This window comes from Arthrobacter sp. 05L417 (assembly GCF_056397865.1).
Genome location: NZ_JBFTOG010000043.1, coordinates 1 through 45030 on the forward strand (window position 1 = coordinate 1; position 45030 = coordinate 45030).

Sequence of the window (45030 nt, forward strand, 5' to 3'; positions counted from 1 at the left end):
ATCTGGGACTTCAAGGACCGGATCTACCACGTGGACTGCAAGGACACCAAGCTGCGCCCCACCGGCCGCAACACCGTCATGGGCTCCCACCTGCCCTGGGGCGACCCCCGCCGCGGCTGGGACTTCGTCTCCGCCGGACGCGGCGACGTGCCCTGGGAATCCTCCTTCCGGGCCCTCACCGCCATCGGCTACAACGGCCCGATCTCCGTCGAATGGGAAGACGCCGGCATGGACCGCCTCCACGGCGCCCCCGAAGCCCTCGCCAACCTCAAAAAATACGACTACCCGCCCTCCCAAACCAGCTTCGACGCCGCCTTCAACCAGGACTAAGCACCCCTCCGGTTAGCGCGAGTTGGCAGCAGATGACCCCGAAATCCGATTTTGAGGGCATCTGCTGCCAACTCGCGCCCCGAATTCTCCCGAGGAAGCACTGTGATACGAACCCTGCAAAACGGCCAGCGCTGTGAGGTATGGATCGCCTCTGCCGCCGGCACCTCCGAACTGGCCTTCACGACGGACAAGCTGCTGCTGGAAGCACCGAACTGGACGCTCGATGGCCAGGCCCTCATCCTCAACGGGGACGGTGCCCTGTGGCGGCTGGATCTTTCGGGAGGACTTGAAAAGGTAGCCATCACCAGCGTCCCGGACCTCAATAACGACCACGTCCTCGCGCCCGATGGCGCCACCATCTACCTCTCGGCGAATGACGGCCACATCTACCGCGCAGCCCTCGACGGCGGAGAAGCCACCAAGATCACGGACGACGACGGGTGGTTCCATTTTCTCCACGGCGTCAGTCCGGACGGACAGACGCTCGCCTACGTCGGAATAGAAGCCGGGGATTTTTCCCAGCCGGGCCGGCTCATCACGATTCCGGCAGGGGGCGGCCAGACCACCGCGTTCGACGTCGGTGGCCACTGCGATGGTCCCGAGTATTCGCCCGACGGGGACTGGCTGTACTTCAATACCGAGGCCTTCACCGACCAGCCGGGCCACGCCCAGCTGGCCAGGGTGCAAAACGGCAACGGCAGCACGCCGGAGCGCCTGCTTGAAAGCGAAACCGTCGACTGGTTCCCGCACCTCTCGCCCGACGGGCGCCTGGCCAGCTACATCCGCTTCCCCGGCGGCACGGTAGGCCACCCCGCGGACTTGCCGGTCGACGTCGTCGTCGTTTCCACGAGCGACTGGACAACGCCGCTCCACACGTGGCCCCTCTTCGGAGGCCAGGGAACCCTCAACGTCAACAGCTGGTCACCCGACTCGGAGCGGTTCGCTTATGTTGCCTATCCCGTCAGCAATTCGATTGGAATGCCATGATCCGTCACACGGTTACCTTCTCCCTCATCCACGAGCCCGGTTCCTCCGGCGAACGGGAATTCCTGGACGCAGCAGTCACCACCTTGACCGCAATACCGGTGGTGCAGGACTTCCGCGTTTCCCGCCAGATTTCAGAGAAGAGCCCGCTCAATTTTCAGTTCGAAATGAAGTTCGACGGCGTTGATGCCTTCACCTCCTACAACGACCATCCTGCCCACGTCGGATTCGTCGAGACCCGGTGGGCGAACGAAGTGTCCGACTTCCAGGAGTTTGATTTCGAACCCTACGGCCCGGAAGGACGATAGCTCCATGGCCGACATCGCCGCCCTTGAAGCATTGGAAACGCTCAAACGCCAGGAGGAGGAGCTGATTTTCGCCTCCTTCGACCATGGAGACGCCTGGAGGCTCGGCTCGCGGCTCACAGGCATGGCACAGGCGGCCGGTCACGCGATCGGCATCGACATCCGGCGTCCCGGGCTCATTCTTTTCCGCGCTGCGTTGCCCGGGATCACACCGGACCAGGAATCGTGGATCGCTCGGAAATCCGCACTCGTTTTGCGGATGGAAGCAAGCAGCGCGCTTGTCGAAGCCCGGTTGTCCTCCGCCGGTATCGATCCGGTAGCCAGTGGATGGCTCGGCGCCGACTATGCCGTGACAGGGGGCTCCTTTCCCGTGAGGGTCCATGGCGTCGGAGTGGTCGCGGCCGTCACCGCGTCAGGCCTTTCATCCCAGGAGGATCATGACCTCATTGTCGAAGGGATCCGGCAACATCTCGCAGCCTAGGCAGAAACTCTTGCCAAAAAATTGTTGAACAATTCCTCCATGTGATGCATCATTGGGTGTAGGCCCCGATTGAGATCGGGATCACAAAGCCCGCCCAACGTTCCATGGAGGAACCATGTCCGCGACCACTTCGCCACGTTCAACACGGCGCAGCAAACCCTCGGCAGGCGCCATCAAGGCCTTCATTGCCAGCGTCACAGGCACCTCCCTGGAGTATTACGACTTCGCGATCTACTCCGTGGCCTCCGCGCTCGTCTTCCCGAAGATCTTCTTCCCCACGAACGACGAAACCACGGGCCTCCTGTTGTCCTTCTCGGCCTTCGCAGTGGGTTACCTCGCCCGGCCCATCGGTGGTGTGGTCTTTGGCCGGCTCGGGGACAAGATCGGACGCAAGAACGTCCTGGTCATCACCCTCGTCCTTATTGGCGCGGCCACGGTCCTCATCGGCGCCTTGCCGGACTACCACACCATCGGGATTGGAGCCACGATCATCCTGGTCCTCCTTCGCCTGGCCCAGGGCATCGGCGTAGGCGGCGAATGGGGCGGTGCCGTCTTGCTGTCCAGCGAGTACGCGAATCCCAACAAGCGCGGATTCTGGTCTTCCGCAGCCCAAATCGGGCCGCCCGCCGGCAACCTGCTGGCCAATGGCGCACTGGCCGTCCTCGCCGCCGCCATGAGCAACGATGCCTTCATCGCTTGGGGTTGGCGCGTGGCGTTCCTCAGCTCCGCCATCTTGGTTGCCTTCGGGCTCGTCATCCGGCTCAAGCTCGAGGAAACCCCGGTATTCAAGGCTATCGAGGCCACGGGTGAACGGCCCAAGGCTCCCATCAAGGAAGTCCTCACCACCCAGTTCCGCCCCCTCCTTGCCGCCGCGTTGTGCCGGATCTGCCCCGACGTCCTGTACGCCTTGTTCACTGTCTTTGTCGCGGTCTACGCCACCAAGGAACTCGGCATGACCACCGGCAACGTCCTGGGAGCAGTGCTGGTGGGCTCGGCCTTCCAGCTCTTCCTGATCCCGGCTGCGGGAGCTGTCACGGACCGGTTCAACCGCCGGCTGGTCTATGGCATCACCGCCGCGGCCACAGCCGTATACATCCCGCTGTTCTTCCTCATGATCCAGTCCCGCTCCGTCCTGGTGCTGACCGTCGGCGTCGTGATCGGCCTCGGACTGCACGCCTTCATGTACGGACCGCAGGCCGCTTTCATCACCGAGCAATTCCCGGCCCGGCTTCGTTATGCCGGCAGTTCCCTGGCCTACACGGTGGCCGGCGTCGTCGGTGGAGCGGTGGCACCCTTGATCTTCACGGCCCTCTACGCCGCCACCGGAAACTGGCTCCTGATCGCGGCATACTTGCTCGTCACCGCGGTGGTCACCATCATCGGCCTCGCCTTGGGCCGGGATCCCGAGCCGGACGAGGACCTTCGACTGCTTGCGGAAGCCTCCGCCTAAGCAGCCCGACGGCCCCGCGGGCTGAAAGCTCGGGCGGCCCCCGCCGTCGTAATCCCTGGCCGGAATGCCCCTTAAGATCAGTCTTGAGGGGCATTTTTGCGCCCGCTTGCCTGAGAGGACCCTATGAGCCAGACAATCCGTGAAGCAACAGCGGACGACGCCGGACGGCTGGCGGAGCTTGCCGCCGTCACCTTTCCGCTCGCCTGCCCGCCGGACTCCTCGCCCGAGGACATCGCGGCGCACCTGCGCAGGACGCTCAGCGCCGAGAAGTTCACGGAATACCTTGCCGATCCGGACGTCACCATCCTGGCGATCGATGCCGCCGGGGAACTCCGCGGCTACAGCATGCTCGTGGCCCGCCCCACGAGCGATACCGACGTCGCTTCGGCCCTGACGCTCAACCCTTCCACTGAACTGAGCAAGTGCTATGTGCATCCGGAACACCACGGCCTGGGCGCTGCCGCGGAGCTCATGAAGGCAACCTTGGACCGCGCCGCGGGCTCGGGTGCCGCCGGCGTGTGGCTTGGCGTCAACAGCCAGAATGCCAAGGCTATCCGCTTCTACGAGAAGAGTGGGTTCAGGAAGGTCGGAACCAAGTCGTTCCGGCTGGGCGAGACGGTGGAGCACGATTTCGTGATGGAGCGGGCGGTCCAGGGACCCTGGGAACCCTGAGTCGGCCGGTCTGCGACGCGCAAACGGGCCCGCGACGCGCAAAATTCCCAGCGACGCGCAAACCGTTCCACGCAGCCTGAATTCGCGTAGCGCCTGCCTGTTCCTGCGTCGCATACCATTTTGCGCGTCGTGAACGCGCAGGCTGTGACGAGTCCAACAGGCCATTCCGGGAATGTCAGGCCTCGACTTCCGGTTGTCGCGATCATGAAGATTGAGATCTGGTCAGACGTCGCTTGCCCGTGGTGCTACATCGGAAAGCGCCGGTTCGAAGCGGCCCTCGCCGAATTCCCGCACCGCGACTCGGTCGAGATCCAGTGGCGCAGCTACCAGTTGGACCCGAGTATCCCGGATCACTACGACGGCACAGAGCTCGATTACCTGAGCAAGCGCAAGGGCATGAACCCGGCGCAGGTCAGCCAGATGTTCGAGCACGTGGCGTTGCAGGCAAAGGGCGAGGGCCTCAACTACCGTTTCGACGACGTCGTGGTGGCCAACAGCTTCACGGCACACCGCCTCATCCATCTGGCGGCAGCCCACGGCAAGCAGGACGAAGCCAAGGAACTGCTCCTGAGCGGCCACTTTGAACACGGCAAGGACATCGGCAACCAGGAATACCTGGCCAAGCTCGGCAGCGACTTGGGCCTGCCGGAAGCCGAAATCGCCGAGTTGTTCAGCACCGACAAGTACGCAGAAGACGTTCGCGGCGACATCGCCGAAGCCCGGATGCTCGGCGTCACGGGAGTGCCTTTCTTTGTCATCGACCGCAAGTACGGACTCTCCGGCGCGCAGCCCTCCGAGGTCTTCACCCAGGCCCTCACGCAGGCATGGCAGGAAGCGAACCCTCTGGTCGCCGTCAGCAGCCCCGACGCCGAAGCCTGCGGCCCGGACGGCTGCGCGATCTAGGATCCCCCCGCACGAGCTGGCAGCAGATGCCCCCAACCGGGCGTTGAGAGGTCACCTGCTGCCAGCTCGCGCCACGCCCACCCAACTTTGCTGACAGATCCCTGTAAAGTGTCTGTATGCCTAGGATTACGGCCGCCACCAATGCGGCGCAACGCGCTGAAACCCGACGCCGGGTCCTGACAGCTTTCGGCGAACTGCTCTTCACCCACGGCCTGCCCGGTTTGACCATGACCGACGTCGCGCGGCACGCTGGCGTCGGGCGGACCGCGGTGTACAACTACTACGCCGACATGGAACAGCTCCTCATCGCGTACGCGCTGGACGAGACCGAGCGGTTCCTGGGCGACCTGCGCGAATCCCTCGCCGCACTGCAGAACCCGGTGGATCGTCTGGCCCTCTATGTGCGCGCCCAAGTGGAAGATTTGAGCCGCCGGCATCTCCCTCCGGGCCCCGCGATGGCGGCTGTCCTCTCCCCCGGCTCCTTCGCGAAATTGGCAGATCACGTGGGCGAACTCAACCTGCTGCTCCAGGACATCCTGCGCGACGGAATCGCCGCCGGGTACCTCCCGCCCACCGACGTCGGCCAGCTCGCCAGGCTCATCCATGGAACTCTTTCCTCCAGCGCCGCCCGCGGCAATGCGGCCAACGGGGCGGAGCTGGACGAGCTTGAGGAGCGGCTGGTCCAGACTGTGCGTTTCATCCAGTTGGGCGCGGGAGCAAGGTTCGACGACGACGGCCGGCCCGCGCGCTTGGCGTGACCCGGTCGCGGGGCTGGCGCCGTCTGCGGAAAGGCCAACGCTAAGGCGTCGGCATCACCGGCAGCTTCGCATTGTCCGCAATCCGCTGCTCCAGGCGGGGACAACTGAGCTTCCCCGGGGTGTTGTCCACGAGTTCCGGTGGGACCAGTGCCGAGAAACCGGGGGCGAGGATGAGGTCCACGGAGCCATCCGTGCGTTGGTCCTGGACGTAATCGGTGCCGGCGATGTTCTTCTGGATGTTGAACGCTGCCGCCTGCCCACTGGATCCCGAAACGACCACCGCCGGGCCGGTGTAGCTGGTGGTTGAGTTATCAACGGTGCCAACGTTGTATCCCCGGGCTTTCAACTGGTCCGCCACGCTCTTGGCCAGGCCGGCCTTGCCAGCCGCGTTGTAGACATTGACGTTGATTTTGTTGTTGGGCGTGTAGTCGAAAACAGTGGCGGGACATACGGCCGCCGGGGCCTGGCTTGCAACGGCGGAGGGGAAACGGATCACGCCGTTCATGACTGCCCAGGCGCCTACAAGTCCGGCAACGACCAATCCGACGAGCAGCGCGAGAACGATCGCATGCAAGAGGCGGCGGCTGAACCACCCGGGATGGCTTTCAGGCCCGGGAATCTCAGCAAAGGTTGCCCGCAGTTCCGGACCGGTGACGACTCGATGCCCGTGCAGAATCGTCGGGTCTTTCTGACGACGGGGACGTTTCCGGCGCTTACTCGGATCCGCGTTCTCGGGCACTGCCACCTGCTCTTCCGGGATTGTTTCGTTAACCATCTATCACGAGCACCCGGGCGTGGATCGCCGTGCGTTGGTGGAGCGCAGTCCGGACTGCACGGTGGAGCCCGTCTTCGAGATACAGCAGGCCTTGGTACTGCACGACGTGGGGGAAAAGGTCGCCGAAGAACGTCGAATCCTCGGCCAACAATGCTTCCAGGTCAAGGGTGCGCTTGGTGGTGACGAGTTCGTCGAGCCGGACAGGACGGGGTGGCAGCGAGGCCCAGTCCTTGGGCGTGGAAAAACCATGGTCAGGGTACGGGCGTCCCTCGCCCACAGCTTTGAATATCACTTTGCAAGCCTAAAGAAGTAAGTCGTCCAAGGGAACTTGTGAGAAGTCGGCCACCAAGGTTGTGGCCAAAAGGTAACCGTTCACGGACGGTATACGGCGAAACGGTGCCGCCTGCCGCCGTCGGCCGTCACACCGCTGCCGCCATCACGCCGGACTGACAGAATGGGATCATGACTGCTTCAATGCCGGGGACGCACCCGGCTGCTCCCGCCCTCGCACTCCTCCTCGACGTCGACGGCCCTGTCGCAAGTCCTGTGACGCGCGATGTGAAGCCGGAAATCATCGCCGACCTTGTGGGCTTGGCATCCGCAGGCATTCCTGTCATTTTCAACACCGGCCGCTCGGACGCTTTCATCCGCGAGCAGGTCATGGTGCCAATGATCGCCGCCGGAATGCCTGCGGGAACGGTGGTCCACGCGATCTGCGAGAAGGGCGCAGTGTGGTTCAGCTACACCTCGGGCGGCCCGGGACCCATCCATGTAGACCATGACCTTGCTGTTCCGAAGGCCTACGGCGACGACGTCCGCCGCATGGTGGCAGAGGACTATGCGACGCACATGTTCTTCGATGAGACAAAGCGCGCCATGGTGTCCGTGGAGCAGCATCTGGACGTTTCAAGTGACGACTACCTGGCCGAGCAGAAGCTCTTCGACGCCGATGCCCTGGCGCTGATGGGCCGGCACGGGCTCTCTGCCGCGCTCCTGGACCACCACGCACCAGGGTCCGACGACGCAGCCGACTACCGCCTTGATCCCACCATCATCTCCACGGACATCGAATCCATCCGGCTCGGCAAGGATCTCGGCGCCAGCCGCGCGGTGGAACTCCTCGCCGCCCAAGGAATCACCCCGCAGGCCTGGCGGACAGTAGGAGATTCGCGCACGGACTACGCGATGGCCGATTGGCTCCACCACAATGACCACAGCGTCAAGCACGTCGACGTCCGTCCCGCCGACGGTGTGCCCAACAAGCCCTACGATGTTCTTACAGCCACAGACCTCGGCCTGGGCGAGGACGTCATTCACGACGACGCCGGCGGCGCATTCCTGCGCAGCTGGCGTGAAGCCTTGGTGGGCTGAGTCCGCTAAGCCCACACTTTCCACAACCTTTCGGAGAAAAGCCATCACAGTCATGGACCAGCAAGCGATTTACTTCGGTAGTCCCGCCTCCGACGACGACGCGGTCGTCCCAGAGCCGACGTCGCCCGACGTCGAGGCGCGCCTCAAGCACCGCGCCGACGTCGTCCGCCATCGTGGCCGATACAGCTTGCTGAACCAGAACCGCACCCCGCAGCAGGTGATGGTCGAAGACCTTCTCGTGATCCGCGCCGCACTGGACGCGGCAGGGCTGGACTTCATCCTGGTCCGCGGCAACGACCACCGGCCGGTGATCGCCGTCGACTGGAAGCTCCGGAAGAAACTGCGCCAGGCGTTGGTGTCCGCTTTCCGGAACGAACCGTTCTACTCCATGACCGTTGATGCGCGGAAGAAATCCACGTTGCTGGTGGCTGACGGCGAGCTCTCCAGCAACCGGAAGGCCCGGATCTTCCGGCTCTTCCGCCCACGCGTCGAACCCGGGGGCGGGCTGACGTACGGTCCATCCTTGGGCGTGCAACTGGAATTGTGGGAGTTCGACGGCGAACAACTCGTATTGCCGGTGGAGAACTCCCTGACGCGTCGAACCATGCTGCGCCAGGACGCTGTCCGGGGCACGGTGGAACGCCACGGGCTGAGCTGGCCGACTATCGAGAACATGTTCGCGGACCACGCGAGCGACATCGACTTCGACGTCGACATCGTCTTTTCATGGGTGGACGGCAACGACCCCGCGTACATCGCCGCCCGCCGCGAGCAGATGAAAGACGCAGTCCTGGGCGAGGGCGATGCCCACGAGGCCCGTTTCCGGCAGATCAACGAGCTCAAATATGCCCTGCGCTCGGTGTACATGTATGCGCCCTGGATTCGCCGGATCTACATTGCCACGGACTCCCCCGTGCCAGAGTGGCTGGCCGAGCACCCGAGCGTCAAGATCGTGCGCAGCGAGGAGTTCTTCAAGGACCCCACAGTTCTGCCCACCCACAACTCCCAGGCCGTGGAATCACAGTTGCACCACATTGAGGGCCTCTCCGAGCACTTCCTGTATTCCAACGACGACATGTTCTTCGGCAGGCCTGTAGCACCGGACATGTTCTTCACTCCGGGCGGAATCACCAAGTTCATCGAGGCCTCCACCCGGATCGGGCTGGGAGAGAACGACGCCGAACGCAGCGGCTTCGAGAACGCGGCCCGCGTCAACAGGAAGCTCCTCTGGGAGCGGTTCGGGCGCATCACCACGCGCCACTTGGAGCACACCGCCGCACCCCTCCGCCGCAGCGTGGTCGCAGAGATGGAGCGCGAGTTCCCGGCCGAGTTCGCCAAGACGGCAGGCAGCAGGTTCCGTGCGGCGGACAACATCTCCGTGACCAACTCGTTCTACCACTACTACTCGCTGCTCACGGGTAGGGCGGTGACGCAGACGGCCGCCAAGGTCAGGTACGTGGACACCACCCTGTGGTCCGGGCTGCACTACCTGCCCACGCTGCTCGCCAAGCGCAATGTGGACTTCTTCTGCCTCAACGATGGCAGCTTCCCCGAGGTGGCCGCCGATGAACGCGCCGGACTCGTGACGGACTTCATGGAGAAGTACTTCCCGGTCAAAGCGCCGTGGGAGAAATAGTCCGCTAGCGGCGGGTCATCTCCGGGCGCTTCGCGTCAGCTTTGGAACCGCGTTCATGCGTAGGACGCTGGGGGATGCGGATGCCCGCTTCGGCGAGCCGGCGCCTGGTGGCTTCCGGGCTGACGTACTCCCCGACGGTCGGCGACTTGCCCAACGGCACCACCGAATGCACGATCGTCTGCTCGTAAACGTGCACCAGGTTGAATGCCTGGGCGCCGTCCCGGCCGCGGGTGCCGCCCTGCGGAACGTTGAGGTCCTGCGTGTAGCAGCTCGCGGAAGCCACCGATACCGGGACGCCAGCGAACATGGCCGTGGTGGAGTAGTGCAGGTGACCGCCCAGGATGGAGCGGACATCCGAATTGCGTACGACGTCGGCCAGCGCCGCTTGGCCACGCAGCTCCACCAGGATGGATAGATCGAGGACGCTCGGGACCGGAGGGTGGTGGAGGGCAAGGATCGTGCCGTCCGGAGCCGGTGTTGCGAGTTCCGATCCCAACCAGTCGAGCTGGCTCTGGCTTAGTTCACCGTGATGGAATCCGGGCACGGAGGTATCCAGCGTGATGATCCGCAGCCCTTTGACGAAGTAGCTGTGATCCACCGGGGCGTCATTGTCGCTCTGGTCGAAGAGGCCCGCACGGAAATTCGCCCGGTCGTCGTGGTTTCCCATCGCCCAGATCACCCGCGCCCCCATCTCGCGACAGGCAGGCTCGACGATCGACCGGAGTTTGGCGTAGGCACCGGGCTCACCCTGATCGGCGAGGTCACCGGTGAAGATCACGGCGTCGGGACGGACCTTCGATGCGTGGACTTCCGAAAAGAGTTGCCTGAGATGGGCTTCGCTGTCGACCGCGCCGTAAAGGGGTTCCGACCCTCCCAACAGATGGGAGTCGCTAAGGTGCAGAAGTACGTGTCCTGGCCGCGGATGCTCGGCCTCGATGAGCTCCATTACTACCTTCGGGTCGGTAGGAGACGGCGCCTCCAGTGTCTGCCCCAATAAACCCAATCCAACCAGACAAAAGGCTAACGCAGGGTAACTTACGGTCGGAATGTTGGAAAATTACTCGTGCTCCCCGCCCGACGCTCGCTCACCTTTAAGGCACTCTTCGACGACCCTCGCTCACCTATATAGGCGCTTTCCCGAACGCTCGCTCACTAAAAGGTGAGCGAACGTCCAGGGGTTAACGCGCGACGGCGGGCTGCCGCACCGAAGTGCCGCAGCGCGCCGTCGTCCGCTAGTCAGCCAAACGTGAGCGAGCGTCCGCCCAAAGAGCGATAAATGTGAGCGAGCGTCCGCCGGAAAGTCGACATACGTGAGCGAGCGTCTAGGGGTACTTGCTCAGCCGGCTGGCGGCGTCATGACGAACCACTCCTCGGCGCGGGCATCGATCGGCGTACCGTTCGCGACGCGCATTTCGCAGTTCCGGTTTTCCATGGTGACAGTCGCCAAGGTGGCCCAGCGGTTGCCGAACGTGGCATCCGGCTTGGGAACGCAGCAAATCCCGGGCTGCTCGGGGTCGGAGTAGAGGAAGGGCAGGATGTCGTCGACGCCGGTCGATTCCGGGTACCTGCCTAGTCGCGAATGCACCAACGCGAGCCGGTCCTGCGAGTCGGGGTCGTAGAGACCGGGCTTTTCGCCTTTGCCCAGGGCTTCGTCCAGGAAGTGGTTAGTGTGTGCGAGGGTTCCGTTCTCCGGCGAAACAACCACCACCGACGCGGGGCTGATTTCCACAGTGACGGCCCTTGTTTCGTCCATGAGGGTCAGTGCGCTTGAGGTAGTGACGCGAGCGGAGCGGACAATCTCCACACCCTCTTCAACCGAGGATGCATTAGCCAGGATCTCCGCCGAGAGCAGGTGGATCGGCACTCCGCTCGGCCGGTCATCCACATGACCCAAAATGTTCAGGAAAACCGACACCCCGGCGTCGTTCATTCCGATCTTGCTCAGCATGCCGTGCTCGGTCAGCCCTACGAAATTCCGCTTGGTTCCGGCCACGCTTTGAAGATGCCAGTGCGGGTCGTGCTCTTCGTGCCAGTCCCAGGTCTGCACGCCGAAAACATGATCAGCCACCCTGCCGATCGTGGAGCATTCGCCCGGCCTGGTCCCGAGCGCCTGCGACAGGATCTCGGTCCGGGCGTTGAGGGCGCCGATGTGCCAGAGGTCCACGCCAGCACCGGAGGCGACACCCCTCATCTCGTCGAGCAATCCGGGCGACCAGTCCGCAACCTCATCCATGATCCGTTCCGCGTCGGAGCGCACGGTTTCCTGCTTGACGCCGACTGTGTGGAAGAGCTTCAAGTAGAGCTCGATTCCGCCCAGGAGGCTCTCCCCCAGCGCTTCGCTGCGTTGGACTCCCCGCTCAAAGGGGCTCAAGGCATCGATGGCGATGATGGCACGTCGGGTCTCGATTTTCTGGTTCATGGATAACTAACTCGCGATCTCTGAATTGAGGTGTTCTATGACTCCGCGCCGCGGCTTCCAGCCAGGCTTCGGCGCGCACTCCAAAAGGAGCCGGGTGTACGGGGACTGCGGACGGTCGAGCACGTCGTCCACCGTTCCCCGCTCAAGGACCTGTCCTTGCCGCATGACAATTACGTCGTCAGCGATGTTGCGCACCACTGAAAGGTCGTGGGTGATGAAGAGGTAACTCAAGCCCTTGTCGCGCCGCAGTTCATGCAGGAGTTCGAGGACTTGCGCCTGCACCGAGACGTCGAGGGCGGAGACAGCCTCATCCAACACGATGATTTTGGGCTCCGCGGCGAAAGCCCGTGCGATCGCCACGCGCTGTTTCTGGCCGCCAGACAAGGCCGACGGCAGGGATTGCGCGTGGGAATCAGCCAGGCCAACGCTCTTGAAGAGCTCCGAAACCCGTTCCTTGCGCTGGGATGCGGTGAGCGGGAAGTGCGCACGGAGAACCTCGTCAACGGCGCTGCCCACCGGCAAGCGCCGGTTCAGGGAGCCGTTGGGATCCTGGAAGACCATTTGCACTGCGCGGGCACGGGCACGCTGTTCCTTTCGCTGGAGCGACGTCGTGACAGGAGTGCCGGCAATGGCCACCTGGCCCGAATCCTTCGTCTCAAGTCCGACAAGAACCCGTGCCAAGGTGGTCTTGCCCGAACCGGATTCGCCCACCACCGCCATGCAGCTGCCTTCGCGCACGGCTACGGAGACATCGTCCAAGGCGCGTACAGGCTCGTGCTTGCGGCTGGTCCGGAAGGTCTTGTTGAGGCCTGATATTTCGATGATGTTCGTCATCAGAGGGTGCTCCCGATCTCTGTTTCGGCGGGCAGTCCCGCAGCAGAATGCCCGACGCCGGTGCTGCCGCCGTCGTGCGTCCCGCCGCCGGTAAGGGTCCCGACGCCGGTGCTGTCGCCGTCGTCGTGCGCTTGCGGTGTGGCGCCATTCAGCGTCGGCCGGATGCTCATCAGCATCTGGGTGTACGCGTGCCGGGGGTTGTCTCGGAGCTGCTCCGGAGTGCCGATCTCCACGATTTCGCCGTACCGCATGACTGCGAGGCGGTCCGTGACCGCGGCCGCCAGATCGAGATCGTGCGTCACGAAGATCATGGACATTCCGAGGTCCCGCCGTTTCTCGTCGAGGATCGCCGCGACTTCAGCCTGTGTGGTGACATCGAGGGCCGTCGTCGGTTCGTCCGCCAGCAGCAGCCCCGGCCTGCCGGAGATGGCGCCGGCGATGACCACGCGTTGGAGCATGCCTCCTGACAATTGATGGGGAAACGCCTTCAGCACGCGGTCAACGCTGCGGATTCCCACCTGCTCAAGCATCTCGCCGGCGCGGGTCCGCGCAGCTTTGGCGTTGCGGCCATGCGCATCCGCCATGCCTTCGAGCAGGTAGGTCTCAATCGGCAACACCGGGTTGAGTGCGGCATGTGGATTCTGGGAAATCAAAGCGATCTTGCTGGCGCGAAGCCCACGCATCCGCTCTCCGGGCAGGGTCCTGAGGTTCTCGCCGTCGAGAACAATGTCCCCGGTGACCACGGAGTTGCGGGGCTCGATCCCAAGGATGCAGCGTAGGGTCATCGACTTTCCACTGCCCGATTCGCCCACCAAACCGATCGCCTCGCCGCGCTTGATACTGAGCGATATTCCCTTAAGTACGGGCTTGTTGGCCCCGGAGTCGGGGTCGATGATGCCCAGCTCCAGGTTGCTGATGTCAATCATTGCTTGCTCCTTCCTGCTGCTGCGCGGCCGCCCAGCCGTTCGCCGATGTAAGCCATCGCCGCGACCGTGGCCACAATGCACAGGCCCGCGTAGAGGCTCTGCCCCGGGAAACCCTGCTGAAGCGATTCTTGGCCGTTGGAGATCATGAGGCCCCAGTCGGCCGCTGGTGGCTGGATGCCGAGGCCCAGGAAGGACAGCGCAGCCAGGTCCACGATGGCGTATCCGAAGTTGATCGTGGACCCCGTGAGGATCTGCGTCCACACATTCGGCAAGATGTGGCGGAGGGTGATGGTGAAGCCGTTGATTCCCTGCAGTTCGGCGGCCTTCACGTAGGGCAGGTTCCGTTCTCGAAGGGCCACACTGCGGATCACGCGGGCGCTGTAGGGGATGTACGCGACAGCGAGGGCGATGGACGCGGTCACGAGTCCCGGCCCGAAGATGGCAACCCCAAGGATAGCCAGCAACAGGCTGGGGAAGGCGAAGAGCACATCGAGGACACGGCCGAGGAAAGCATCCGTTTTCCCGCCGAACCACACTGCCGTGAAGGCCAGCATCGATCCGGCAACCGCCGTGGCGACGACGACGATCAGCGGGCCGACGAGGCTTGTCCGGGCGCCCGCGATCAAGCGGGAGAAAATGTCGCGCCCGGCCTGGTCCGTGCCAAGGAAATGCTCAGCGCTCGAACCAAGGTGCCGCTGCGTGACGGAACCGACCGTAGGGTCGTAGGGCACGAAGAACTGGCCAACCAGGGCGGCCAGCACCACGACGGCGACGATCCCGGCGCAGACCATGCCGATCCAGCCAAGCCGGCGCCGGACCGAGGCGATGCGTCCTTGGGCTGGTATGCCTGGCGCGGTCGACAGGACCGCGGTTTCGCTTGCTGCCATGACGTTCACTGTCCTTTCTTCAGGCGGACGCGGGGGTCGATGACGGCGTAGAGGAGGTCGACCGCGAGGTTTACGACGCCGAAGGCCACCACCATGATGAGTGCGATTGCCTGGACGACGGCGAAGTCCTTGCGTTGGACCGAATTCACCAGCAAGGCTCCGATCCCGTCCAAGGTGAAGGCGTATTCGACGACGAAGGCGCCCGCGATGAGCCCGGCAATCTGCATGCCGACCGCCGTCGTCACCGGCAGAAGGGAGTTGCGGACGGTATGGCGCCAGAGGACGATCCGCTTCGGCAAGCCGCGCGCGACGGCAATCAGCACGTGCTCCGATTCGCTCTCCTCGACAATCGCGGTCCGCGTGATCCTCGCAACGACAGTGATGGATGGAAGCGACAGCGCCAAGGCCGGCAGCGTGAGGTGCCATACGCGGTCAACGACGCCGTCGCCGGCGCCGAAGACCGGAAACCAGCCCAGCCCCACGCTGAAGACCGACATAAGGACGAGGGCTGCGAAGAACGTCGGGACGGCAATGCCTAGGTTCGATGCGAAGATCACGATCCGCTCAGCCACTCCACCGCGGGTACCGGCAAGGATGCCGAGCCCGATTCCGGCGACGATGATCAGGACCGCCGCGAAGGCCGCGAGCGAGAGAGTCGTGGGAATCCGGCTGGCGATGAGGGTTCCCACATCTTGCTGGGTGAGCAATGAGCGGCCCATGTCGCCTGTGAAGAGTCCGGACAACCAATTCCAGTAGCGGACCGGAAGGGGGTCGTCCAGGGAGTATTGGCTGCGTATTGCTGCCAGTACCTCCGGGCTGACGGTGCGTCCCTGGACGAGGAACTGCTCAGGGCTGCCGGGGGCGAGGTACAGGCCGCCGAACACGATCATGCTTGAGGCGATGAGCACTCCACCGAGCGCCAAGAGCCTATGGACGAGGAATCTCAAGTCTGCCGCCTATTTGCCCGTGCGGCCCAGGGGTAGTAGAGGTAAACGAAGGAGGCCGGAACACCTGTGACGCGCTTGCTCATAAAGAGCCGCGTGGAGCTGTCGACCACCGGCAGCCACGGTTCCTTGTCCATGATCAGGGCTTCGGCCTGCACCGTGAGCTTCGCGCGGGCGTCGTCGTCGGACGTGGCTTTGGCCTTTGCCAGCAGATCGGTGATCTGGGGATCGGAGAATCCGGAGTAGTTCTGCATTCCGTTCGGGCCGGCGATGGCGCCCAGGTGGATAAGGGGATCGGCCACGTTCATGTAGTTCGTGGTGACGAAGGCGTCGGCTCCCGCACGCGCCTTCGGATCGGAGAAGAACGCGCCGAACTGTGCACCCGGCACACCGCTGGGTTCGATCGTCAGGCCGAGTTTGGCGCCCGCGTTGGCGAACTCGGAGATGATGTCGGCGTAGAACGTCCGGTCAATCGGGTAGACGATTTTGATGGGCTTGCTCAAATCGACCTTTGCGTCCTTCAGGACTTTCTTGGCTTCATCGAGGTTTGGCGTCGTCGAAGGAAGGTTCTTGCGCGCATCTTCGAAGATGGTCCCGCTGTAGTTCCAGCCGCCGTTTGGCACTAGCGATTGGGCCGCCGTCGACGTTCCTTCAAATACCGTCTTGGCGATCGCTTCACGATCCGTGGCGAGCGTGAGTGCCTTGCGAACTGCCGGGTCGCCAAGCGTCCCCGTCCCGGTGCTGATAATCGCCATGTTTTGCAGGGACTTGCCGTAGAAGAGCTGGCCTGTGGTGGACTTTGACAGCTGGCTGATGGCGCTCAAGGGAACGTCGTAGCTTCCGTCGATGGCACCGGTGGCGAGGGCGTTGGCGATCGAGCTGGGATCGGTAATGAACTGGATTTCGATCTGCTTGGTCTTGGCCTTCTTGGCGGTGTTCCAGTATCCGTCGTACCGGTTGAGGGTGATCGAGACTCCTTGCTTCCACTCGCCTACAGAGTAGGGACCGGTGCACATGACGCCGGCGCCGGGGTTGCCATAATCGACGCCTGCCTTCTCCCGCTGGGCCTGTTCCACGACGGCGCCGATCGGCGTCGCAAGCTGGTTGTTGAAGGTGGCATCAGGGGTTTTGAGCTTGACGGTCACTTCGTTGGGACCGGTTTTGTCCACGGAAGCGATATTGGCCGTGACATCGGACGCCCAGTAGCTGATCTCCTTGGGATCAAGGTGGCGTTTGAGGCTGAAGACGACGTCGTCCGCCGTCATTGGCTTGCCGTCCCAGAACGTCACTCCGCCCTGCAGCTCGTAGACGTAGGTGCTGTTGTCGACGTTTTTGACGCTCTTGGCCAGGTTCGGCTTGATGGAAAAGTCCGGCTGGATCTGGAAAAGGCTCTCGCACAAGTTGGACACCACGCCGCTTGCGGGGTAGTCGGCGCTCTTGATGGGGTCGATCGACGGCGGCTCACCGAAGTTGTTGTTCCAGACGATCTTGTCCAGGTTCGTCGTGGCCGCGGGGGTGGTGACGAGCAGGTCCTTCGGGCTGAGGGCATCCGGGGCCTTGGCGGCGGCGCCACCATTGCACCCCGCAAGAAGGAGCATTAGGCCAGCGGCTCCTGCGCAGATGAGTTTCTTATTCAATGGATCTCCCGTACTTCGTTTGGTAGGGGGCCGCCCCAATCGGCTGCTGATTGCTGTAGTGACGCTAATCACCCAAAACGTTTTGGGCAACACCTTGGCAAAAATTAACAAAACGATTTCGGAAGGACTTCCAGGAGGCATAACCTTGCAGCTATGACGCAGCGAAACGCACGCTCCACCATCCGCGAGGTAGCCCGCGAAGCGGGGGTCTCAGTGACCACCGTCTCCCACGCGCTCAGCGGAAAGGGAATCGTGGCCGAAGCCACCCGAGCGAGGGTGATCGAAACGGCGAGAAGACTGCGCTACCGGCCCAACGCCGTCGCCAGCGGCCTTCGAAGCAATCGGCTGGGAATCCTTGCGCTCGTGCTTCGCCCGCTGGACACCCTTGAGTCGTTCCTCCCGGAAGGCGTGGACTACTTTCTGCGATTTGCTGGAGCCGCCTCGCTCAGCGCCCTGGACCACGGCTACGGACTCATGCTGCTCAGCGACCCCACCTTGCCGGATGCGCCCAGCGTCTCATTGGCGGCCGACGGCTTCATCATTACGGAACCGGTGGAGAACGATCCCGTCATCGACCTGCTTCAGTCCGAAGGAATCCCCTTGCTTACGGTCGGAAAGGACCTCGGCCGTCCCGACTACGTTGCCTGGATCGAGCCCAGCACCGCCAAGATCACCAAGCAGGTGCTCGATCACCTCGAGGAAAACGGGGCGCGGCGGGTGGCGATCGCCATCGGCTCCGACCGCAACTCCTGGAACATCACCACGGAAGCCAGCTATCGCGAATGGTGTTCCGCGCGAGGCAAGGAGCCCATCGTCGTGACCCAGAATGAAACGAGCGGCACACTTGGCGGAAGGGCAATCGGCGAAGATCTCCTCTCAATGACAGACAGGCCCGACGCCGTTTATTGCCTCACGGGGCGCCATGCGGCCGGGCTGATGGCGCGGCTTGCGGAAGCCGGCGTCGCCTCCCCTAAGGACATCCTGATCGTGGCAGGCTCGGACTCGGAACAGACCCGAAACAGCGTTCCGCCCATCAGTGCCATCGACCTCGAACCCGAAGTTCTCGCAAGGGCCGCCGTCGCCGCATTGGTGGAACAGTTGGGCGGGGTCCCAAAGAACGACGGCCAAGCAGGAACCGACGGACGGTTCATCGTTCGAGGCTCCAGCACCCGCTAGTACAGTACCCAACGCCCGCTCACTTAAGTGGGCGCTTTCCCCGACGCTCGCTCACTTATAAGGCCATCCCGCCTAACGCTCGCTCACTAAAGGTGAGCGAGCGTTGACCGAAATAGCGACAAAGGTGAGCGAGCGTCCGGGGTTGGGGCCCGACGTCGGGCTGCCGCACCGGGGTGCCGCCGGCCGCCGTCGGCGTCGTCCCGGTTAGGCGACAAAGGTGAGCGAGCGTTTGCCAAAAAGGCGATAAACGTGAGCGAGCGTCCCGCCAAAAAGGCGATAAACGTGAGCGAGCGTTTGCCAAAAAGGCGATAAACGTGAGCGAGCGTTGGCCGTTTGCGTGGGTTCGGAAGCGCGCCCCAGGACAGACCCTCTTGACGCGAACATGTGCCGCCCCTCACAATAAGCGAATGGCTTTCACTAAAGAAGAGGCGGCACTCGTGCCGTCCGCGACCGTCAGCGTTGACGGCGGATTGAAGAAGAACGCAATCGGCACTCGCGACATTGTGTTCATGTTGGTGTCGGCGGCCGCCCCGCTGACCATCGTCGTCGGCATCGCCCCGCTCGCCCTCGCGGTGGGCGGCGTTGGCGCACCCTCCATCTACGTCGCCGCGGCCATCGGCCTGGGCCTGTTCGCCATCGGTTTCATGGCGCTCACCCGCCACGTCCGGTCCTACAGCGGCTTCTACGGCTACATCTCGAAAACCCTCGGCCGCGTGGTGGGCCTCGGCTCCGGCCTCACTGCCTGGATGAGCTACAACGGCCTGCAAATCGGCCTCTACGGACTACTGGGGATCCAAGCCAACCTCGCCGTGAAGTCCTTCACCGGCGTGGAACTTCCCTGGTGGCTCTACGCGATCGTGTCGATCGGGGCCGTCTGGTACCTCGGCTGGCGCGGGATCGACGTCGGCGCCAGGGTCCTCGCCGTCCTGCTCACCCTCGAAACCGCGATCGTCGCCCTCGTCGCTGCGTTCGTTTTGGCCCAAGGCGGCGCACACGGCATCAGCTTTGAATCTTTCAGCCCGCAGGCCATCTTCTCCCCGCAGTTCGCCGCCGTCCTCGGCCTGGGCTTCTCCGCCTTCATGGGATTTGAATCCGGAGCCCTGTACCGGGAAGAAGCCCGCGACCCGGACCGCAGCGTCCCCCGTGCCACCTACATTTCCATCGCCTTCATCGGGGCGTTCTACGCCTTCGCCGTCTGGATCATCGTCCAGGCCTTCGGAGCGGACGCCGTCCAAGCGTTCGCTGCGGGCCACCTCGACGCCGGGGACACCGCCTACATCGCAGCGGGCAACTTCGCGGGCGGCTGGTGCGTGAACCTCATGAGCGTGCTGATCGTCACCAGCATCTTCGCCGCCCAGCTCTCCTTCCACAACACCATCAACCGCTACACCTTGTCCCTGAGCCGCGAGGGCATCTTCCCGAAACGCTCAGCTCGGATCAGCCCGCGATACCGCACACCCTCGGTGGCTGGCTTCGACCAGACCCTCCTCGCGCTCGCCCTCGTGATCGGCGCGGCCCTACTCCAGCTGGACCCCTTCACTCAATTCCTGATCTGGACGAACACACCGGGAGTGATCGGCGTCCTCCTCCTGCAGGCACTCACGGGCGTCGGCGTCGTGGTCTTCTTCGCCCGCCTCAAGGACCACGGCCTTCGCTGGTACGTCGTGCCTTCCGCCGTGGCCGCCACCATCATCATGTGCGTGGTGGTCTACCTGATGGCCAACAACGCCCAATTGCTCACCGGCCTCCCGGCCGGGGACCCCGTCAACACCACCCTGCTCATCTTTGCACCGCTCTTGTTTGCGGCCGGAACCGTGCTGGCCCTCGTGCTGCGCAAGGTCAACCCGGCCGCCTACCAGCGGATCGGCCACGCCGAGTGATCCCGGAGCCTAGTCTTGAGGAATGCAGACTCCGAGCAAAACCAGCCAGCTAGGACGGCCCCGGACACCGAGGCTCTCGCGGAAGGCGATCGGCCGCGCGGCGCTTGAGATGTTCGAGGAGGAAGAGAGCCTTTCGATCCCGCGGCTCGCGGAACGCTTGGGCGTCAGGCAGTCATCTTTCTACAAGCACGTCACGGGTCGTCAAGAGATCATCGAACTGGCCCGTGGCGCGCTCGTAGACAGAGCTCCGATGCCCGAGTTGCCGTCCGGCAGCCTCGACGACGTCATCCGCGAGATCTTCGACTCCCTCCGCAAGGCCTACAGCCTAGTACCGGCACTCCTTCCCCTCCTGCTCACGCAGCCGGTGTCACACCCGGCAGCCTTGGAGCGATACGACCAGTTTGTCGAAGCGTTCGAGATTGCGGGGGCGCCACGGCACCTCATCATTCCCGCGTTGGAAACCCTCGACAGCGCAGCGATTGGCGCGAGCCTCGACGCAATGACGATGGAATCCGCATGGAGCATCAACGAAGAGGAGGAAGGCACGTATCCCCATCTGTTCGCGGCAAAGAAAGCCGTGGCAGAGCACCCGGTAGACCGCTTCGCGTTCCTGGCCGATGTCCTTTCGGCCGGATTGAAGGCGGCCATCGACGACGACTGATCCTCACCGGGCGGACGTCGGAAACCCGAACACAACAAGGAGTTACATCTTGACCACGCCCGAGCCCATCGATCTCGTCATCCTCTCGTCCAGCATCCTCCACGGCGAGGCGCTCACAGAGACCGCCGGTTTCGTCGCCATCTCAAATGGCCGGATTGCGCACATCGGCCGGGCCGACGCCGACACCAACCAAGCCGCCGAATGGACCGCACGAGCCAAACAGGTGTTCGACGTCGGCGACGCAACGGTCTGCCCCGGCCTGATTGACGCCCACATCCATCCCATCCACGGCGCGGACATCGCCCGTGGCCTTGACCTGGGCGGGATCACCCAGCTCGACGACGTCCGCGCCGCCCTTGTGCGGTACGCCGCTTCCACGCCGCACGCCGTCGGCTCCGATTGGCTGTTCGCTTGGGGCCTCGACCCTGTCATCTTCGGGGATGGGGGCTTCAACAACTCCCTCTTCGACGGCATCCTCGACGACGAACTCGTGTTCATCACCCTGTTCGACGGCCACGCCTCGCTCGTCTCCGAAGCCGCCCTCAAGCTCGCCGGGGTCACCGGAACGGAAGAACTGCCGAGCACCGGCTATGTCGGCGTCGACCAGCTCGGCAAGCCCAACGGCATGCTCTACGAAATTGCCGCCCAGGAGCTTGTCCGCGGTGTCCTCCCCCAACTCTCCTTCGAGCAGCGCGTCGACGACCTCGGGAAACTCCTGCGTTCCATGGCCGAATCCGGGCTGGTAGCAGGCCAGATGCTGGACTTCGGAGCCCCGGACACTTTGGAAGTGCTGGAGGCTTTGGAGCGGAGGGGCGAGCTCGCCATCCGGCTGCGGATCTCCCCTTGGGTTATGCCGGGCGCCACCGAGGAGGACCTGAAGGCCATGCTCGCGATGCAGGGCCGGCACGGCAGGCGCTGGCACGTTCACGGCATCAAGCTCATGATGGATGGAACCATCGACAACGGCACGGCGTGGCTCTTTGAGCCCGACACCCACGGAGAATCGCTCCATCCGCTCTGGCACGATCCTGAAGCCCTCGCCGCAGCCATGAAGTTCTTCCACGAACACCGGATCCCCACCACCACCCACGCCATCGGCGACCAGGCCGTTTCCTTCGTCGCGCGGACCATCGGAGCCCTCCCCAAGAACGGCACGGTCCACCGGATCGAGCACATTGAGTCCATCCCGGATTCGGTCTTGGCGGAAATCATCAGCGCGGGGGCCGCTACCAGCCTGCAGCCTACGCATTGCGCCCTCTACAGCCGCGCCGACCACACCGACAACTGGTCCCGCAGGCTTGGCAGCGAACGGGCCAACCACGCGTGGCGGACCCGCGATCTCCGCGACGCAGGAGCCATCGTCGCGCTCGGATCGGACTGGCCCATCGCTCCATTCGACCCGCGGGCGATCATCGCCTCAGCCCAGACGCGCCGCCCGGCCGGCCGGCCCGACGTCGAGCCCGTCCAACCCCAGCAGGCGCTCTCCGCTCGTGCCGCGCTCGAAGGCTACACGAGCCAATACTGGAGGTCTGTCGGTGAAGAAGGCGGAATCGTGGAAAGGGGGGCCCGCGCCGATCTGACGGTGGTCCGGCACAACCCCCTGACCACCGCGCCGGACGAATTTGCGCAGACGCCGGTGATCCTGACCATTGTTGACGGTGAAATCGTTGTTGATAACCGTCGGGCGCTTACGGCGGGAGTCACTCTGGATTCCGTCCAGAGGGCCTAGGCGAGGGCCTCTTCGAGCGCCTCAATGAGCTTCTCGGAATCGGGCTCGACGGCGGACGGGAAGCGGGCGAGCACCTCGCCTTCGCGGCTCACGAGGAACTTTTCGAAGTTCCACTTCACCTTCTGCGGTTTGGAGCCGTCGGCGGTCCGGGTCAGCTCGGCATACAGGGGGTGCTGCTCCTTGCCGCGGACCTTGGACTTGCTCGCGAGCGGGAACGAGACTCCAAAATTGCGCTGGCAGAAGTCCGCGATCTCGGCGTCGGAACCCTGTTCCTGGCCTGCGAACTGGTTGCACGGCACACCCAGAATCTCGAATCCACGGTCACGGTATTTGCCGTAGAGCTCCTCAAGTCCCGAGTACTGGCGCGTGAAACCACACTTCGAAGCCACATTGACTACTAGTACGGCTTTGCCCTCGAAACGCCCGAAGTCGGCCTGGGAGCCGTCGTTGAACGTCAGGGGGATGCTGTAGAGCGGGGACATTGAATCGCTTCCTTACGACGTGGAACCTTGGCAAACTGCCGCATTCGAGTCTACGCGCGGCAGGACGGTTGGGTGCGCGCCAGTAAAGCGATGACTTCTACGGCTTAGGGGACGCCGTTTTGGTAGTTGCGGTGACCGACGGCGTGGGGCTGCTGGGCGCTGGCGTCGCGGGCTCGGTAGGCGCCGACGGCGTGGGCGTCGCGGGCGCGGGCGGAGGCGGAGGCGGGGTTGACTGGGTGTTCGTCACGGTCGGCGCCGGAGCGGGGAGGCTCGACGTCGGGGCCACCGTGGGCGGTGTGGTCAAGGTGGGCGCCTGCGTCACCACAGGCGCTTGCGTCCCGGTGGGAGCCTGCGACGGCGATGGGCTCGGGGTGCCGCCCGTTGTCTTACTTGGCGTGGGAGTAGCTGTTGTCGAGGGCGTCGGCGTCGCGGTCGGGGTGCCAGTCGGGCTCGGCGTCGGCGTCCCTGTCGGGCTGGGCGTCGCCGTCGGCGAACCGGTCGGCGTCTTAGTCGAGGTGCCTGTCGGGCTGGGCGTCGCCGTCGGCGTCGCGGTCGGGGTGCCGGTCGGCGTCCCAGTCGGGCTCGGCGGCACAACCTTTGTCTCCTGCACCCCGCCGGTCACCGCCTGTCCAGAGGGCACGGCTCCCGGGTCGGTCGGCACGGCCCCGGGGATGGACCAGACAGACCCCGGCGAGGTCGCAGTGGCGGAACCTGGCTGGTAGCTCACCATCGGGATATCGCCGAGGGGATCCACCTGCTTGGTTGGCAGGAACGTCCAGTTCATGGGGTTGGTGTAGACGCCGTTGAGGATCGTCTCGAAGTGCAAGTGGCAACCCGTTGAGGAACCCGTGGTTCCCACCCTGGCAATGACCTCGCCCACCCGGACCGATTGCCCCTTGACGACGGCGATGCCCTGCAGGTGGTTGTACGTCGTAACGAGGCCGTTGCCGTGATCGATTTCCACGCGATTGCCGCCACCCCATGGGTGCCACCCCACGGCCCGTACCACGCCGGAGTCCGCTGCGTAGACGAGCGTGCCGCAAGCCGCGGCGAAGTCCTGTCCCCAGTGGAACTCCCCCGGCAATCCGGTGAAGGGATCTATCCTCAACCCGAAGGGAGAGCTCGGAAACAGCATTTCGAGCGGCGCGTAGAGTTTCCCTGCAGGGGGCCGGTCGAGGGAACTCGACGCGACATTGAGGGTGCCTACGCCGTTCTTGTCGAGGGTTTGGACCGGGGAGCGTTCAAAAGACACCGTGGCTTTGCCACCTGCTTGGACCGGGGCCGATGAGGGGCTTTGAGGCACTGTCTCCTGCGCGCTGGAGGTGGCACCATCCGTGGGCAGCATGCCGGGTTCGACTTGCCCTGTGGCCAAGGATCCGTCACTTGCCCGTCCGCCTAAACCCGGGCCCTGGAAACCAAAAGCGAGGATCACCACGACAGCAAGGAAGCAAGCCGAAAGGACCCGGCCAAATTTCCTTGTGAGCACCAGATCGACAACCTGGCCAGACTCATGATGCTTTCCCACAGCGGCTCCTGAGACAGGCGCTCATCCCCAGTACGGGCGCGCTTGTCCCATTGTGGCCGCTATGAAATCGAATGGGAACACTCGACTTCATACTTGGCCGGTCCGCGAAACACTCGCCGGACCATGGCGGGCTACTCGCCGAGGTTCTCCTTCAGCAAAGCCCGGTGCTCGACGGCGGCATCCGAATGCAGCGCGCGGCCGGCGTCGGTCAGTTCGAGGTACAGCGAGCGCCGGTCATCCGTGCAGGTTACGCGGGAGACCAGTCCGGCTTTCTCCAAGCGGTCAACAACCTTGGAGACGGCGCTCTGGGTCATGGGAGTCCGCTCCCCGAGTGCCTTCATTCGGCAGGCGGAGTCAACGCTTTCGGCAACGAGATCGAGGATTTCGAATTCGTTCAGGCCGATGTCGAACTTGGCTTCGAGGGCGCGGTCGATCGCGGCCGCGGTGCGGAAGTACGAGTTCTGGATGCTGCGCCATTGCTCAACCAGCTGGCGATCCTGCGTTGTTGCCATGGCCCGATTCTAGTCGAAACCCTAAATAAAGTCCACGTCATAAGATTCCTAGTCATATTCCTTGTCATTGAATGACGCGTCATATAGATTGATGTGCATGACTTCACCAAGCACCCTCACTAGATCTGCCGAGCAGCTCCATACAGCCGTCCGCTGGACCCGGGCCCAGTGGCTGCTGCTAATGGTGGTGTGCACAGTTCTGGCCCTCGACGGCCTGGACGTCTCCATGGTGGGCGTAGCCCTTCCCTCCATCGGCCACGAACTCCACCTCGGAACCGATTCCCTGCAGTGGATCGTTTCCGCCTACGTCCTGGGCTACGGGAGCCTGTTGCTCCTAGGCGGGCGGCTTGCCGACCTGCTGGGCCGGCGTCGGATCTTCCTGATCGCCTTGACCGTGTTCGCCGCGGCATCACTCCTCGGCGGCCTCGTGAACGATCCAACCCTCTTGATCGCCACGCGATTCGTCAAAGGCCTGGCCGCCGCGTTCACTGCCCCTACCGGGTTCTCCATCATCACCACCAACTTCGCTGAAGGCCGCGAGCGCAACAAGGCTCTGTCCATCTTCACCACTTTCGGCGCGAGCGGCTTTTCGCTCGGGCTGGTGGTTGGCGGGCTCATGACCAGCTTGAGCTGGCGCTGGACCTTCCTGGTATCGGTACCGATCGCCGTCGCCGTCGTACTTCTTGGCATGCTGTTCATCCCCCGTGACAAGCCATCCACGGAAGGGAGCGGCCATGATGTCTGGGGCGCGGTCACCCTCGCGCTCGGCATGCTTGGCCTCGTGTACACCTTGGTTTCAGCTCCGGAGAAGGGCTGGGGATCTGTGGCAACAATCGCCGGATTCGCCATCTCTGCCGCCGTGCTGGCAACCTTTGCTGTCATCGAAAACCGCGTCAAGCACCCGCTCATCCGCTTCGGCATCCTTCGTGAGGGCTGGGTGGCCCGCGCCAACCTGAGCGCCATTGGATTGTTCGGCTCCTACCTGAGCTTCCAGTTCATCCTCACCATGTACCTGCAGTCGGTGCTCGGCTGGTCTCCCCTGGGCATGGCGCTTGCCTTGCTTCCTACCGGGCTCCTGGTGGCAACGAGCGCGCCCTTCGCGGACAGGTTCATCGAGAAATTCGGCGCTCCGAGGCTCATCCTCACCGGCCTGACCGCCATGGGACTGGGCTACGTCTTGTTCCTCCGCGTTGGAACCTCACCCAACTACGTGCTGGACATCCTTCCCTCGGTCATCCTGCTGGGCATCGGTTTCGCCTTGGCTTTCCCGTCCATCAACGTCCAAGCCACCGCCGGCATCCGGGATTCGGAGCAGGGTCTGGCCGCCGGACTCATCCAGACCAGCACGCAGGTTGGCGCAGCTTTGGTCCTTGCCGTGACGACGGCCCTCGTCAGTGGGCATGACACCGGCGCAGGCACAAACAGCACCGTCAGCGCGGCAGCCATGCTCGATCAGTACCGGCCCGGCCTGGTCCTGAGCGCTGCCGTAGCGATCGCGGCCCTGCTGGTGGCAGCGTCCCCGGCGCGCCGCCGTCGGGCACTTGTTGAGCAACCCGCTGCCTAAGAGGATTCGCGCGAGAGGTGCCGGCCCGCTGTTTCCACAGCGGGCCGGCACCTCGGCGTTCACCCAGCACGTCTGCGTAAACAAGACGGCACCTTGCGCCAACAGAATGCTGCGCAACAATGGACCATGGTCAACTTCCTAAAGAAGTGGCAAGCAGAACTGCGGATGACTTTTACGGGTCACCCGCAGTCCACTCCCGACTGGGTGCTGCAACTTGAGGAGGGAAACGACCCCGGATACCACCTTCCCGGATCGGCCGTCTGGGCTGTCCACGGTTCCATGTCCACGATCGTCGCGGGAATCCGGGTGCTGCTCATGCAGTCCCTGCACCCCGGCGCTTTGGCGGGCGTGTACGACCATTCAGGTTTCAAAAGGGATCCCCTCGGGCGGCTGGCAAACACCATCCGTTGGATCTTCACCGTGAGCTACGGCTCCATGGATGCCGCGCACACGGCAACCCACTTCGTGCGGCGGGTGCATGACTCCGTCAAGGGCAGCTACGTTGACGCCCAAGGACAGACCCGCGAGTACTCAGCCAACGATCCCGAGCTTCTCCGCTGGGTCCACGTCGCGTACGCGGATTCCTTCGTGGCGGCGCACAGGATCTGGGGTGGGTCGGTCCCCGGCGGCGCCGACGCCTATATCCGCGAGTGGGCGCAGGCGGGCCGCCTGATGGGAGTCGAGGACCCTCCCCTGAGCCTTGCGGAAGTGACGGCGGAAATGGACCGCTGGTACGCGTCCGGACATCTCCGCGCTGACGAGCGGCTCAGGGAAACCATCGATTTCATCAGGTATCCCCCGTTGAAGGCGTCGCTGCAACCCGGTTACCGGATTTTGTTCGCCGCGGCCGTGGCTAGCCTGGAGCCCCGGTATCGGGAACTGTTGGGGCTGGAAAAAGCCCGTTTTGGCCCCATCCCGCTGCCGTCGATTCTCGCCGCGCGGGTGGTCCTCGCCGTCGTGCGCCTGACGTTGGGCCGCAGCGGCCCCAGCGAGCAGGCCGCCCGGAAACGGTTGCGGCGCTTGGGGTACGAGGCGTAAACGCAAAGAAGCCCGGCTGAACGGCTTGTGGCCGTCCCTCCGGGCTTCTTTGACGAATCGCTAGATCAGCGCGTCCGACAGGTGGTTCGGAGTGCCGAAGCGGTGTGCCGTGATGCTGATGGCCTGTTCGTGCAGGAACGGCAGCATCTCGATGCGTCCGGCCGGGGTCACCGTGCCGTGGTAGATCGCGACGTCGGGGCGGCCGCCGGTGGCGGCGCTCAGGGCGCTGCTGTCCCCGCCGATCAGGCGGATGCGGCCACCGTTGATGCCTGCCGCGGAAGCCAGCCATTCGGCGTCGTTCTGGATGCGGGTGCTCACGCCGAGCCCCGCGAACGCTGCGATGACAGCTTCGGGAAGCTCGACGGCGGAGGATACCGTGAGTGCCGAACCCGCCACTGCACCGGCCGCTACGACGCGAAGCAAGTCCACGAGCTTCCCGCCCTCGGACAGGCGGATGGTCACGGGGATGGCCCGGTACCGGAAGACGTTGCGCTCGGCGCTCAGGCCGGAGACGTCCTTGCGGGTGCCGAATTCCGTGGCCCACGCCGCGGCGTCGCTGAAGAGCGCCTTCTGCAGGGCCTCCGCGTCGCTGGCTTCGACAAGCGAGCCTGCGGCCTTGGCTGCGGCCAGGATCGAAGCGGCCGCACCCTTGAGCGTGGCACCGCGCTTGGCGGCCGGCTCCGCGGGGAGCCAGCTGCCCAGTCCCACCAGGTAGTTGGGTCCGCCGGCCTTGGTGCCCGCGCCCACGGCGGACTTCTTCCAACCGCCGAACGGCTGCCGCTGGACGATTGCACCCGTGATGCCGCGGTTCACGTAGAGGTTGCCGGCCTGGATCGTGTCCAACCAGACGCCCATTTCATCGGAATCGAGCGAGTGCAGCCCGGCGGTGAGGCCGTATTCGATCTCGTTCTGGATGGCGATGGCTTCTTCCAAGGTGGACGCCGTCATGACGCCGAGGACCGGGCCGAAGAACTCGGTCAGGTGGAAGTAGGAGCCACGCTTGACGCCGAAGCGGATGCCCGGGGACCACAAGCGGCCGGTCTCGTCGAGCTTCTCGGGCTTCACGGCCCAGGTCTCGCCGTCGCCGAGGGTTGTCAGCGCGTTGAGGAGCTTTCCGTTAGCCGGCTCGATGATCGGACCCATCTGGGTTGTGGCCTGCTCCGGGTAGCCCACCTTGAGCGAGCGGGCGGCGTCAATCAGCTGGTTGTGGAAGCGCTCGGACGTGGCAACGGAACCCACCAGGATCACCAGCGAAGCGGCGGAGCACTTCTGTCCCGCGTGCCCGAATGCCGAGTACACGACGTCCTTGGCGGCGAGATCGAGGTCCGCGTGCGGGGTGACGATGATGGCGTTCTTGCCCGAGGTCTCCGCGAGCAGCGGGAGGTCCTGCCGGAAGGAGCGGAAGAGCTCAGCGGTCTCGTAGCCGCCGGTGAGGATCACGCGGTCAACGCTGGGGTGCGAGACCAGCTGGGTGCCGAGCTCGCGTTCTTCGAGTTGCACGAGCGCCAGCACTTCGCGCGGCACACCGGCCTCCCACAGCGCGTCCACCATGACGGAACCGGAGCGGCGCGCCTGCTTTGCGGGTTTGATCACGACGGCGGATCCCGCCGCGAGTGCCGCCAGCGTGGAGCCGGCGGGAATCGCCACAGGGAAGTTCCACGGCGGGGTCACGACGGTGAGCTTCGCTGGGACGAACGTGGCGCCGTCGACCGTTTCCAGGTCCTTGGCCCGCTCGGCGTAGTAGTGCGCGAAGTCGATTGCTTCGCTGACTTCGGGGTCGCCCTGTTCGATCGTCTTGCCGGTCTCGGAGGCCATGACCTCGAGGAGCTCGGCGCGGCGGGATTCCAGGATGTCGCCTGCGCGGTGCAGGATGGCTGCGCGCTCGGCAGCCGGCATGACTCCCCAGGCTTTGCCGTGTTCCACGGCGGTGGCAATAATGCGGTCCAGTTCCTGGGAATCGCTGACCTTGCTGGCTTCAACAATCGCGTTTCCGGCGGTGGAGCCGGGAATACGGTCCAGGATGGCGCGGCCCCAGGCACGGTTGGCGGGCAAGGCAGGATCGGTGTCCGGAGTGTTGGCAAAGCCCTCTTTGCCCGCCGAGACCGCGGGCTTATTGCGGTCCTGGGTCCGGTTGGGGGCCGGAATAGTGTCGTCCAACTCAGCGAGGGAGGCGAGGAAACGCTGCTTCTCGCGTTCGAACAGGGTTCTGCTTTCTGGGGAGTTCCCCCCAAGCTCGAACACGGCGGACATGAAGTTGTCCTGGCTTGCGCCTTCTTCGAGGCGGCGGATCAGGTAAGCGATGGCGACGTCGAACTCGCCCGGGTGCACTACCGGTGTGTACAACAGGAGGCTGCCGACGTCCTTGCGGACGGCCGTGGCCTGGCCCGTCGCCATGCCGAGCAGCATCTCGAACTCAATGCCCGCCGTAACGCCGCGCTCCTTGGCCAGCAGCCACGCGAAGGCCACGTCGAAGAGGTTGTGGCCGGCGACGCCGATCCGGACCGCATCGATGTGTTCGGGGGTGAGCGCGTAGTTCAGGACGCGCTTGTAGTTGGTGTCCGAATCCTGCTTGGTGCCCCACGTAGCGAGCGGCCAGCCCTGGATGGACGCCTGGACCTGTTCCATAGGCAGGTTGGCGCCCTTGACGACGCGCACCTTGATGGGAGCGCCGCCGTTTGCCCGGCGGGCCGCAGCCCATTCCTGCAGTTCCTGCATGGCCGAGAGCGCGTCCGGGAGATAGGCCTGCAGCACGATGCCGGCCTCGAGGTTCTTGAATTCGGGCTTGTCCAGTATCCGGGTGAACACGGCCATGGTCAGGCTGAGGTCCTTGTATTCCTCCATGTCCAGGTTGATGAACTTGGGCTTGGGGAACGATGCGGCCAGCTCGTAGAGCGGGGTGAGCTTCTCCACCACGTGGGCCACGGCTTCGTCGAAGGCCCACAGCGAGTGCGGGGCCACTGTGGAGGACTCCTTGATGGAGACGTAGTCGACGTCGTCACGGGCCAGGAGCTTGAGGGTCCCCTCGAGCCTGCGGCTGGCTTCGCGTTCGCCCAGGACGGCCTCGCCCAGCAGGTTCACGTTCAGGTGGACGCCGTTCTGCTTGATCTTGGCGATGGCCGGGCCAAGCTTGGCATCGGTGGCGTCCACGATCAGGTGGCCCACCATGTCGCGGAGGACTTTGCGTGCGATCGGGATGACCACCTGCGGCAGGACCGGAGCCATCACGCCGCCGGTGCGCACAGCAGCGCGCATGTACCAGGGCAGGAAGGCCGGGACCTTGGGGGCCAGCTTGGCCAGGTTGCGGCCGGCGACGGACAGGTCCTCGGGGCGGATGACGCCGTCGACGAATCCCACGGTGAAGTCCAGGCCGTTCGGGTCCTTGAGTACGCCGGCGAGGCGCTGTGCGGAAAGGTCAACGGGCACCTTCGAGGCTTCGGTGAGCCAGTGTCGAACCAGTTGGATGGCTTCGTGGGCCAACTCCTGGAGGTGTCCGGATTCCGGGGTGGATTGTGTCCTGGCGTCGATGCTCGAATCCCGGGTTGGTGTGCTCATGCGCTTCGCTCCTTTGGTGCGGAGAGTCCTTTGTTTCCATCAGTATGGATCTACAATCAGATTAGGAAAAGCGATCTTTTCTGAAGAATATTCATTAGATTTCTCGACCCTTCTGGAGGGCCAATGCTGGACGTCCGCAGGCTGCGCTTGCTGCACGAATTGAAAATCCGCGGAACCCTCGCAGAAGTGGCGGACGCGATGAAGTACAGCCCGTCCTCTGTGTCCCAGCAATTGACTTTGCTGGAGAAGGAAGCCGGCGTGAAACTGCTGAGAAAATCCGGCCGACGAGTGCAACTGACGCCGCAGGCCGAGATCCTCGTGGAGCACGCGGCAGCGGTGCTGGCCACCCTCGAGCGGGCAGAGACGGACCTCGCGGCGTCTCTCTCCACGGTGACCGGCACGGTCCGGCTGGCCGTGTTCCAAACCGCCGCCCTGGCCCTCATGCCGGACTTCCTCACCATCATGAAGAGCGAGTATCCCGAAGTACGCGTCGAAATGATCCAACGCGAGCCGGAGACTGCGCTCTACGAAACGTGGGCCCGCGACTTCGACATCGTGGTAGCCGAGCAGTACCCAGGGCACGCGGCACCGCATCATCCCGGCCTGGACCGGGCCACCCTGACCAGCGACGCCATCAGGCTCGCCACTCCCCCGATTGGCCTTGGCGGCGAATCGATTTCCTCGCTCGCGGACACGGCTGCGCTGCCGTGGGTCATGGAACCGCATGGCGCAGCGTCCCGGCACTGGGCGGAGCAAGCATGCCGCTCCGCCGGCTTCGAGCCCGACGTCCGCTACGAAACTGCCGATCTCCAAGCGCAAATCCGGCTTATCGAGTCCGGCAATGCCGTGGCCCTCATGCCGGACCTCGTCTGGACAGGGCGGACCACGCCGGTCCAACTGCTGGACCTCCCCGGGCTCCCCAAGCGGACAGTCTTCACGTCGACCCGCACCGCCGGCCGGATCCACCCTGCAATCCTGGCGTGCCGGGAAGTGCTGGAACGGGTGGCTGCGGAACGGATGTAGGGCTTTGGGTGGGGATTGGCTCGCGCCGTCGCAGCCAACCCGGCGCTTGTTTCTCATCCGACAGGGAACAGGAGCCGGTCCTGGAAGCAATCGCCGGTTTCAGCAACGCAGCTTGAGAGGAATCCGAGGCCTGCCAGCGAGCCCGGTTTTAGGGGCCCGGGGAACGCAAAAAGGCCCCGGTCCAAAGACCGGGGCCAAACGCGGAGAATGGGGGATTTGAACCCCCGAGGGCGTTAACCCAACACGCGTTCCAGGCGTGCGCCATAGGCCGCTAGGCGAATTCTCCATGCTTCTGAATCAAAAGCAGACTCCACTGTACCCGAGAATTTCGGCATCGCCCAATCGGGACATTCATGGTGTCGAGTGGGCCCTCCGTGCGCTTAAACGTAAAAATGGACGCCCCCAATGCGTCCATTCCTCCGGCACTCCGTTGAGCTGCTGGGTCCAGCCCCTGAAACCAGGCCCTGCAGCTCACAATCTTGAGATTGCCCCAATCGGTGTACATACCCATAGTCCGCTGCGTTCAACGGTTTGGCAATGGAGATTAGAAACCATCCTTTGACCTGTTTTTGGGCGGCCACTGGGAGGATGGTGCCATGAGCCAACTGCACGCCCTCGTTGTCTACGTCCCGGCATCCCACATTGAGAACGTGCTGGCAGCGATTGGCGATGCCGGGGCCGGCAGAATCGGCGACTATTCGCATTGCTCCTTCACCACTCCGGGCACTGGACGCTTCACTCCAATGCCCGGAGCACAGCCGTTCATCGGAGCCGTGGGGCAAGGCGAAGCAGTGCCGGAAATCCGGGTCGAGTGCGTAGTTGAAGCGGACATGCTCGACTCCGTAGTGCAAGCCCTGCGCTCGGCCCACCCGTACGAGGAGCCGGCGTTCATGACGTGGCCCGTGAACGGCTGGCGCTAACCCACTGGACATGTCCATTTTCTGGCTCTTACAGGGGACATGTCCGCGAATTCGGAGGGCTCGATAACTTCGGGTAAGCTTGTCGACGGCCCCTCATGTGGCGTCATCCTGTTGAACTCCCCCAGGACCGGAAGGTAGCAAGGGTAGATGGGCTCTGGCGGGTGCATGAGGGGTCTCTTATTTAAATGTCAGTCCCTATAGGTAGGTTTCCCCTGTGACTGTTACTACTGCTCTTTACCGCAGATATCGCCCCGATTCTTTCGCGGACGTTATCGGGCAGGAACACGTCACCGAGCCGCTCATGACGGCCCTGCGCAAAAACCGGGTCAACCATGCCTACCTCTTCTCGGGCCCCCGCGGCTGCGGAAAAACCACGTCCGCCCGCATCCTCGCCCGCTGCCTCAATTGCGCCGAAGGCCCCACGGACACTCCCTGCGGCAAATGCAACAGCTGCGTCGAACTGGCCCGCGGCGGCTCCGGATCCCTCGATGTCATCGAGATCGACGCCGCCAGCCACGGTGGTGTGGACGACGCCCGGGATCTCCGCGAACGCGCCACCTTCGCCCCTGTGCGGGACCGCTACAAGATCTTCATCATTGACGAAGCCCACATGGTCACCTCTGCAGGCTTCAACGCGCTGCTGAAGATCGTCGAAGAGCCGCCGGAACACATCAAATTCATCTTCGCCACCACGGAGCCGGACAAGGTCATCGGCACCATCCGTTCCCGCACGCACCACTACCCCTTCCGGCTGGTGCCGCCCGAGCCCCTGATGCAGTACCTCGAGCTTCTCTGCCAACAGGAGAACGTGCCCGTAGCTCCCGGCGTGCTCTCCCTCGTCATCCGGGCCGGCGGCGGCTCAGTGCGGGATTCCCTCTCCGTACTGGACCAGCTCATGGCCGGCGCCGGACCCAACGGCCTGGACTATGAACTCGCCGTCGCGCTGCTTGGATACACCCACGCTTCACTGCTCGACGACGTCGTCGAGGCAATCGCTGCGTCCGATTCCGCCACCGTTTTCCGTGCCGTGGACCGTGTCATCCAAACCGGGCACGATCCCCGCCGCTTCGTCGAGGATCTACTGGAGCGGTTCCGCGACCTCATCATCGTCCAGGCCATGCCGGAAAGCGCGCAAGCCATCCTCCGCGGCATGCCGGCGGACCAGATCGCCCGCATGCGTAGCCAGGCCAACAACCTCGGTGCCGCTGAGCTTTCCCGCGCCGCCGATGTCACCAACACCGCACTCACTGAAATGACCGGCGCCACATCGCCCCGGCTGCATCTCGAACTGCTCTGCGCCCGGATCCTGCTGCCCAGTTCCGAGCAGACCGAACGTGGCATCGCGGCCCGGATCGACCGCGTCGAACGCCGCCTCAACTACGGCGGAGCGCTTCCTCCCGCGGAAGCCCACACGGCGCCGGCTGCTATTGCGGCTCCTTCAACGGCCACCGCGCCAACTGCCCGCCCAGCGGATCAACCAGTGGAGCTCCCGACGGCGGCAGCCAGCCCCGTTCCCACCTCACCAGTGCTCGACTCACCTGTGTCCAGAGCAACTGCGTCTGGTCCAGCGGAGGTTGCTGAGGCTCCGGCTCCTGTCCATCCGCCTGTTTCCGGGGGATCGCCCAGGGAACAACTGACGCCGCCCCGGGTATCCACTACCGACTGGCCCGTGGACGAATCCAGGCAGCAGGCCAGCCGCCCCGCGCCCGAACCAGCTGCCCAAGCTCCGGCTCATCCAGCGGCAGAACATGACCGACCCCAGCCGGGTGTGGCACCAGCTCAAGCGCCCGCGCCAACTCAAACGCCCGCCCCAGCCCCAGCCCCAGCTTCGGCGTCAGCGCCTGCAGAACCGTCGGCGCCCGCACAACAGCCAGCCCCCGCACAGGCCCCGCGGCCCGCTACGGGTGGGGCCGATGTCGAGGTCATCCGGAGAGCTTGGCCCGATATCCTCCAGACGCTGACCAAGATCAAGCGCAGCAGTTGGGCCTTGGTCGGAGCGAACGCGCAGGTTGCACAGTTCGACGGCCAACTTCTGACTCTTGCATTCAGCACTGATGGGCTTGCGAGCGCCTTCAGCCGCGCAGACCATGCCGAGAACCTTCGCCAGGCCATCCACAAGACAATCGGCATCGACTGCCAGATCACTTCGGTCGTTGGCGGCAACAGCTCAGGTAGCTCTGAACCAAACCCAAAAGCGCCGGCTGACCCGGCGCCCCCTGTAGGGGGTGGCGCCTCCCCGACTGTGTCGTCCGCCGTGGATAGCGCATGGGGACTTGCCCCTGCAGCACAAAGCCCTGCCGCCCCGGAAGCAGACAAGGCGTCCGCGACACCTGTGGCGCCGGCAGCGTCAGGGCAGGTTCCGCTTGCGCCTGGCGAGGCGTCCGAACGGACACTCGGGTACCAAGCGGCCCAGGCCTCCGAGGCCCCTCCGACCCAAGCCGTTTCCATTGCGCATGGTCCTGCCTCGCAGGTTCCAGAGGCCCCGGCCTCGGCAGCTGCCCCGGTGACGTCCGCCGCAGCAGCTGAGAAGTCCGCAACGGCACCGACAGACCCGGCCGCGGACTTCTCGTATTCGGACGATGATTGGGGTCCCCCGCGGGACGAGGACGCTCCCCCGCTGGACGAAGAACCGCCAATGGATTGGGAGCCGTCGGCTCCTTCGGGCTTCACTGCCATTCCCACGGCCGGCCCCGCAGCCGTAGCCCAGGCAGCCCCGGCAGTCGGCCCATCGGCCGCCGCTTCGCCACGCGGTGCTTCCGCGCCGAACAGCTCAGTCTCGGCCGCCTCCGCCCCCGCGAGCAAGCGCCCCACCCAAGCATCTCCCGAGAAAGCATCTTCGGAAAAAGCCTCGGAAGATCCGTGGTCCAGGGCTGTCGAGCACGCGCCGGGCTCGTGGGTTGTCGGCACGGAGTCCAACGTTGGTTCCGCGGCTTCGGGCACGTCCGCCGACCCCGGCGGTCAGGCCACTTCATCCGGGCCGGCGACGCCGAGTCCCGTCTATGAACCTGCCGCCGCGCAGATTCCAAACCAACCGCAGGCTTCAGCACCTGCGCAGGCAGCGGCCACCGCGCCCGCCGCCGATTGGTCAACGACGTGGTCGGCGCCCCAGCCCACTGCCTCCAGTCCCGCACCGCCAGCGGGCGCAACCCCAGCAGCCGCACCGCCAGCCGGCACGCCGCCGGCCACAACGACGCCGCCCGGAGGCGAAACCGCGCGTCCGGCCGTTGCACTCGCGCAAGCCACTCCGTCTGCCCCTGCCTCAGCCTCTGCCTCAGAGTCGGCGCCTCCGGGGACCGGGAAACAGAGCCTGTACCAGCGGCTTTCGAACAGCCCCGAAGCCATGGCTGGGCGCGAGAAAGCACCGGCACGGGCCGCCGTCGCTCCCGGCACCGTGGTGGAAGACATCCCGAGTGCCGACGACGAAACCATCGAGGAGTCGGGAGTCTTTGGACGGGCCGCCGTCGAGCGTATTCTGGGCGGAAAGCTACTGGAAGAACGGTCGCTGGACAGCATGCGCCGCTAACAAGCGGACGACGTAACCACACCCTGCGCGGGCCCGCACGGTGTCGGCCGGGGAACCCCATGGAACCCTGCGAGAGCCCGCCGGCGCACAAAAAGGTGCCACCAAACCGCGACGCGTGCCGAACAGCGACGGCGTCCACACCGAACGAACGAGGACATTGTGTACGAAGGCGCAGTACAAGAGCTGATCGACGAGCTCGGCCGGCTGCCCGGCGTCGGGCCGAAGTCGGCGCAGCGCCTGGCCTTCCACATCCTTGAGGCCGATCCCGAGGACATGAAGCGGCTCGTCGCGGCCATCACCACAGTCAAGGAACGGGTGAAGTTCTGCACTGTCTGCGGCAATGTCACCGAGCAGGAGCTGTGCAACATCTGCCGCGATCCGCGACGCGACCCCTCCGTGATCTGTGTGGTCGAAGAATCCAAGGATGTCCTGGCTGTGGAACGCACACGGTCCTTCCGCGGCCGTTACCACGTCCTGGGTGGGGCCATCAATCCGATCGCTGGCATCGGGCCCGACCAGCTCCGTATCCGCGAGCTCCTGACCCGGCTCAACGACGGCGCCATCCAGGAAATCATCATTGCAACCGACCCCAACCTTGAAGGCGAAGCGACGGCCACCTACCTGGCCCGCATGCTGAAGTCGATCGGCATCACCGTCACCAGGCTTGCTTCCGGCCTCCCCGTGGGTGGAGATCTGGAGTACGCGGACGAAGTTACCCTGGGACGGGCCTTCGAGGGTCGCCGCAACGCCCTCATGTAGGCGGCGCGCTGAAAGCCCACCGGCGAGCCACCCGGCTTACGCGATCCGCGTCCCGCTGGCCAGCCGGCTCGCGGGCGTCCGCAGCGAACGCCAGCCAAGCCACATGAGCAGAGCTGTCAGGACCAGTTGCAGGCCTAGTCCCAGCGGCCACAAGGGCGTCGTCTGCTTGAGGTATTGCGGCTGCGGCACGCCGTTGGCGCAAAGGTAGGTGCGTTCCGGGCCAGCGAGCGCGGACCTGGCTCCCTGGCTGATGCCCTCGATCATGCCGACCGAGTAGAACCCTGTCCCGTTCCGGTCCGGATACGGAATGGCGTCAGCCACCACCACGTAGGGATTCAACGCGAGCATCCACGCCACGCGGTCGGTCCGGATGGCCTGGTGCTCCACCAAGGGGCCCTCGCAGGTGTATCCCGGCTGCGCCGGTTCAAGCGGCTGCCCCTGCTGATTCGGCTGCACCGGCGCATACAAAACGCCACGGCCAACGGGAGAGTTGGCCAACACCGTCCCTTGGGCCAATTGCGATCCCAGTCCGAAGGAAATCAGCGATCCGACCACCAGCGCGGCGACTGCCAAGTAGGTCACCACGATCGAGAACAAGGGCCGCCCAGCAAGCGCCGAAATCCCCACTCCGATCCCGCAAACAACGGCCAGTTCCACCGCCAACATCAGCAAGGAAACCACGACGTGCCCCGGGGTCAGCCCGCCTTGGAACATTCCGAAGACAAGGAAGGGGGCACTTGTCGCCAGGAAGGCGAGCGCCGCGAGCCATCCCGCGCAGAACTTGCCCCAGAGAATCTGGCCCGGGGTCAGCAAGGTGATTTGCAGGATGGCGAGTGTGCCTCCGGCCCGGTCCCCGTTGATTGCATTGGCGGACAGCGCGGGCGCAACAAGCAGCGCAAAGAGGAGCACAAAGGCCAGCACGACCTCGAAGATCATGGACCCCGCCCCGTCCTGCGGCGAGAGCGCCGACGGCGGCATCGTGGACCGCCGTGCTTCCATGCTGGCATTCCAGGCGAGCCAGGTCAGCCACGTCACTACGGCGATCACAAAGAACCAGATGCCCAACATGATGTACCAGCCGCGGGAGCGCAGCCGTTGTTTCATCTCAAGGACCACGACGTCGCGTATCCCGCCAAGATAGCCGACGACGGCGTTCCCGCCTCCCGTAGCTCCCTGCGGTCCCGCTGGAGGTCCCGCTGAAACAGGCACGGTTCCAGTCACGTCGCTCATCGTTTCTCCGTATCCAGGTTCATGTACGTCTCTTCCAAGGCACCGGCTGCGGGGGCGAAGGAAACCACGCCGATGCCGGACCGGACGAGTTCGCCCAAGAGGGCGGCAGCGCCGTCGTCGTGCGTCAACAGCAAGGTGACCGACGGGCGGCGGCCGGCTTCCACACGGTATTCCAGCCCTAGTTCGCTGAGCTTTGCTGTGAGGGCCTCGTTGTCGAGGGCTGTGATCGCGTAGCGCCGGCCCTGCAGGGCCGCCTCCTCGAGGGTCTGCTGTTTCACGGTCCGGCCTTGACTGACGAACACCGCTCCGTCCGCGATTTCATCGAGTTCACTGAGCACGTGCGAGGAAACCACCACGGCTTTCCCCTCCCCGGCCAGGCGTCTCAGCAGGTTCCGGAGCTCCACCCGGGATCCCGGGTCGAGGCCGGATGCAGGCTCGTCGAGCAGGAGCACGGAAGGGTCGTGGATGAGGGAACGGGCCAGGCTGAGCCTCTGTTGCTGGCCCCTGGAGAGGACCCGGGCCGGCTGGTCGGCAAGGGTGTCCAGGCGGACAAGTTCGAGCAAGCCGGCAACACGATGGGCAATGCCGCCCTTGGGCAGGCGGTAGAAGCGTGCCATCTGGACCAGGATTTCGCGCGCGGTCAAGGACTCCCACACTCCCAGGGTGTCCGGCATCCAGCCAATCCGAAGCCGCGCCGCGGCGCTGTCATGGACGGGGTCCAAGCCGTTGATCCTGATGGTTCCTGAGTCGGGCCGCAGAAGCGAGGCAAGCATGAGGAGGAGCGTCGTTTTGCCCGCACCGTTCGGCCCAATGAGCGCCGTGACTTTCCCGGCCGGCGCGGCGAAATCGATGTGCTCGACTGCGTGGACCGTGCCGAAGCGGCGTGAGACGCCTTCCGCGGATACGCCGAGGGCGCCACTGCCCGGCACGCTTGAACTTTCAGCTATGGACATGCTCTACTCACCTGTTTCCCCCAAACAGAACAAGTACGCTTCAATCCCGTGAGCCCACATGCCCCCAGGCTGCGTATTTCTTGATCGTACGCCTAGCCGAAACCACCAAGCGTGCACCCAATGGCCGAGATTTGGTCACAATTCCCCCGGCTGCCGCGCCCGGCGATAAACTGGCCACATAAGCCACGTAGCCGTGCCGTTACCTGGCCACGCAACGTATGATCCCCAATTTGATGCAGTGAGGGTGCGCGCATGAGTTTGCCCACTACCGATGTGAAAACCGAAGACCTGAGCGCGCAGACTGCCAAGACCAAGCAGCTGATCGTGCAGAAGTTCGGTGGCTCCTCGGTGTCCGATGCAGAAGGCATCAAGCGTGTTGCCCGCCGCGTGGTTGACGCACAAAAGGCCGGCAATGAGGTTGTCGTGGTGGTATCCGCCATGGGAGACACCACGGACGAACTCCTGGATCTCGCCGCTCAAGTCACCGATTCTGCTCCCGCGCGTGAGATGGACATGCTCCTCTCCGCAGGCGAGCGCATCTCCATGGCCCTGCTCGCCATGGCCATCAACAAGTTCGGCGCCTCCGCCCAGTCGTTCACCGGCTCGCAGGCCGGCATGATCACGGACGGCATTCACGGCAAGGCGCGCATCATCGACGTCGACCCCCACCGCATCCGCACGGCATTGGACAAGGGACACATCGCTATCGTCGCCGGTTTCCAGGGCATGACCCGGAGCACCCGGGAGATCACTACCCTTGGCCGCGGCGGATCGGATACCACTGCGGTGGCACTCGCCGCCGCGCTCGAAGCGGACGTCTGCGAAATCTACACGGACGTCGACGGCATCTACACGGCGGACCCGCGCGTGGTCTCCACGGCCACGAAGATCGACCGTATCTCCAGTGAGGAAATGTTGGAACTGGCAGCTTCCGGCGCCAAGATCCTGCACTTGCGTTGCGTGGAATACGCTCGCCGATTCGGCGTGCCACTGCACGTCCGGTCCTCATTCAGCCAGAACGAAGGCACCTGGGTCCTGCCCAGCGCCGATGACAAGATCACGATTCAAGAGGGAGTTGCCTTGGAGCAGCCAATCATCTCCGGTGTTGCACACGACCGTTCAGAAGCCAAGGTCACCGTGGTCGGCGTCCCGGACATCCCCGGCAAGGCCGCCGCGATTTTCCAGGTCATCGCCAAGGCACACTCGAACATCGACATGATCGTTCAGAACGTGTCCACCCACGGAACCGGCCGCACGGACATTTCCTTCACCCTGCCCATCGTTGAAGGTGCCGATGCCCTCACCGCCCTCCGTGCCGCACAGCCCGAAATCGGCTTCGAAAGCATCGAATACAACGAGAACGTCGGCAAGCTTTCGCTGATCGGCGCCGGCATGCGTTCGCACCCGGGCGTCTCCGCCACCTTCTTCAAGGCGCTCTCCGACGCGGGCATCAACATCAACATGATTTCCACCTCGGAGATCCGCATCTCCGTGGTCACGCACGCCGATCTCCTGGATGACGCCGTGCGCGCCATCCACAAGGCGTTCGAGCTCGACGGCGAATCCGAAGCAACCGTCTATGGCGGCACCGGCCGCTAGCGGACCCCCAGCCGAACCTCGCCGTCGGCACCCGTTGTCGGACGCCGCCGTCGGGCACCCGCCGTCGGGATCTGAAGTACTTGAACGTGAAAGAACCGGAGCTCAAGCTCCGGTTCTTTTGCTTTCCCGCGGCTTTTGGAGCCGCAAGCGGCTTCAGGCGCTTTCCTTGCGGACTCCGTAGTGGTGCCCCTGGTCGTCTGTTTCGACGACGAAATGCCCCAGGTCTTCTTCCGACGCCGTCTCGAAGTCGTCATGCTTGTGGACTACGGGCGCATCAATGTCGCCCCGTGTCGCCGGGCCGAACCAGAAACGCAGTCGATCGGTTACCCTCATGAAGCTATCGAGTGCATGTCCCACAATTCCCACCTCCTTCCCCGCTGCGAGGTCCAGCCGTGCGGTTGGAGCTGAGTGGTTCCAGTGAGGCCAATTTTACGCCCGGAAGCCGTAAAAGGCCCGGGTTGGCGTCCATCGACGAAGGCCGGGAGGCGGGCCCACACCGGCGAGGGCCCCTGCCTGGGGGCCGGTGGCGACTTGCGAAGGCCGGGAGCCGGTGGGGATTAGCGAAGGGACTTGTCGTCCGGGTTCTTGGGGACCACGTAGGTGCTGCCGTCCGGCCTGCGGATCGTTTCCCATTGCTGTGCTTCGGCCTGCCGCCGCACGAGGAGGCGCTTGTTCTCCTCGGTCATTTCATGATCCAGGGAACTGCTGTGTGCCGGCCCGAAAATGATCCGAAGCTTGCCAGTTGCACGCATGAATCTCTGGGTCATGGTCTCTTTGGCCACCGGGTCTACCCTCTCTCAAAAGGATGTTGTGGTTTAAGAGTACACTAACAATTAGTGTACTAACTATCGACCGGGACATTCCGGTCACCGACACGGAACGGAGCAAGCCATGGCTGCCGCAAGCACACCCGTTGCCTACAAAACCACCGCGCCTCCTGAAGACGACCTCCTACTTGAGCGCCAATTGTGCTTCGCCCTGACCGTGGCGTCGCGGAGCGTGGTGGGCGTCTACAAGCCCGTGCTTGAAAAGATGGGGCTGACCCACCCCCAGTACCTCGTGATGCTCGCCCTCTGGGAACGCAGCCCGCGCACCCTCAAGGACATCAGCGAAGCTCTCCTACACGAGCCAGCCACCCTTTCACCCATCCTGCGCCGGCTCGAAGAAGCAGGATACGTTACTCGCAACCGCATCCACGGAAACGAACGGGCCCTCGCCATCACCCTGACCGAAGCCGGCGCCGCCCTCAGGCAGCAGGCAACGGCTGTGCCGGGAACCATCATGGAGCGACTCCACCTCACGCGGGCCGAAGTAGCGGAACTGCACCGGGCAATGACCGGGCTCATCGCGGCCACCCAACTCCCGGGGGCGGCCGCCGGGCGATAAACTGGCAGGAATCAAGGAGATCCCCATGCGTTTGCGAATAGTCCGGTACGTTCTGGCTGTCCTCGCCGTCGCCGGGCTCGCCGCCTGCACGCCGGGCACTGGAGGCGGCACGCCCAGCAGCTCGTCCCCGGGCAGCAGCGCGTCGTCCAGCCCCAGCGGACTCCTGCCGGACGAGACGGAATCTCCCAGCGGCAAACCGACTCCTTCGCTCTCCCCCGCGCCCAGCTCCCCCGGCCTCGGAGAAGCCGAGCTTTCCATCATCGTCAAGCTCTCCCCCACGGCAACCCCTGAAAGCTACACCCTCGTCTGCACCGGCGGCGTCCCCTCCGCGGAAAGCCATCACCCCACCGCGGCCGCAGCGTGCGCCGCCCTGAAAAAGAACCCCGCCCTCCTCACACGCACGCCGCGCCCCAGCGACCAAGTCTGCGAGCAGCGTTACGGCGGACCCCAGACGGCAATAGTCACCGGGGCCGTCGATGGCGTGGGAGTCGAGTCCTCCTACAAACTCACTGACGGCTGCGAGATTTCCGCATGGGCCGCCGTCGCCGACATCCTTGGTTCAAGCGGTGCCGGAGCTTAAGTACAAGAACCTCCCGCAAGAGAAATGGCTTGCGATGGAGGCTGCCCACCACGCCCGGGTCGAGCGCTACGCCAAGCCGTACTTGGCCCGGCGCTCCGCAGGCCAGAAGCATCCCGTGGAAGACTTCCTCTTCACCTACTACACCCAGAAGCCCGGCCAGCTGTTGCGCTGGCACCCGGGCGACGGCGTCGTCCTCTCCGGTCCGAAAGCCGCGGAGCGGGCCGGGTGGAAGTATTACCGAGTGCTCGACGACGGCGCGCTGGCTGCCGCCGGGTTGCCCGCCGGTACCGTTGCGGTCACCTTCGATCGCAGCCGGTTTGTGGCCGACCGCACTGAGGCCATCCGCTTCGCCGGCATCATCCTCGCGGGAACCGTTGCCCGGCCCGCCCAGTTTGGTTGCTTCGGACTGCACGAGTGGGCCATGGTCTACCGACAGGACAAGTTCGATCTTCGCCATGAGTACCTCAAGCTGCGTCTCGGTTCCGAAGGCACAGACACCGTTGTGGAAGACAACCGGATCCGTTGCTCGCATTTCGACGCCTTCCGCTTCTACACGCCCGACGCCACCCCGCTCAACGAACTCACTCCGACGCGGGACAACCAGCGCACCATGGAGCAACCCGGCTGCCTGCACGCCAACATGGACCTCTACAAATGGGCGTACAAACTGACCCCCGCCCTGCCGAGCGAGCTGGTGATGGACTGCTTCGAACTGTCCTGGCGGATCCGGGCCATGGACATGCAGGCCTCGCCCTACGATCTTGAGGAGTGGGGATACCCGGCCATCAGGATCGAGACACCGCAAGGCAAGGCCGAGTACGTTGAGTATCAGCGGGCATTCGCCGCCGAGGCCCAAGCGCTCCGTGCGCGGGTCCTCGAGGAGGTGCAGCCGCTTCTGGAACTCCTAGGACAAACACCGGCCCACGAAGGACAGCGATGACTTCAAGCACAGGAAAGTACGACGTCGAACTCACCATCACGCTGACGGAGGCGCCAGGCGCCGTGGAATATGAGTTCGTCCTGCTCGGCTCGGGCGGCGAAGTCTCCGAAGGCTCGACCCTTCCGGACCCCCGCGCGGCGCTTGCCGCCGTCGAGCAATTCGGCGAAGAGATTTTCTTCCCGGTTCCCCGGCCGGACCGGATTTGCACCCAGCAATACGGCGGCCCGCAGGTGGCCATGGTCACGGGCCGGTTCCGCGGGCGCGAGGTCAGCAGCCGCTTCAGCCGGACAGACGGCTGCGAGATCGCCCGTTGGCGAACCATGTCAGCCCTCCTCGGCGGCGTGGCAGGTTCCACGGGAAACATCTAACCCGACGCTCGCTCACAAACAACCGCCCCCGGTCCAACGCTCGCTCACAAACAACCGCCCCCGGCCCAACGCTCGCTCACAAACAACCGCCCCCGGCCCAACGCTCGCTCAGATCATCTGAGCGAGGGTTCCACCGTTTTGGCTCATAGGTGAGCGAGCGTCCGCCAAACGGTATCTATCAAGCTGTTTGTGACAGCGGGGTGGTTTGTTTGTTGTTGATCCCGGCGGTGGGGGGTGCTCCCGGCGCGGTGGGTTTGTTGCGGTATCGGTGGGGGTTGCGGGCGTAGCAGGTGTCGAGTGTTGCTTGCCGTTGCCTGC

Annotated in this window: 42 protein-coding genes, 1 tRNA gene and 1 other RNA gene; 26 read left to right on the forward strand and 18 right to left on the reverse strand. The window is 64.4% G+C overall.

The genetic code is table 11. The features are described 5' to 3' along the window. From AC1DJW_RS22770 to AC1DJW_RS22805, 8 genes are all read left to right on the forward strand, one after another. The coding region (locus AC1DJW_RS22770; protein WP_476902578.1) for a sugar phosphate isomerase/epimerase family protein at positions 1–330 on the forward strand (330 nt) is incomplete at its 5' end. Between the two features lie 102 nt (positions 331–432). Next, positions 433–1317 carry a TolB family protein gene (locus AC1DJW_RS22775; RefSeq protein ID WP_476902579.1) on the forward strand — a complete coding sequence of 295 codons (885 nt, stop codon included), beginning with the start codon at positions 433–435 and terminating at the stop codon, positions 1315–1317. Beyond that, the gene (locus AC1DJW_RS22780; protein ID WP_390281737.1) at positions 1314–1622 is read left to right on the forward strand and encodes a Dabb family protein; all 309 of its coding nucleotides are present in this window, start codon (positions 1314–1316) and stop codon (positions 1620–1622) included. Before AC1DJW_RS22775 ends, AC1DJW_RS22780 begins: the two co-directional genes overlap by 4 nt. Before the next feature lie 4 nt (positions 1623–1626). Then, positions 1627–2100, forward strand: a complete 474-nt coding sequence (locus tag AC1DJW_RS22785) for a heme-degrading domain-containing protein (RefSeq protein WP_476902580.1) — start codon at positions 1627–1629, stop codon at positions 2098–2100. Positions 2101–2215: 115 nt separating this feature from the next. After that, on the forward strand, positions 2216–3550 hold the full coding sequence (locus AC1DJW_RS22790; protein WP_284754539.1) for an MFS transporter: 1335 nt from the start codon (positions 2216–2218) through the stop codon (positions 3548–3550). A 123-nt stretch (positions 3551–3673) separates the two neighbouring features. Further along, entirely contained in the window at positions 3674–4222 is a 549-nt protein-coding gene (locus tag AC1DJW_RS22795) for a GNAT family N-acetyltransferase (protein WP_390281733.1), read from the forward strand. Positions 4223–4426: 204 nt separating this feature from the next. Continuing rightward, complete coding sequence (locus AC1DJW_RS22800; RefSeq protein ID WP_476902581.1) at positions 4427–5125, forward strand: DsbA family oxidoreductase; 699 nt, start codon at positions 4427–4429, stop codon at positions 5123–5125. Positions 5126–5241: 116 nt separating this feature from the next. Then, positions 5242–5883 (forward strand): TetR/AcrR family transcriptional regulator, encoded by a 642-nt coding sequence (locus AC1DJW_RS22805; RefSeq protein WP_390281729.1) that lies wholly within the window; start codon positions 5242–5244, stop codon positions 5881–5883. Positions 5884–5923: 40 nt separating this feature from the next. Here AC1DJW_RS22805 and AC1DJW_RS22810 read toward each other — a convergent pair whose 3' ends face one another. Both AC1DJW_RS22810 and AC1DJW_RS22815 read right to left on the reverse strand, forming a co-directional pair. Further along, complete coding sequence (locus tag AC1DJW_RS22810; RefSeq protein WP_459343005.1) at positions 5924–6658, reverse strand: LytR C-terminal domain-containing protein; 735 nt, start codon at positions 6656–6658, stop codon at positions 5924–5926. Continuing rightward, positions 6651–6950, reverse strand: coding sequence for a type II toxin-antitoxin system VapB family antitoxin (locus AC1DJW_RS22815; RefSeq protein ID WP_059388531.1), 300 nt, complete (start codon positions 6948–6950; stop codon positions 6651–6653). The genes AC1DJW_RS22810 and AC1DJW_RS22815 overlap by 8 nt, the downstream gene beginning before the upstream one ends. Before the next feature lie 170 nt (positions 6951–7120). Here AC1DJW_RS22815 and AC1DJW_RS22820 point away from each other — a divergent pair, with 170 nt between their 5' ends. Both AC1DJW_RS22820 and AC1DJW_RS22825 read left to right on the forward strand, forming a co-directional pair. Continuing rightward, entirely contained in the window at positions 7121–8029 is a 909-nt protein-coding gene (locus AC1DJW_RS22820; RefSeq protein ID WP_390281724.1) for a hypothetical protein, read from the forward strand. Positions 8030–8081: 52 nt separating this feature from the next. Then, the gene (locus AC1DJW_RS22825) at positions 8082–9665 is read left to right on the forward strand and encodes a stealth family protein (RefSeq protein WP_476902582.1); all 1584 of its coding nucleotides are present in this window, start codon (positions 8082–8084) and stop codon (positions 9663–9665) included. Between the two features lie 4 nt (positions 9666–9669). Here AC1DJW_RS22825 and AC1DJW_RS22830 read toward each other — a convergent pair whose 3' ends face one another. From AC1DJW_RS22830 to AC1DJW_RS22860, 7 genes are all read right to left on the reverse strand, one after another. Next, positions 9670–10611, reverse strand: coding sequence for a phosphodiesterase (locus AC1DJW_RS22830; RefSeq protein WP_284754548.1), 942 nt, complete (start codon positions 10609–10611; stop codon positions 9670–9672). Between the two features lie 390 nt (positions 10612–11001). Next, complete coding sequence (locus tag AC1DJW_RS22835; protein WP_476902583.1) at positions 11002–12084, reverse strand: C45 family autoproteolytic acyltransferase/hydolase; 1083 nt, start codon at positions 12082–12084, stop codon at positions 11002–11004. Positions 12085–12090: 6 nt separating this feature from the next. Continuing rightward, positions 12091–12918, reverse strand: coding sequence for an ABC transporter ATP-binding protein (locus AC1DJW_RS22840; protein ID WP_390281719.1), 828 nt, complete (start codon positions 12916–12918; stop codon positions 12091–12093). Further along, positions 12918–13844, reverse strand: a complete 927-nt coding sequence (locus tag AC1DJW_RS22845; protein ID WP_476902584.1) for an ABC transporter ATP-binding protein — start codon at positions 13842–13844, stop codon at positions 12918–12920. The genes AC1DJW_RS22840 and AC1DJW_RS22845 overlap by 1 nt, the downstream gene beginning before the upstream one ends. Continuing rightward, positions 13841–14731 carry an ABC transporter permease gene (locus AC1DJW_RS22850; RefSeq protein WP_476902585.1) on the reverse strand — a complete coding sequence of 297 codons (891 nt, stop codon included), beginning with the start codon at positions 14729–14731 and terminating at the stop codon, positions 13841–13843. The genes AC1DJW_RS22845 and AC1DJW_RS22850 overlap by 4 nt, the downstream gene beginning before the upstream one ends. 5 nt (positions 14732–14736) lie before the next feature. Then, positions 14737–15678, reverse strand: coding sequence for an ABC transporter permease (locus tag AC1DJW_RS22855; RefSeq protein WP_476902586.1), 942 nt, complete (start codon positions 15676–15678; stop codon positions 14737–14739). Next, positions 15675–17312 carry an ABC transporter substrate-binding protein gene (locus tag AC1DJW_RS22860; RefSeq protein ID WP_476902587.1) on the reverse strand — a complete coding sequence of 546 codons (1638 nt, stop codon included), beginning with the start codon at positions 17310–17312 and terminating at the stop codon, positions 15675–15677. The genes AC1DJW_RS22855 and AC1DJW_RS22860 overlap by 4 nt, the downstream gene beginning before the upstream one ends. A gap of 153 nt (positions 17313–17465) precedes the next feature. On the opposite strand from AC1DJW_RS22860, the gene AC1DJW_RS22865 reads away from it, so the two are divergent. From AC1DJW_RS22865 to AC1DJW_RS22880, 4 genes are all read left to right on the forward strand, one after another. Next, entirely contained in the window at positions 17466–18488 is a 1023-nt protein-coding gene (locus AC1DJW_RS22865; protein WP_476902588.1) for a LacI family DNA-binding transcriptional regulator, read from the forward strand. Between the two features lie 407 nt (positions 18489–18895). After that, a complete protein-coding gene (locus tag AC1DJW_RS22870) occupies positions 18896–20368 on the forward strand; it encodes an APC family permease (protein ID WP_476902589.1) in 1473 nt (490 codons plus the stop codon). 22 nt (positions 20369–20390) lie between these two features. Further along, the gene (locus AC1DJW_RS22875; protein ID WP_284754561.1) at positions 20391–21029 is read left to right on the forward strand and encodes a TetR/AcrR family transcriptional regulator; all 639 of its coding nucleotides are present in this window, start codon (positions 20391–20393) and stop codon (positions 21027–21029) included. 49 nt (positions 21030–21078) lie between these two features. Continuing rightward, positions 21079–22758, forward strand: a complete 1680-nt coding sequence (locus AC1DJW_RS22880; protein WP_476902590.1) for an amidohydrolase — start codon at positions 21079–21081, stop codon at positions 22756–22758. Here AC1DJW_RS22880 and AC1DJW_RS22885 read toward each other — a convergent pair. The 3 genes from AC1DJW_RS22885 to AC1DJW_RS22895 all read right to left on the reverse strand — a co-directional run bounded on the left by AC1DJW_RS22885 (position 22755) and on the right by AC1DJW_RS22895 (position 25277). Beyond that, on the reverse strand, positions 22755–23240 hold the full coding sequence (locus AC1DJW_RS22885) for a glutathione peroxidase (protein WP_234752614.1): 486 nt from the start codon (positions 23238–23240) through the stop codon (positions 22755–22757). The two genes, AC1DJW_RS22880 and AC1DJW_RS22885, sit on opposite strands and share 4 nt — an antisense overlap. 97 nt (positions 23241–23337) lie before the next feature. Then, on the reverse strand, positions 23338–24765 hold the full coding sequence (locus AC1DJW_RS22890; RefSeq protein ID WP_476902591.1) for a peptidoglycan DD-metalloendopeptidase family protein: 1428 nt from the start codon (positions 24763–24765) through the stop codon (positions 23338–23340). Positions 24766–24896: 131 nt separating this feature from the next. Continuing rightward, a complete protein-coding gene (locus AC1DJW_RS22895; protein ID WP_234752616.1) occupies positions 24897–25277 on the reverse strand; it encodes a MarR family winged helix-turn-helix transcriptional regulator in 381 nt (126 codons plus the stop codon). A 97-nt stretch (positions 25278–25374) separates the two neighbouring features. On the opposite strand from AC1DJW_RS22895, the gene AC1DJW_RS22900 reads away from it, so the two are divergent. Both AC1DJW_RS22900 and AC1DJW_RS22905 read left to right on the forward strand, forming a co-directional pair. Beyond that, positions 25375–26841: an MFS transporter gene (locus tag AC1DJW_RS22900; RefSeq protein ID WP_284754568.1), complete on the forward strand. Its 1467-nt coding sequence runs from the start codon at positions 25375–25377 to the stop codon at positions 26839–26841. A gap of 126 nt (positions 26842–26967) precedes the next feature. Continuing rightward, the gene (locus AC1DJW_RS22905) at positions 26968–27879 is read left to right on the forward strand and encodes an oxygenase MpaB family protein (protein ID WP_284754569.1); all 912 of its coding nucleotides are present in this window, start codon (positions 26968–26970) and stop codon (positions 27877–27879) included. 60 nt (positions 27880–27939) lie between these two features. Here AC1DJW_RS22905 and AC1DJW_RS22910 read toward each other — a convergent pair whose 3' ends face one another. After that, complete coding sequence (locus AC1DJW_RS22910) at positions 27940–31431, reverse strand: proline dehydrogenase family protein (protein WP_476902592.1); 3492 nt, start codon at positions 31429–31431, stop codon at positions 27940–27942. Between the two features lie 123 nt (positions 31432–31554). Between AC1DJW_RS22910 and AC1DJW_RS22915 the strand changes: the two genes are divergently transcribed. Next, on the forward strand, positions 31555–32454 hold the full coding sequence (locus AC1DJW_RS22915) for a LysR substrate-binding domain-containing protein (RefSeq protein WP_284754573.1): 900 nt from the start codon (positions 31555–31557) through the stop codon (positions 32452–32454). A gap of 201 nt (positions 32455–32655) precedes the next feature. Here AC1DJW_RS22915 and AC1DJW_RS22920 read toward each other — a convergent pair. Continuing rightward, a tRNA-Ser gene (locus AC1DJW_RS22920) sits at positions 32656–32740 on the reverse strand. A 310-nt stretch (positions 32741–33050) separates the two neighbouring features. Here AC1DJW_RS22920 and AC1DJW_RS22925 point away from each other — a divergent pair. The 4 genes from AC1DJW_RS22925 to recR all read left to right on the forward strand — a co-directional run bounded on the left by AC1DJW_RS22925 (position 33051) and on the right by recR (position 37656). Then, positions 33051–33374, forward strand: coding sequence for a YqfO family protein (locus tag AC1DJW_RS22925; RefSeq protein ID WP_459342930.1), 324 nt, complete (start codon positions 33051–33053; stop codon positions 33372–33374). Between the two features lie 84 nt (positions 33375–33458). Beyond that, an RNA gene (ffs, locus tag AC1DJW_RS22930) (signal recognition particle sRNA small type) lies at positions 33459–33555 on the forward strand. A gap of 33 nt (positions 33556–33588) precedes the next feature. Next, positions 33589–36897: a DNA polymerase III subunit gamma and tau gene (locus AC1DJW_RS22935; RefSeq protein WP_476902593.1), complete on the forward strand. Its 3309-nt coding sequence runs from the start codon at positions 33589–33591 to the stop codon at positions 36895–36897. 159 nt (positions 36898–37056) lie between these two features. Further along, on the forward strand, positions 37057–37656 hold the full coding sequence (recR, locus tag AC1DJW_RS22940; RefSeq protein ID WP_284754578.1) for a recombination mediator RecR: 600 nt from the start codon (positions 37057–37059) through the stop codon (positions 37654–37656). Between the two features lie 36 nt (positions 37657–37692). On the opposite strand, the gene AC1DJW_RS22945 is transcribed toward recR, so the two are convergent. Then, on the reverse strand, positions 37693–38886 hold the full coding sequence (locus tag AC1DJW_RS22945) for an ABC transporter permease (RefSeq protein ID WP_459342928.1): 1194 nt from the start codon (positions 38884–38886) through the stop codon (positions 37693–37695). After that, on the reverse strand, positions 38883–39839 hold the full coding sequence (locus tag AC1DJW_RS22950) for an ABC transporter ATP-binding protein (RefSeq protein ID WP_476902594.1): 957 nt from the start codon (positions 39837–39839) through the stop codon (positions 38883–38885). The genes AC1DJW_RS22945 and AC1DJW_RS22950 overlap by 4 nt, the downstream gene beginning before the upstream one ends. A gap of 252 nt (positions 39840–40091) precedes the next feature. Here AC1DJW_RS22950 and AC1DJW_RS22955 point away from each other — a divergent pair, with 252 nt between their 5' ends. Beyond that, positions 40092–41438 carry an aspartate kinase gene (locus AC1DJW_RS22955; protein ID WP_284754584.1) on the forward strand — a complete coding sequence of 449 codons (1347 nt, stop codon included), beginning with the start codon at positions 40092–40094 and terminating at the stop codon, positions 41436–41438. 153 nt (positions 41439–41591) lie between these two features. On the opposite strand, the gene AC1DJW_RS22960 is transcribed toward AC1DJW_RS22955, so the two are convergent. Both AC1DJW_RS22960 and AC1DJW_RS22965 read right to left on the reverse strand, forming a co-directional pair. Then, positions 41592–41771, reverse strand: a complete 180-nt coding sequence (locus AC1DJW_RS22960) for a hypothetical protein (protein ID WP_284754587.1) — start codon at positions 41769–41771, stop codon at positions 41592–41594. A gap of 224 nt (positions 41772–41995) precedes the next feature. Continuing rightward, positions 41996–42205 carry a hypothetical protein gene (locus tag AC1DJW_RS22965; protein ID WP_284754589.1) on the reverse strand — a complete coding sequence of 70 codons (210 nt, stop codon included), beginning with the start codon at positions 42203–42205 and terminating at the stop codon, positions 41996–41998. Between the two features lie 124 nt (positions 42206–42329). Here AC1DJW_RS22965 and AC1DJW_RS22970 point away from each other — a divergent pair, with 124 nt between their 5' ends. From AC1DJW_RS22970 to AC1DJW_RS22985, 4 genes are read left to right on the forward strand one after another with little or no spacing between them, the layout of a single operon-like run. Continuing rightward, positions 42330–42824, forward strand: coding sequence for a MarR family winged helix-turn-helix transcriptional regulator (locus AC1DJW_RS22970; RefSeq protein WP_476902595.1), 495 nt, complete (start codon positions 42330–42332; stop codon positions 42822–42824). A 25-nt stretch (positions 42825–42849) separates the two neighbouring features. After that, positions 42850–43404 (forward strand): SSI family serine proteinase inhibitor, encoded by a 555-nt coding sequence (locus AC1DJW_RS22975; RefSeq protein WP_476902596.1) that lies wholly within the window; start codon positions 42850–42852, stop codon positions 43402–43404. Between the two features lie 34 nt (positions 43405–43438). After that, positions 43439–44344 carry a 3-methyladenine DNA glycosylase gene (locus AC1DJW_RS22980; protein ID WP_459342932.1) on the forward strand — a complete coding sequence of 302 codons (906 nt, stop codon included), beginning with the start codon at positions 43439–43441 and terminating at the stop codon, positions 44342–44344. Beyond that, positions 44341–44712: a serine protease inhibitor gene (locus AC1DJW_RS22985; RefSeq protein ID WP_284754595.1), complete on the forward strand. Its 372-nt coding sequence runs from the start codon at positions 44341–44343 to the stop codon at positions 44710–44712. The genes AC1DJW_RS22980 and AC1DJW_RS22985 overlap by 4 nt, the downstream gene beginning before the upstream one ends. The last annotated feature ends 318 nt before the right edge of the window (positions 44713–45030 follow it).

Coding starts and splice junctions, on each gene's coding strand:
- AC1DJW_RS22780 (WP_390281737.1), top strand. CDS start 1,314: ATGATCCGTCACACGGTTACCTTCTCCCTCATCCACGAGCCCGGTTCC.
- AC1DJW_RS22785 (WP_476902580.1), top strand. CDS start 1,627: ATGGCCGACATCGCCGCCCTTGAAGCATTGGAAACGCTCAAACGCCAG.
- AC1DJW_RS22790 (WP_284754539.1), top strand. CDS start 2,216: ATGTCCGCGACCACTTCGCCACGTTCAACACGGCGCAGCAAACCCTCG.
- AC1DJW_RS22795 (WP_390281733.1), top strand. CDS start 3,674: ATGAGCCAGACAATCCGTGAAGCAACAGCGGACGACGCCGGACGGCTG.
- AC1DJW_RS22800 (WP_476902581.1), top strand. CDS start 4,427: ATGAAGATTGAGATCTGGTCAGACGTCGCTTGCCCGTGGTGCTACATC.
- AC1DJW_RS22805 (WP_390281729.1), top strand. CDS start 5,242: ATGCCTAGGATTACGGCCGCCACCAATGCGGCGCAACGCGCTGAAACC.
- AC1DJW_RS22810 (WP_459343005.1), bottom strand. CDS start 6,658: ATGGTTAACGAAACAATCCCGGAAGAGCAGGTGGCAGTGCCCGAGAAC.
- AC1DJW_RS22820 (WP_390281724.1), top strand. CDS start 7,121: ATGACTGCTTCAATGCCGGGGACGCACCCGGCTGCTCCCGCCCTCGCA.
- AC1DJW_RS22825 (WP_476902582.1), top strand. CDS start 8,082: ATGGACCAGCAAGCGATTTACTTCGGTAGTCCCGCCTCCGACGACGAC.
- AC1DJW_RS22830 (WP_284754548.1), bottom strand. CDS start 10,611: ATGGAGCTCATCGAGGCCGAGCATCCGCGGCCAGGACACGTACTTCTG.
- AC1DJW_RS22835 (WP_476902583.1), bottom strand. CDS start 12,084: ATGAACCAGAAAATCGAGACCCGACGTGCCATCATCGCCATCGATGCC.
- AC1DJW_RS22840 (WP_390281719.1), bottom strand. CDS start 12,918: ATGACGAACATCATCGAAATATCAGGCCTCAACAAGACCTTCCGGACC.
- AC1DJW_RS22845 (WP_476902584.1), bottom strand. CDS start 13,844: ATGATTGACATCAGCAACCTGGAGCTGGGCATCATCGACCCCGACTCC.
- AC1DJW_RS22850 (WP_476902585.1), bottom strand. CDS start 14,731: ATGGCAGCAAGCGAAACCGCGGTCCTGTCGACCGCGCCAGGCATACCA.
- AC1DJW_RS22865 (WP_476902588.1), top strand. CDS start 17,466: ATGACGCAGCGAAACGCACGCTCCACCATCCGCGAGGTAGCCCGCGAA.
- AC1DJW_RS22870 (WP_476902589.1), top strand. CDS start 18,896: ATGGCTTTCACTAAAGAAGAGGCGGCACTCGTGCCGTCCGCGACCGTC.
- AC1DJW_RS22875 (WP_284754561.1), top strand. CDS start 20,391: ATGCAGACTCCGAGCAAAACCAGCCAGCTAGGACGGCCCCGGACACCG.
- AC1DJW_RS22885 (WP_234752614.1), bottom strand. CDS start 23,240: ATGTCCCCGCTCTACAGCATCCCCCTGACGTTCAACGACGGCTCCCAG.
- AC1DJW_RS22895 (WP_234752616.1), bottom strand. CDS start 25,277: ATGGCAACAACGCAGGATCGCCAGCTGGTTGAGCAATGGCGCAGCATC.
- AC1DJW_RS22900 (WP_284754568.1), top strand. CDS start 25,375: ATGACTTCACCAAGCACCCTCACTAGATCTGCCGAGCAGCTCCATACA.
- AC1DJW_RS22905 (WP_284754569.1), top strand. CDS start 26,968: ATGGTCAACTTCCTAAAGAAGTGGCAAGCAGAACTGCGGATGACTTTT.
- AC1DJW_RS22910 (WP_476902592.1), bottom strand. CDS start 31,431: ATGAGCACACCAACCCGGGATTCGAGCATCGACGCCAGGACACAATCC.
- AC1DJW_RS22915 (WP_284754573.1), top strand. CDS start 31,555: ATGCTGGACGTCCGCAGGCTGCGCTTGCTGCACGAATTGAAAATCCGC.
- AC1DJW_RS22925 (WP_459342930.1), top strand. CDS start 33,051: ATGAGCCAACTGCACGCCCTCGTTGTCTACGTCCCGGCATCCCACATT.
- AC1DJW_RS22945 (WP_459342928.1), bottom strand. CDS start 38,886: ATGAGCGACGTGACTGGAACCGTGCCTGTTTCAGCGGGACCTCCAGCG.
- AC1DJW_RS22950 (WP_476902594.1), bottom strand. CDS start 39,839: ATGTCCATAGCTGAAAGTTCAAGCGTGCCGGGCAGTGGCGCCCTCGGC.
- AC1DJW_RS22955 (WP_284754584.1), top strand. CDS start 40,092: ATGAGTTTGCCCACTACCGATGTGAAAACCGAAGACCTGAGCGCGCAG.
- AC1DJW_RS22960 (WP_284754587.1), bottom strand. CDS start 41,771: ATGAGGGTAACCGATCGACTGCGTTTCTGGTTCGGCCCGGCGACACGG.
- AC1DJW_RS22965 (WP_284754589.1), bottom strand. CDS start 42,205: ATGACCCAGAGATTCATGCGTGCAACTGGCAAGCTTCGGATCATTTTC.
- AC1DJW_RS22970 (WP_476902595.1), top strand. CDS start 42,330: ATGGCTGCCGCAAGCACACCCGTTGCCTACAAAACCACCGCGCCTCCT.
- AC1DJW_RS22975 (WP_476902596.1), top strand. CDS start 42,850: ATGCGTTTGCGAATAGTCCGGTACGTTCTGGCTGTCCTCGCCGTCGCC.
- AC1DJW_RS22980 (WP_459342932.1), top strand. CDS start 43,439: ATGGAGGCTGCCCACCACGCCCGGGTCGAGCGCTACGCCAAGCCGTAC.
- AC1DJW_RS22985 (WP_284754595.1), top strand. CDS start 44,341: ATGACTTCAAGCACAGGAAAGTACGACGTCGAACTCACCATCACGCTG.